Source organism: Pseudomonas sp., from assembly GCF_036387035.1.
Lineage (GTDB): Bacteria > Pseudomonadota > Gammaproteobacteria > Pseudomonadales > Pseudomonadaceae > Aquipseudomonas.
Window position 1 is genome coordinate 1 of record NZ_DASVUM010000179.1, and the last position, 45,696, is coordinate 45,696.

Consider the following 45,696-nt stretch of genomic DNA (forward strand, 5'->3'; position numbering starts at 1 on the left):
AGCACCGAGAAAACGAGTGACGCGCATGAAAACTCCTCGAGCGGTGAGCAGACGGGCCGGGCTGAAAACGGGTGGCGAAAAAGCACCGGGATGTTTTCAGGGCCTTGATCTGCGAAACCGGCAAAGCCTATCACATAAGGCTGGCGAGGCCGACGCCCGCTGATGTAAGACACGTCGTAAATTACTGACGCCCCCTACCCCCGCGGATGATGCTTTGCATGCATTTCCTGCAACCGCGCGCAGAGGGGGACGTGGGTACAGACTATCAAGACTCGTTTAGCGCGGGCGAAGGCGTCACAGCGACATCCGTGGCCCTTGAAGCCCTCGTCGGCGCCCTCTCCCTTCTAGGTAAACTGGATCTCACCGTCCGGGGCATAAACACCGATCACTCTCATTTTCATAAACTCCTTCGCGCCAGCGCGGTCACTCACCCGGGCACATCGCTGTTCATCGTCCGCATTTTCGACGTCGGTTATCTTTAGATAGTTATTGCTTTTCGAAGATCTTATGTACACGAACTGTGGCGTCGCACTTTCTATATAGGCGTGAAAAGCACTGTCCTTATTTTTTGTCCTCAGAAGACAGCCGTTGGCATCCACACCAATCCGCCAGGCCTCCGAACTTCTTTCAAGCCACGGGCTCAGCAGTTTCGGGCCCGAATCTAAATAAGGATCGCTATTACCAACTGACGTTAGCTCACGAACATCCGGATCGTAATTACCCCAGTCCGTGCTGGGTGGAATTAGTCTAGGTGCAAAGGTGAAGGGCTCGGGCAACAAGCTACTACTCTCTTGATTTAAAGTAGACTCGTCAAGAAACCCCCAATGGAATAAAACATACACCTTCGGACGGACATAGCGGAACTCAACCACGATAGATCTAACTTCCAGAGTGCTGGCGTATAAGTAGTCTTGTAGCTCAGACTTCAGTTTTCCGTCTTCTCCTTTTACAATCCTGGAGAATCCCAATTTAGTGCCGTCCTCTAATTCCAGGGTTGCCAGAAATGAGCCGCCCATCAAGTCGGTAGCCATCTTATTCTTCCTTAAACGTGAACACAGAGTGGTGAATTCAAATATAGCCGCTTTTCAACCATTCTATTTCACACTCAAAGATCAATTCGAAGTCAAGCCTCTAACTATTCGCTATTAACTCACCCACTCCAAGCAAGAGGTACGAAGTACTCCTACCCTCGCGGATGATGCTTTGCATGCATTTCCTGCAACCGCGCCCGTGCGACATGGGTGTAGATTTGCGTGGTCGACAAGTCACTGTGGCCCAGGAGCATCTGCACCACGCGCAAGTCGGCGCCATGGTTAAGCAGGTGAGTCGCGAAAGCGTGACGCAAGGTGTGTGGCGACAGGGATTTGCCAATGCCCGCAACTTTGGCCTGATGCTTGATGCGGTGCCAGAAGGTCTGGCGGGTCATCTGCTCACCACGCTGACTGGGGAACAGTACGTCGCTGGGCCGACCGTTGAGCAGTTCATGCCGCGCGTCACGCATGTAACGTTCCACCCAGACGATGGCTTCCTCCCCCATCGGCACCAGTCGCTCTTTGCTGCCCTTGCCCATGATGCGCAACACGCCTTGGCGCAAGTTGACCTGCTCCAGCGTCAAGCTGATCAGCTCAGTTACCCTCAAGCCACAGGCGTAGAGCACTTCCAGCATGGCCCGGTCGCGCTGGCCGATGGCGTCACTCAGGTCGGGTGCAGCCAGCAGCGCTTCGACATCGGCTTCGGACAAGGACTTGGGCAGTGGCTTACCCAACTGCGGCATGTCGACCTGCAATGTGGGGTCGACCGCAATCAGCTTCTCTCGTAGCAAATAGCGGTAGAAGCCCCGCACGCCGGAGAGCAGTCGTGCCGTCGAGCGAGGCTTGTAGCCATTGTCGACCCGCCACCCGAGGTGATCGAGGATCGCTTCCCGGCTGACGCTTAACAGGTCCACGCCTTTTTCCTGCAACCAGCCGTTGAACAGCGCAAGGTCACTGCGGTAGGCATCGCGCGTGTTGTCGGACAGACCTTTCTCCAGCCACAGGGCGTCCAGAAAGCGGTCGATCATGGGATGGTCAATGGCGGGCATGGGTTCTGACTTGAATGGTGGGAAGCGAGGGCGAGTTTTTCATATCTGCCGGGGCGGGACAAAACCCAATGCCAGAATGCAAAAAAGCAGCCCGTAGGCTGCTTTTTCATTCGCATGGGAAGACTGGGATTAAACCAGTTTTTCCTTGATGCGAGCTGCTTTACCGGACAGGTCACGCAGGTAGTACAGCTTGGCCTTGCGAACGTCGCCGCGACGTTTCACAGCCATGCTGTCGATTTGCGGGCTGTAGGTCTGGAAAGTACGTTCAACGCCAACGCCGTTGGAGATTTTACGAACAGTGAAAGCACTGTTCACACCACGGTTACGCTTGGCGATAACAACGCCTTCGAACGCCTGCAGACGAGCGCGGTCGCCTTCCTTCACTTTCACCTGAACGACAATGGTGTCGCCCGGGGCAAAGGGAGGGATCTCTTTGGTCATCTGCTCTGCTTCGAGTGCAAGGATGATTTTGTTAGTCATGCTGTGCTCCTAAGGTAAACCGGTTGGATTTACCATCGATACGTTAACTATCGTCCCGCTCGCGGAGGTATTCCGCCAGCAGCTTCTTCTCTTCTCCAGAAAGCGAGCGGCTTTCCAGAAGATCGGCGCGTCGTTCATAGGTCCGCCCAAGGGACTGCTGTAAACGCCAACGCCGGATGTGTGCGTGATTGCCACTAAGCAATACGTCGGGAACACGCTGATCCGCATACACCTCCGGTCGGGTGTAGTGCGGGCAATCCAGCAGACCATCCGTGAAGGAATCTTCCTCCGCGGAATCTACATGCCCTAAAGCTCCAGGCAGCAGTCGCGTAACCGCATCTATCAGGACCATGGCCGGCAGCTCACCGCCAGATAACACATAGTCGCCAATCGACCACTCTTCATCGACATGAGCTTCAATGAAACGCTCGTCGACGCCTTCATAACGACCGGCAATCAGGATAAGTGCTTCTTCCTGCGCCAGTTCGCGTACCGCAGACTGATTCAGCTTGCGGCCTTGTGGCGACAGGTAAATTACCTTCGCCGCATCCCCCGCCGCCTGCCTGGCCTGAACCAGAGCATCTTCGAGGGGCTTGATCTTCATCACCATGCCAGGGCCACCGCCAAACGGGCGATCGTCCACAGTGTGATGTCGATCAGTGGTGTAATCCCGCGGATTCCAACAGGTGAGCTGCAACAGCTCCTGTTTCACCGCACGGCTGGTAATGCCGTATTCGCTGATGGCGGAAAACATCTCGGGAAACAGCGTGATGACTTCTATGCGCAGGCTGGCCATTGCTTAGAAATCCGCGTCCCATTCCACCTTCATCTCGCCTGCAACCAGATCAACTGCCAACACGCATTGCTCCGTATAGGGCAAAAGGCGTTCGCGATCGTCCAGACTGCCTGCGCAGGGTTTGACCACCATTACATCATTGGCGCCGGTTTCCAGAAGATGATCGACCTTCCCGAGCAGCTGCCCAAGACCGTCAATGACCTTCAGACCTTCAAGCTGGTACCAGTAGTACTCGCCGTCGGTCAATTCAGGGAACAGGTTGCGTGGCACGCAGATCTCATAACCGGCGAGAAGACGTGCTTCTTCGCGATCATCAAGACCCTTGAGCTTTGCGACCAGGAACTTGTCGTTCCCGCGTCCACTGACCAGCTCGACCTGTTTCACATTGCCTTCGCGCTTGAGCGTCCAGGTTTTGTACTGCAACAGGTTTTCGGTTGGATCAGTAAAGGAATACACCTTCACTTCGCCGCGAACGCCGTGTACCGAGTAAATCTTGCCTATGACGATGAGATCGTCGGCAGAATCTGGCGTCGCGTTCATATTGCTCAGGCCGCAGCCTTTGCAGATTCCTTCAACAGCGAAGCAACACGCTCAGAAGGTTGTGCACCAACGCTCAGCCAGTAGGACAGACGCTCTTGGTTCACGGACAGACGGATTTCCTGACCACGGGCAACCGGGTTGAAGAAACCGATTTGTTCCTTGTGCGAACCGTCGCGTGGGTTACGGCTGTCGGTCACAGTCAGGTGGTAGAACGGGCGCTTTTTGGAGCCGCCAAGGGCAAGACGGATTGTTAGCATTGAACAATTTTCCTGTAGTCGGTGCTGCAAATCTAAGATGCACAGCGGGCATGGGTGCCCGAAAGGCCGCATATTCTAAGGAATATCCGGATTTTTGCAAATGACTTTTTCCGGCATACGCCGTCAGGCCATCAAGATCTGCGGTGGAGCCGTCAGGGATGACGGCGGTGAGCGCCTGCGTGAGCAGGCCATCGGGACGGTTGCCCCAAAGAAGGACGCGCGGGAAATAACGCCCGCGCGCTGCAATTTACATTTTGGGCATACCGCCGCCGGGCAACATTCCGCCCATGCCGCGCATCATTTTGGCCATGCCGCCCTTGGTCGAAAACTTCTTCATCATCTTTTGCATCTGTTTGTGCTGCTTGATCAGACGACCGATGTCCTGCACCTGGGTACCGGAACCCATGGCGATACGGCGCTTGCGTGAACCGCTGATCAACTCAGGGTCGCGACGCTCGGCCGGGGTCATGGAATTGATGATGGCTTCCATTTGCTTGAACTGCTTTTCCGCGGCACTTTGCGCGTTACCCATCTGCGACAGGTTAACGCCGCCGATGCTTGGCAGCTTGTCCATGAGCCCGCCCAGGCCGCCCATGTTCTTCATCTGCTGGAGCTGATCACGGAAGTCTTCGAGGTCGAAGCCCTTGCCCTTCTTCAGCTTCTTGGCCAGTTTGTCGGCCTTGTCCTTGTCGAGGGTCTGTTCGGCCTGCTCGATGAGGCTGAGCACGTCGCCCATGCCGAGGATACGTGACGCGATACGGTCGGGGTGGAACGGCTCCAGCGCCTCGCTCTTCTCGCCCATACCGATGAACTTGATCGGCTTGCCGGTGATGGCGCGCACCGACAGCGCAGCACCGCCCCGGGCGTCACCATCGACCTTGGTCAGGATCACGCCGGTCAACGGCAGCGCATCACCGAACGCTTTCGCGGTGTTGGCCGCATCCTGACCGGTCATGGCGTCGACGACGAACAGCGTCTCGGCCGGCTTGGTGGCCGCGTGCAGCGCCTGGATCTCGCCCATCATCTCGGCGTCGATGTGCAGACGACCGGCGGTGTCGAGGATCACGACATCAATGAACTTCAGCCGGGCTTCTTTAATGGCCGCTTCGGCGATGTCCACCGGCTTCTGGCTGATGTCGGACGGGAAGAACGTCACGCCGATGTCGCCGGCCAGGGTTTCCAGCTGCTTGATCGCGGCAGGGCGATAGACGTCCGCCGACACCAGCATCACGGTTTTCCTTTTACGTTCTTTCAGGAATCTGGCGAGTTTGCCCGCCGTGGTGGTCTTGCCCGCACCCTGCAGGCCAGCCATCAGGATGACCGCCGGCGGCGTGACGTTGAGGGTCAGCTCTTCGTTGGCGACCCCCATCATCTCCTCGAGCTCGGCCTGGACGATCTTCACGAACGCCTGGCCCGGCGTCAGGCTGCGCGACACCTCGGTGCCGACGGCGCGCTCCTTGATGCGATTGACGAAGTCTTTGACAACCGGCAAGGCGACGTCGGCTTCAAGCAGCGCCATACGCACTTCACGCAGTGTGTCCTTGATGTTGTCCTCGGTCAGCTTGGCTTTGCCAGTGACCTGGCGCAGCGTCTGCGAGAGACGATCTGTCAGATTTTCAAACATGCGTGATCCTTTGGGTTCGCGCTGAACCCCGATTGATGCGGCCCGGCCCGAAACGGCCTTTCAGTCGGCTCCCGAAGTCGCGACGCCTGCTCTTTATAGGGACGCCCCTGAAAAAGGACGTTACAAAGGCGGCTGAAACAGCGATCGGTGAGCCTGTGGCTTGAGCAGGTCGCGGATTATAGCGAAGACTCCGGCGCACGGACACCACGGCGTCTGCTTATGTAGTCTTTCGTGAAATGCCGGTTTTATGCCAAACTCACCGGCTTTCGGGCATGCCCAACAGGATCTATGTTCCCCTTGTCACCGAGTTTGCTCTTCAGCCTCGCCGCCGCCGTTTTTTACGCCGCTGCGACCGTCTACCAGGGTGCGCGTCTGCGTCAGGGCCGAAAGGCTGACAAATGGCTGCTGTGCCTGATCGGCACCCTTGCCGTCGCTTGCCAGGCCAGCGCGCTTTTTGGCCAGCTGGTGCGCCCTATCGGCCTGGGTCTGGACTTTTTCAGTGCCGCCAGCCTGATCGCCGTCGCGGTGATTATCGTGACCATGCTCGCGTGTATTCGCCTTCCGGTCGAAATCCTGCTCATTCTGTTGTTCCCGCTGGGTCTGCTGACGACCCTGATGGCGCAGTTCGCACCGTCCGGTACGTTGCAACCGATCATCGAAGAACACGGCATTATCAGCCATATCCTGCTGTCGATCCTCGCCTACGGGATGTTCACTATCGCGGTGTTCCAGTCTTTGCTGCTATTGCTGCAAGACCGCCAGCTGAAGAACAAACACCCCCTTGGCCTGATAAAGAGCTTCCCGCCGCTGCAAACCATGGAAAGCCTGCTCTTCGGCTTCCTCTGGGCGGGCTGGGTGCTGCTGTCTCTGTCGCTGATTTCCGGCTGGCTGTTCGTCGAGAACCTGTTCGCCCAGCATCTGGTTCACAAGACCCTGTTGTCGATTCTGGCGTGGGTCGTCTTCAGTGTGCTGTTGTGGGGGCGCCACCATCTGGGCTGGCGCGGGCACAAGGCGATCCGCTGGACGCTGGGCGGATTTCTGCTCTTGATGCTGGCCTACTTCGGCAGCAAGCTCGTTCGTGAATACATCCTGCACATCTGACGGGCGCTGATCATGGATAACCTGCCGGTCGGCACGATGCTCACGCTACTTGCCCTGCTCACCTTGTGGTCCGGGCTGTTCAGTGCGGTCGAGGCTGCGCACCATAATCTTCGGGCGAAGCCGGTCGATCGCCGCTCAAACGAGCCCGTGAAACCGGCCCTGGCATTCAACCTCAACAGCCTCATTCTCGGCAACACGCTGCTCAGGGTACTGATCACTGTCCTCGCCTTCTTGCTCGCCATTAAACAGGGCTACTTCCACGGTGCGCTGATTGCCTGGTTGGGTGTCGCCAGTGTGCTGGTGGTCGTGACCGAGTTCATCCCGCGAAAACTGGCGGCGCGTCGCCCCGAGGCCATTCTGCTGCTGGGCAACAGCGTGCTGCGCATCCCGGTTCGCCTGTTGCAGCCGCTGACCTGGATTTACAAGAACATCGCCAAAACGCTGCTGCGCCCTTTTCTGTCGAAGCGTCGTCCGGACAGCACCGATGACGAAGACGACATGCGTGCGACTGTCTACCAGGACAACGAAAGCCACTTTGGCCGTGCCCATGTGATCTCGGGGATTCACGCGCTGGACCGCATGACCGTGAACGACATCCTGGTACCGCGCAGCGAAGTTGATGGCATCAACCTCGACGACACCATCGAGGAGATCGCCGACAAGCTGATCATCTCCCGCCACACCCGTCTGCCGGTCTACCACAACGACATCAATCAGGTCGAAGGTGTGCTCAACACGCGCATGATCAGCCACCTGCTGCCGCGCAACGAGCTGACCAAGGAGGCATTGCGGGCGGCGTGTTACGAACCCTACTTCGTGCCGGAAAGCACGCCGCTGCAGATGCAGTTGCTCAACTTCCATAAGCAGCAGCGGCGCATGGGCGTGGTCGTCGATGAGTACGGCGAGGTGCTGGGCATCGTTAGCCTGGAGGATATTCTCGAAGAGATCGTCGGTGAGTTTGAAAGCGAGCAAGCGCTCGATAACCCGCACATTCAGCCGCAGCCCGACGGGCGCCTGGTGATCGATGGCGCAGCGTCGATTCGCGACCTGAACAAAAGCCTGGGCTGGCACCTTCCTTCCGACGGCCCTAAAACGCTCAACGGGCTGATCACCGAAGCGCTGGAAACCATTCCCAGCAGCTCGGTCTGCGTCAAGATCGGGCCTTACCGCCTGGAAATCCTCGAGACCGAAGACAATCGCGTCAGCCGGGTGTTGATGTGGCTGAACAGCCGCACCAAAGACGTGATCTGAAAAGGCACGCGGCGGCCTGAAACACTTGTTTCCGCGCCGATCCCCTTCCTATAATCGAGCCGCTTACCCAGCCCCGCCGATCCGCGTGCTACCCGCACAATGCGCGATCCGGCCAGTCACACAGCCTGACCGCTCACGCGACACCCTGGCCTTCGCTCCCATCCCGAGCACGCCACGTGCCTTTGCCCGCATCCGGGCTAGTCTGTTCAGCGCTGGACCCAAAAAACAATTAACGATTGCCGCAGCGCGCGTACGATTTTTCGTCCTTCGCTGACAGGCAACACGACTGCCAGGGATTTCCGCATGACCACAACTTCTGCCTTTCCAACCAGCGACGAGAGCGAGGCCCGCCCCGCCAACTCTGCGGCCCGCGTCGCCACCGCCAGCTTCATCGGCACGGCCATCGAGTTCTACGATTTCTACGTGTACGCCACCGCCGCCGCACTTGTGATCGGGCCGGTGTTCTTCCCGCAAACGTCCAGCACCGCACAAATGCTGTCGGCGTTTCTGACATTCGGGATCGCCTTTCTCGCACGTCCGCTGGGCTCGGCGCTGTTTGGCCACTTCGGCGACCGGATCGGGCGCAAGTCAACCCTGGTGGCCTCGCTGCTGCTGATGGGCGTCTGCACCACGCTGATTGGCGTGTTGCCGGGCTACGACGCCATCGGGTCATGGGCGCCGATCCTGCTTTGCGTTCTGCGCTTTGGCCAGGGCTTGGGATTGGGCGGCGAATGGGGTGGTGCGGCGCTGCTGGCCACCGAGAACGCGCCCAAAGGCAAGCGTGCATGGTTCGGCATGTTTCCACAGCTGGGCCCATCGATCGGCTTCCTCGCCGCCAACGGGCTGTTTCTGACACTGGCCATGACGCTGGATGACGAACAATTCCGGTCCTGGGGCTGGCGCGTGCCTTTTCTGCTCAGCGCCGTGCTGGTGATCATCGGGTTGTACGTGCGCCTGAAACTTGAGGAAACACCGGTATTTGCCAAAGCCATCGCCCGCCACGAGCGTGTGAAATTGCCGATTGCCGAGCTGTTCGCTCAATATTGGGCGCCGATGCTGCTGGGTGCAGCGTCCATGGTGGTGTGCTATGCACTGTTCTACATCTCCACCGTGTTTTCGTTGAGTTATGGGGTGAAGACGCTGGGCTACAGCCGGGAATCGTTTCTTGCGATGCTGTGTTTCGCCGTGCTGTTCATGGCCTTGGCGACGCCGCTGTCTGCGCTGGCGAGTGACCGGTTCGGGCGCAGGCCGGTGCTGATCATCGGTGGGGTCCTGGCCATTCTTTCCGGGTTTCTGATGGAGCCCTTGCTGACCCACGGCACCACATGGGCGGTGACGCTGTTCCTGTCGATCGAGCTGTTTCTGATGGGTGTGACCTTCGCGCCGATGGGCGCAATGTTGCCGGAGCTGTTTCCAACGCGCGTGCGTTATACCGGCGCATCGGCGGCCTACAACATCGGTGGCATTGTCGGTGCCTCGGTCGCCCCTTTCTTCGCACAGAAGCTGGTGGAAATGGGCGGCTTGAGCTGGGTCGGGGGGTATGTCTCTGCAGCGGCACTGATCAGCGTCATCGCCGTGCTATGCCTGAAAGAAACCCGGCACGCAGACCTGGACACGATTGCCTGACACACCGGGTATTTGGGGTGTAGGAGCGTGGCTTGTACCGCGATCGGCGAGGAACCCGTCGCAGGCCGTATAGCCAGGTGAATCAGGAAGACTGCGGCCACCCATCGACGACGACTGCGTCGCCGATCGCGGGACAAGCCACGCTCCCACATGGGACAGTGCGTAATAGCCAAACAAAAACGGCGCTCCTGAGGGCGCCGTTTTTTATTGAGCGTAAAACTTACAACTGAACTTTCACCGCCATGGAAGCGCGGGTGGCCTTGGAGCGGGCGGCTTCGATCGACTCGTCGCGCGCCAGTGCAACGCCCATGCGGCGCTGACCATTAACCTCAGGCTTGCCGAACAGGCGAAGCGCGGTGTCGGGTTCGCTTAGCGCCTGCTCCAGGTTGGCGAAGGCGGTCTGGGTCGACTGGCCTTCCACCAGAATCACCGCCGAGGCCGATGGGCCGAACTGGCGAATCAGCGGGATCGGCAGACCGAGAATGGCGCGTGCATGCAGCGCGAACTGCGACAGGTCCTGGGAAATCAGCGTGACCAGACCGGTGTCGTGGGGGCGCGGCGAGACTTCGCTGAACCAGACCTGATCACCCTTGATGAACAACTCGACGCCGAACAGACCACGACCGCCCAGCGCCTCGGTCACCGCTCTGGCGACGCGCTCGGACTCGGCCAACGCCACCGGGCTCATGGCCTGGGGCTGCCACGATTCCTGATAGTCGCCCTTCTCCTGACGGTGGCCGACCGGCGCACAGAAGGTCGTGCCGCCGACGTGGCGCACGGTGAGCAAGGTGATTTCGTAATCGAAATCGATGAAGCCTTCGATGATCACCCGGCCTTTGCCAGCACGGCCGCCTTCCTGCGCGTAGTCCCACGCCTTCTGGATGTCTGCATCGGTTTTCAAAAGGCTTTGCCCCTTGCCCGACGAACTCATGACCGGCTTGACCACGCAAGGGAAGCCCAGGTCTTCAACGGCTTTTTTGTAGTCTTCGAAGGTGTCGGCAAAGTGATACGGCGAGGTGGGCAGGTCCAGCTCTTCGGCGGCCAGACGGCGGATGCCCTCGCGGTTCATGGTCAGCTGCGCGGCACGGGCGGTCGGAATGACCGTAAAGCCCTCGGACTCCAGCTCCACCAGCGTGGCGGTAGCGATGGCTTCGATTTCCGGAACGATGTAATGCGGCTTCTCGGATTCGATCACGGCACGCAAGGCGGCGCCGTCGAGCATATTGATGACGTGGCTGCGGTGCGCGACCTGCATCGCCGGAGCATTGGCGTAACGGTCAACGGCGATCACTTCAACGCCCAGGCGTTGCAGCTCGATCACCACTTCCTTGCCAAGCTCGCCGCAACCGCAGAGCAAAACGCGGGTCGCGGTCGGCGACAGTGGAGTTCCGATTTGAGTCATCTCAGGTCCTCGTGGAGCAGGTCGAGGGTCGCTCGCCGTGTGCAAGCAACCGCAGGTAGAAAGGCGCGCAATTTACCACGAAGGCCGGGCAATGAAACGCCGTGGCGCGGGGTTGTTCAACGTTGAGGGCGGTCGCCACTCACTTGAAACATCATCCCGCTGGCCCTCGCCCGCTCATCGCAGGCACTCAACACGGCGCGGCGCTGTTGATTGTCCATGCGGCTCCAGCCGGTGATTTCTGCCAGGGTGCGCTGGCAACCGGTGCAGGTATCGGCTTCGTCCAGTGCGCAAATGCTCACGCAAGGCGAGCGGACCGGCTTTTCATGGATCGGGCCTTCATGGAGTGGAGCGTCGGTGCTGGACATCAATCTTCCTGCGGGGCCAGGTCACGCGCGTAGCGTTGGGCGTTGTGGACGTAGTGCGCGGCGCTGGCGTCGAGCATCTGCTTTTGGGCGTCAGTCAGCTCCCTGACGATTTTGCCCGGCGAGCCCATGACCAGCGAGCCATCAGGAATGACCTTGCCTTCGCCGATCAGCGAGTTGGCGCCGATGATGCAGTGCTTGCCGATTTTGGCGCCATTGAGAATGACCGAGTTGATGCCGATGAGCGTGCTGTCCCCGACGCTGCAACCGTGAAGCATCGCGTTGTGGCCGATGGTCACGTTCCGGCCGATGGTCAGCGGCGAACCCATGTCGGTGTGCATGACCGTGCCGTCCTGCACGTTGCTGTTTTCGCCGATGTCGATCAGCTCGTTGTCGCCCCGCAGCACGGCGCCGAACCAGACGCTGGCGTTGGCCTGCAAGCGCACATGGCCGATAACGGTCGCTGTCGGTGCGATCCAGCTGCTGGCGTGCGCGTCGACGCGGGACTCGCCCAGGCGGTACTTCATGGTGTGTTCCTCATGGCTGGCGCTGGGCCGGGGGTCAGGATTTCAGCGTGTGGATGATCGATCGCTTGGGCGGCTCGTTCAGGTCGATGCCGCTGTCGAACAGCACGTTCATCAGCTCGACGATCATGATCGCGGTCAGGCCCCAAATCTTGTATTCGCCAAAGCGGTAACTCGGCACGTACCAACTGCGCCCTTGATAGTCGATGCGGTGCGTGTGCTCGCGGGCATCCTGGCGAAAGAAGTCCAGCGGCACGCTGAAGACCGCCGCGATCTCGCCGTGATTGGGTGTGTACTCAACGAAATCCGGAATGATACCGACATAGGGCGTCACCTTGATGTCGTGCTTGGAGATCAGCGGACTCAGCGGGCCAACCACTTCCACAAGGCCCGGTGGCAGGCCGATCTCCTCCCGGGCCTCGCGCAGCGCCGTGAAAATGAGGTCCGGGTCTTCGGGGTCGCGTCGCCCGCCAGGGAACGCCACTTCACCGCCGTGGGTCGACAGGCCACTGGCGCGCAGGGTCAGCACCAGTTCGGGCTCGGCGTTGCGGGTGATGGGGAGAAGCACGGCGGCCTCGGGGAAGCGCGCGTCCGTTTCCAGCGTCACCGGCGTGTGGCTGCTCATACGGTGAAGTAGCTCATCCAGCATGGGAATTCTCGATCGGTTGCCTGCCCGGCATCATGCACCAAAGCGACGACACGCCCAAGTCTTGTAGGACAACCCGCGCGTGGAAGACGCCTCTTGCCGTCCACCCGCGCGACAGCTCAAGATAGCCGCTGCCAAAAGGAACCCGATTCGATCATGAAATTCTGCAGCAACTGCGGCGAACAGGTCATCCAGCGTATTCCCGAGGGCGACAGCCGCCCGCGTTACGTGTGTGAACATTGCGACACCATTCACTACCAGAACCCCAACATTGTGGCCGGCGTCGTGCCGGTGTGGGGCGAGAAAGTGTTGCTGTGTCGTCGAGCCATCGAACCACGGCTGGGCTACTGGACGCTGCCAGCCGGGTTCATGGAGAACGGTGAGAGCGTCGAACAGGCCGCCCGCCGTGAAACCCTTGAAGAAGCCTGCGCGCTGCTGGGGGATTTGCACTTGTATTCGATGATCGACGTTCCGCACATCAGTCAGGTGCATATCTTCTACCGCTCGAACCTGGTCAAACCGGAGTTCGCCGCCGGGATCGAAAGCCTTGAAGTGAAGCTGTTCGACGAAGCCGACATCCCGTGGTCGGAGCTGGCTTTCCAGACCGTCAGACGTACCCTAGAATGCTTTTTCCGCGACCGGCGGCATCAGGATTTCCAGGTGCGGACCGATTGCCTCTCTGTGACACCCCCTCTCAAAACCACTTGACCAAGACGATGACGCGCGATTGTCGCGCACGCTTCAGGGATACCCTTTTCATGCGCTGGTTGCTTGCCGTTTTATGCCTGTCGGTTATACCGCTGTCCCAGGCTGCGTTCACCCAGACCATCGTGCCCAAAGGCAGCGAACAGAAGTTCGTTGGCGGAAAGGTCATCGACACCCAGAACATTGCGGACCGCACCATCGACAAAGTGCTGGTGCTGAAATCAGCGCATCAATTGCAGCTGATCAGCCGTGGCGAGGCGCTGAAGACGTACCGGATTTCTCTGGGCAAAGTGCCCAAAGGCCCCAAACTGGAGGAAGGCGACCAGCGCACCCCGGAGGGTTTCTATTGGCTCGACTGGCGCAAGACCAGCGACGCCTACAACCTGTCGATGCACATTTCCTACCCGAACATCTCCGATGCCGCACGCGCCCGCCGCGAAGGTGTGAAACCCGGCAGCATGATCATGATCCACGGCACGCCCATCAACGATGATTACCCGGAGTGGTATTTCCACACGCTGGACTGGACGAACGGCTGCATCGCCATGCGCAACAGCGATATCCGTGAGGTGTGGGATCTGGTGAAAGACGGCACGATGATCGAAATTCGCCCGTGACGTGATTGCCGGAGCTGGCTTGCTGGCGAACGGGGCGTATCAGTCAATATTTTTGTCAACGATCTACCGCGTTCGCCAGCAACCCGGCTCCTACAGGGGGACAGCGATGCTGACATAGTTGAAAAAGGTCGGCATCGACTGAAACGGACGGCGGCGACAGCTAGATATCCTCCAGCCTCCACACCTCGTACGCCGGTACTTCGTAGGGATGACTGTCCTTCAGCGCAGCAACCGCCTGGCTGATCAACTCGTGCGCCACCACAAGCTCAACCTTCCATTCCTGAACCTGCTCGACCTCGCCGGCCTGCCCGATGAACGGCTGACTGCCGTCCAGCGGGCGGAACTGGCCGTGGCCGAGGACCTGCCATGAGCAGCGATCGTACGCGCCGATTCGCCCCGCACCGGCGGCGAACAACGCGTTTTTGACCTGCTCCACATGGCTCGGCGGCACGAAGAAAGCCAGCTTGTACATCGGCGATCAGTTCACCCAGACGCGCGCATTGCGGAACATACGCATCCACGCGCCATCTTCAGCCCACTCATCCGGACGCCACGAGTTGGTCACGGCGCGGAACACGCGCTCAGGGTGCGGCATCATAATGGTGACGCGACCGTCGAGCGTGGTGAGACCTGCGATACCACGGGGCGAACCGTTCGGGTTGGCTGGATAGGTTTCAGTGACCTTGCCGTGATTGTCGACGAAACGCACGGCAACGGTGCCGGACAGATCGGTTTCAATCAGTGACTCAGGGGTCTTGAACTCCGCGTGACCTTCACCGTGGGCGATGGCGATCGGCATGTGCGAGCCGGCCATGCCTTGCAGGAAGATCGAGGCCGACTTCTGGATCTCGACCATCGCCACGCGCGCTTCGAACTGCTCCGAGCGGTTGCGCACGAAATGCGGCCAGAACTCGCTGCCCGGGATCAGCTCACTGAGGTTGGACATCATCTGGCAACCGTTGCAGACGCCCAGGGCGAAGCTGTCGCTACGGGCGAAGAAGCCCTGGAACGCGTCACGCGCACGGCTGTTGAACAGCGCAGATTTGGCCCAGCCTTCGCCGGCACCCAGCACGTCGCCGTAGGAGAAACCGCCGCACGCCACCAGACCTTTGAAGTCGTTGAGATCGACGCGACCGGCGAGGATGTCGCTCATGTGCACGTCAACCGAGGCGAAACCGGCGCGGTCGAAGGCTGCAGCCATTTCGACCTGGCCGTTGACACCCTGCTCGCGAAGCACCGCCACTTGCGGACGTACGCCCTTCTTGATGTAAGGCGCGGCGATGTCGTCGTTGACGTCATAGCCCAGCTTCACGGTGAGGCCCGGGTTGTCTTCTTCCAGCAGCGCGTCGAATTCCTGATCAGCGCAATCGGCGTTATCACGCAGGCGCTGGATCTGATAGCTCGTCTCGCTCCACTGACGTTGCAGCAGGCGGCGATCACCTTTGAATACAGTCTCGCCGCTCAGGCTGACGATAACGTCGCTGTTGTTGATCGGCTTGCCGATCACGGCAACGCAATCTTCGCCAAGGCCCGCAGCACTGAACTGAGCCAGCACCAGCGGCGTGGCGTCCTGGCGAACCTGAATCACTGCGCCCAGCTCTTCGCTGAACAGAATCGCCGCGACTCTTTCGCGCTTGCCGGTCAAGGTGTCGAGTTCGAGATTCAAGCCACAGTGGCCAGCGAACGCCATTTCCAGCACGGTCGTCATCAAGCCACCGTCGGAACGGTCATGGTAGGCCAGCAGGTGGCCGTCGGCGTTGAGGCCCTGAATGACAGCGAAGAAGGCTTTCAGGTCTTCGGCGTCATCGACGTCCGGTGCCACACTGCCCAGCTTGCCGTGGGTCTGGGCAAGGATCGAGGCGCCCATGCGGTTCTGGCCGCGGCCCAGGTCGATCAGGATCAGGTCGGTCAGGCCCTTGTCCATGCGCAATTGCGGGGTCAAGGTCTTGCGAATGTCGGTCACCGGCGCGAAACCGGTCACGATCAGCGACAGCGGCGAGGTCACGGTTTTCTCGGTGCCCTCGTCGCTCCAGCGGGTCTTCATGGACATCGAGTCCTTGCCCACCGGAATGGTAATGCCCAGCTCGGGGCACAGCTCCATCCCGACCGCTTTGACGGTGTCGTACAGACGGGCGTCTTCGCCCGGGTGGCCGGCAGCGGACATCCAGTTGGCGGACAGCTTGATGTCGGAAATCTTGCCGATGCTGGATGCTGCGATGTTGGTCAGGGTCTCGCCAATCGCCATGCGGCCGGACGCCGGAGCGTCCAGCAATGCCAGCGGCGTGCGCTCGCCCATCGCCATGGCTTCGCCGGTGTACACGTCAAAACTGGTGGCCGTCACGGCGACGTCTGCCACGGGCACTTGCCACGGACCGACCATCTGGTCGCGGTTGACCATACCGGTGATGCTGCGGTCACCAATGGTGATAAGGAAGCTTTTGCTCGCCACAGCCGGGTGATGGAGCACGCGCTGCACACTTTCTTCGATGTCGAGGGCGGCAGGGTCGAAGTCGTCGCCCAGCTCTGTTTCACGCTCGGCCGAACGGTGCATGCGCGGTGCCTTGCCCAGCAACACTTCCAGCGGCATGTCCACAGGGTTGTTGCCGAAGTGGCTGTCGGTGACGGTCAGTTGCGGCTCTTCAGTCGCCTCACCTACCACCGCAAACGGGCAACGCTCACGTTCGCAGATCGCTTTGAAGCGCTCGAAGTCCGGGGCGCTGACGGCCAGAACATAACGTTCCTGAGACTCGTTGCTCCAGATCTCCAACGGCGCCATGCCCGGCTCGTCGTTGGGCACGTTGCGCAGTTCGAAGCGGCCACCGCGGCCACCGTCGTTAACCAGTTCCGGGAAGGCGTTGGACAGACCGCCCGCACCCACGTCATGGATGAACGCGATCGGGTTGGCGTCGCCCAGCTGCCAGCAGCGGTCAATGACCTCCTGGCAACGGCGCTCCATTTCCGGGTTTTCGCGCTGCACCGAAGCGAAGTCCAGGTCGGCCGAACTGGTGCCGGTGGCCATGGAGGAAGCCGCGCCGCCGCCCAGGCCAATCAGCATCGCCGGGCCACCGAGCACGATCAGCTTGGCGCCGACGGTGATTTCGGCTTTCTGCACGTGCTCTTCGCGGATGTTGCCCATGCCGCCAGCGAGCATGATCGGCTTGTGATAGCCGCGCACTTCGTCGCCGTGAGGCGTGCTGATGGACTGCTCAAAGGTGCGGAAATAGCCGGTCAGGGCAGGACGACCGAACTCATTGTTGAACGCCGCGCCACCCAGCGGGCCTTCGATCATGATGTCCAGCGGCGTGACGATGCGCTCGGGCTTGCCGTAAGGTTGCTCCCACGGCTGTTCAAAGCCGGGAATGTTCAGGTTGGACACCGTGAAACCGGTCAGGCCGGCTTTCGGTTTGGCACCACGCCCGGTAGCGCCCTCGTCGCGGATTTCGCCGCCGGAACCGGTGGACGCGCCAGGGAACGGGGCAATCGCCGTCGGGTGGTTGTGGGTCTCAACCTTCATCAGGATGTGCACCGGCTCCTGAACCGCAGCGTATTCGCGGGTTTCAGGGTTCGGGAAGAAACGGCCGGCGACGCTGCCGACGATCACCGAGGCGTTGTCCTTGTAAGCGGACAGCACGCCTTCGTTGTGCATCTGATAGGTGTTCTTGATCATCCCGAACAGGCTTTTTTCCTGGCTCTGACCGTCGATGTCCCAACTGGCGTTGAAAATCTTGTGACGGCAGTGCTCGGAGTTTGCCTGGGCAAACATCATCAGTTCGATGTCGTGGGGATTGCGCTTGAGCCCGATGAACGCCGTGACGAGGTAGTCGATTTCGTCTTCGGCAAGGGCCAGGCCCAATTCAACGTTGGCTTTTTCCAGCGCCGCGCGGCCGCCACCCAGTACGTCGATGGCGGTCAAAGGTTTGGGCTCGGCGTGGCTGAACAGGCTGGCGGCCTCTTCCAGCGCGCCCAGCACGATCTGGGTCATGCGGTCATGCAGGGCGTCGGCGATCAGCTGTGCCTCGGCGTCGCTGAACGCGCCTTCTACATAAAAGGCGATGCCGCGCTCAAGACGCTGGATCTTGGTCAGGCTGCAATTGCGCGCGATGTCGGTGGCCTTGCTCGACCATGGCGAAATGGTGCCGAAGCGCGGGAGGACCAGGAACAGGCGGCCCGCAGGCGCCTGCACCGGTACGCTCGGACCGTATTTCAGCAGGCGGGCAAGGACTTGCTGCTCGTCTTCGGTCAGGACGCCATTGACCTCAGCGAAGTGGGCGAATTCAGCGTACAGGCCACTGACAGACGGAACTTTATCGTTCAGCTGTGCAAGTAATTTCTTGTGGCGGAAGGCGGAAAGGGCGGGAGCACCACGCAGGATCAACATCGTCGGGACAGCCTCGGGAAGGGGGTGTGCTTTGAGGCCGTGCATTCTAGCCTAATCGCTCACCGGAGGCACCCGAAACCACGGCATGGCGTACGCCCGAATGTCGGCTCCGGGCGCTTGCCTGCGCCGAAAGGTAAAAAATCCTCTGCTCTATCAGACGCGACCCGCGCTGTCGAGATATGGCGGTATGGCTCCTTTGCGTATACTGCACCGATGTTTTCCCAATCAGATTTCCGCCCACGCTGTGCCAAGTGGCTCATCGCAACCGGAATCTTCCTGCTGCTCGGCGCGTGTGTGGAGAAACCCAACACGCTGGAACGAGTCAAGGAGGATGGCGTTTTGCGCGTCGTCACCCGCAACAGCCCGGCGACCTATTTTCAGGACCGCAACGGTGAAACCGGTTTCGAATACGAACTGGTGAAGCGCTTTGCCGACGATCTGGGTGTCGAACTCAAAATAGAAGCCGCCGACAACCTCGACGACCTGTTCGACCAGATGAGCAAGCCAGGCGGGCCGGTGCTGGCAGCGGCCGGGCTGGTGAGCAGCGAGAACCGCGCGAAACAGGTGCGCTTTTCCCATTCATACCTCGAAGTCACCCCGCAGGTGGTGTACCGCAATGGCCAGTCGCGCCCGACTGATCCGGGCGATCTGGTCGGTAAGCGCATCCTGGTCCTCAAAGGCAGCAGCCACGCCGAGCAGCTGGCCGCACTGAAGGTCAAGAACCCTGGCATCAACTACGAAGAGTCCGATCAGGTCGAAGTCGTCGACTTGCTGCGCATGGTGGATGAGGGCCAGATCGACCTGACGCTGGTGGATTCCAACGAGCTGGCGATGAACCAGGTGTATTTCCCCAACGTCCGCGTCGGCTTTGACCTTGGCGATGGCCGCGACCAGCGCTGGGCGGTGGCCCTGGGCGATGACAACAGCCTGCTCAACGAGATCAACGCCTATCTCGACAAGATGCAAAAGAATGGCATGTTGCAGCGGCTTAAAGACCGCTACTACGGGCATGTCGACGTCCTCGGTTACGTCGGCGCCTACACCTTCGCCCAGCATTTGCAGGAACGCCTGCCCAAGTACGAAAAGCACTTCCAGACCGCCGCCAAAGCCGAGCAGGTCGACTGGCGGCTGCTGGCGGCGATCGGTTATCAGGAATCATTGTGGCAGCCGGGCGTGACGTCGAAGACCGGCGTGCGCGGCCTGATGATGCTCACCCAGAGCACAGCCCAGGCCATGGGCGTGTCCAATCGGCTTGACGCAAAACAGAGTATTCAGGGCGGCGCCAAGTACTTCGCCTACGTCAAAGAACAGCTCGACGACTCGATTCAGGAGCCGGATCGCACTTGGCTGGCGCTGGCGTCCTACAACATTGGTACCGGTCATCTGGATGACGCACGCAAGCTAGCGGAAAGCGAAGGGCTAAACCCGAACAAATGGCTGGACGTGAAAAAAATGCTGCCGCGTCTGTCGCAGAAGAAGTGGTACAGCAAGACCCGCTACGGCTATGCCCGCGGTGGCGAACCGGTCAGTTTCGTCGCCAACATCCGTCGGTATTACGACATCCTCACGTGGGTGACGCAGCCGCAGATGGAAGGTGGTCAGGTCGCGGAAGGCTCGATGCACGTCCCTGGCGTCGACAAGACCAAGCCGCCGGAAGAAAAGGCGCCGCTTTAGTCAGCCGCCGGAATCCACTCGCCGTCGCACTGAACTACCCCTTCGCCCGCCTCATCCTGAAAAACTCGCTCAGCATCGTCCCGCACTCCTCACCCAGCACACCGCCTTCAAACAGCACGCGGTGGTTCAGGAACGGCTGCGTGAAGAACTGCCCCTGACTCTGCACCACCCCCGCTTTGGGCTCCGTCGCGCCATAGACCACGCGGCTGACGCGTGAATGGACGATCAGCCCCGCGCACATGCTGCAGGGTTCCAAGGTGACGTACAGCGTGCTGCCTGGCAGGCGGTAATTGCTCACAGACTGCGCCGCCGCCCGGATAGCGACCATTTCGGCGTGGGCGCTGGGGTCGTTGCCGCTGATGGGGCAATTGAAGCCTCGGCCCACGATTTCACCGTTTTGCACGATCACGGCGCCAACCGGCACTTCGCCCAGCAACGCGCCTTCTGCCGCCAAGGCCAGCGCCTCACGCATGAAGTGCTGATCACGGCTGCGATCGATGATAGGTGGCTGGCGCATCAGGTCACCTCAATAGCGGCCATGAGACCGGTTTCCATGTGATCGACCACGTGGCAATGAAACATCCACACGCCGGGGTTATCCGCGACCAAAGCGACCCGTGCGCGCTCGTTGCGCCCCAGCAGATAGGTGTCGGTGAAATACGGAATCACGGTTTTGCGATTGGAAGCGATCACTTTGAAGCTCATGCCGTGCAGGTGAATGGGGTGCTGATACTGCGTCATGTTCTTCAGCTCGATGATGTAGCTTCTGCCTCTTTGGAGTTTGGCGATCGGCCGGTCGGCGCAGGTCTTGTCGGTGATGTCCCACGCTTGGCCATTGATCTGCCACAGGCTAGGGGGTTTGCCGTTGTCCACATTCACCGACACCGAGCCGACCCACTCGAAATTGAAATTCAGCTTCTCGGCGTTGGCCAGGTCAGGCTCCGCGATGGGATTTGCCGGCAGCTCGGGCGGCCACTCGCCCGGCGCACCGTTGTGCGCGACCGAGCGAAAGGTGCCCAGCCGCACCGGGCCGTTGCGCAGGGAAATCTCTGCACCGGCGGCGGGCGCCTTGATCGCGAGACAGAGGCGCATGCCCGGCCCAAGCCAGTAATCCTTGCCCAGCGGGCGCGGTTTGACCGGGTTGCCGTCTAGGGCGTAAATCATCGCCTCGGCGCCTGGCAGATTCAGCCGGTAGGTCACCGTGTTGTCGAGATTGAGAAGGCGCACGCGGGTGATTTGCCCGGCCGGCAGCTCGACGACGCCCTGTGGCACGCCGTTGATCGTCGACAATCGGCCGGCCGTGCCCTCGCGGGCGGCCTCGCGAATGACGCTGAAATCAGTAAAAGCGCCCTGCTCGTCCACGTGCCAGCTCTTTAGGCTGACCACGCGTTCGTGGGCGAATCCGGTGGGCTCGCGCTCTTCGACAATCAGGGGACCGACCAGTCCACGCCCCAGCTCTTCGCTGCTGCTGACATGCGGGTGGTACCAATAGCTGCCAGCGTCTGGCACACGGAATCTATAGTCGAAGTACTCGCCCGGCTTGACCGGCAATTGCGAGACGTAAGGCACGCCGTCCATCTCCAGCGGGAGCCTGATGCCGTGCCAATGGATGGTGGTTTCCACGGGCAGGTGATTGATGAAGCGCACCCGTAGCCACTCGCCCTGCCTTACCCGCAGTTCAGTGCCCGGCGCCGACACGCCAAACGCCCAGGCGGGGGTCTGGTGCCCGGCCACCAATTCGACGTCCAGTGGCGCGGCGATCAGTTCGTAATCGTGACCCTCCCCCGGGCCGCGTTTGCCCAGCCAATACCTTGAGGCGCCGCCAGCGCCAAGCCCGACCACGGCAAGACCAGCCAGACCTGCAAGTATTTGTCGACGGGTAAAAGACATGTACGGCAAAACCTCAAACGACTGGCCGCATCCGGGAACGATGCGAAGGGCAGACACGATACACCTGCACTTGCAGAATTTTAAGGCGACCGCGTACGCAATACATATCTAGTGCCAAATGAATCCGGAATCACGCCAAGCTTGCTGCTCATTCATCAAGGAAGACGAATATGACCGCCGCACCCAATCACCCGCCCTCTGCGCCCCTGAACCAGGACCGAACCGCCCTCATCAACATGAGCGAGCGCCTGGTCGAGGCCTGCCCCGACATGCGCGAAATGGCTCGCAGCATCGCGCGGGAGATCCTCCAGCGTCAGACCGGTAAGGACACCGAGCCCGATAGGGTTTACTGGCACCGCTTTCACACGGCCGTGAGCAGTACGCGATCATTCAATGGCTGGCAGCACCGCGACGCACCCTATCAGTCCATGACCCTGCCGCAGCTGGTCATGCAGCGTTTCAATCCCCAGGATCAGGACAACGCCGACACCCTTCAAATGCTCAGCGGGTTCTACACCGCTGGCGCCGACGCGGAGGGGTTCGATGAGCGCAATGAAGTCCGTCTGCGGCCTGCCCGGGTCATGAGCGACCTCTGGGCCGTCGATTTCAAATCCCGCTACCAGGAAAAACTGAGAGCATTCTGGCGTGACTTCGCGGACGATTTCCGCACCATGGCCAAGGCCAACTTCATTGCCAGCGCTTTCGAAGACCATCAGGCGGGCTGGCTCGGCGAAGAGGATCTGCGCAGCGTTCTGCGTGCGGCGTGCGTTGAGCCTTCTGCATCGCCGAGTCTGCAAACCCTGCAGACCAGCGCTCCGGCCCCGGCCGAAGCAAGTGTCTGGACCTTCGATGTGATCGGTTACGAAGCCAGTGACATCCTGCGCATCGTGACGCCCGGCGACCGACAGATTCTCTACACCCCCGGTGAAGTGCAGGCGTTCCACGCTTTCGCGACGGCGCAAGAGCTGCACGGGTGGCTGCTGTCACAAAACAACCGCACCGAGCGACGCGCACGGTTCATGGGGCATTTCCCGCTAGCGGCGCATGGAGAGGCTGACGACAACATCGGCTTGTTTCACGGGCTGGATGTGCTCTACACCACATGGGGTGCTGCGAATCCCGGCGTGATCAATCAGCACAGCCGTCGAGTGGCGGGCGACCCGTTCGCTCATCTGCGTGACGCAATCCGCACGCGGATGTTCGCCGACGCTGACCTGGCGTTGCATTCCAACGGCGACCTGCGCAAACAGATGTGGATTGGCTATCTTCGGGCCTTCTCCCAGCTTTCCGGCGCGCTGGCGGCAATCGACTGGCCAATTGCGCTGGCAGCGGTCGGCGCCGGCATGGCCGACATGGGCCTCAACATCGATCAGGCTGTAAACGGCACGAGCACGGCACAACGCAAGGCGGGGGTCATCGGCGCTGTAACCGCGGGCATCGACACCCTGTTTAACGGCGCGTTTCTCGCGGGCGGCGAGGCAGTGCCGGAAGGCGAGCTGCTTCAGCCTGAAGAGGCGCTGGAACCGCGACCTGAAACCGGGATCGATGAACCCGTCGATGCATTCATCAGAACACCGGATGTTGCGCCTGAACCTTTTTATCCGGTAGGTAGCAACAATACGCTCGCGTCCTTCGAGACAAACATGCTCCTGGATGCCTTTGAACCGGTCCGCGGCGAAGGCCGGATGGACGGCATCTATCTGACCGATCAGGGCGAAACGTTCATCGAAATCGACGAGTTCGCTTATGCCGTTCGCTACATCAACGAGCTGAAGTCCTGGGCAATCATCGATCCGGAAAATCCCTACTCGTTCTACCGGAACATGCCGGTGCGGCGCAGCAGCGCTGGCGTGTGGCAGCCAATTGTCACGCCAAATCTGCGGGGCGGCGGAATAAGCTTCGAGAAAATCTGGGGCGGTCGTGGCGCCAGCATCTCGCCTCAGACAGCTCCCCTACCCAACCCCTATGAAGTCCCGGCCGCGCTCAAGCCCGAGCTTATGGAGGGCGCACAACACGGCGGACGCTATGTCGACGAGCGCTATCACAGTGGTGATTTCAACGCGCCCGACCCCTACGAAGATTTCAAGCGCATACGTCGGGACCTGCGCCAGGACGCCGATGCGTTCTTCACGTCACTCCAATTGCCACCACGTCCGGAAATTCCCGAGCTTCCTGCTGATGCGCCCCTGAAAAGCGCGCTCAAAATGCTGTTCAAACGCGCCTCAGGCTTGGTCATCGGCGAAAGTCACGCTGGTGTGGGCAGCAAACAGTTTCTGATCGAACAAATGCCGCGGCTCGCCAAGCTCAAGGTCAGAACGCTCTATATGGAGCACCTGCTGAGCGACTTCCACCAAGCAGATCTGGACGCCTTTTCGAAGACCGGGGAGATGTCGTCACAGCTTGAGTCTTATGTAGAAACACTCGACAAAGGCCATCGTACCGATCCAACCGGCACATATACATTCATGGCCGTGCTCAAAGCCGCTCGGGCCAATCGCATACGGATCAGGGCCATCGACTGTATGGCGAGCTACCGCGTCGATGGCATGCTGGGCGCTGAACGAACCCTCAGGCAAAAGATGATGAATTTCTACGCCAAGGGCGTCATCGATGCGGATCAGGCCGCGCAGAGCAGAGGCAATTGGGTCGCGCTGGTGGGTAATTCCCATGCCAACACGTATCAGGGCGTTGCCGGCGTTGCAGAACTGGAAGGAGTGTTCGGGTTACGCATTGAAGACACGCGTACCCTCGAGTCAACCGGAATAACGCCAGACCCAGGCGTGGAGACCACCGACACGATGGCCCGTGTGGCGGGGACGGTGAAAAGCGACCTGCGGCTGCAGTTCATGGAAGCACCCAAGAAGGGAAGCAGCACGATGGGCGATCTGGAGGACAAACTCAATCGCCCGGGTCTGTTCACGCTGGAGCAGGACCAGAACCGGCTCACGCTCGTCCATCGCAGCAATGAAGGCACGTCCGTTCGCACGGAGATCAAGCGTCAGGGCAAACGCTTTTATATCGATCGCCCGAAGTGGCCACGGGTGAGCGGACGTCGCTTCGAATCGCTGGCGGATTTGACCTCTGCGCTGGAGCTGATGGGGATGACGTGGGTGCGTTGAACTTAAGACGTAAAGCCGAGTGAGGCGTTGGTGGCTTCACTCGGCTGTTCGGAGTCACAGCCCCCCCTTCATGTTCATTACACTGTCGCACACAACCCTGTGGCTATCCGTACATACTTCAGACCCTGGGCAGTGTATCCGGGGCAAGGAAGCAGTAATAACACGAGGTGCGCATCCCGGCCGCGCCCAAATATCATTCGCCACCGCAGAATGTCCTCGCGATCGCAAAAAGACCACTCTTGCGCCAAGCGCACAAGGCGCTACGTATCGGACATTAGGTATGTACAACCGAGAGCATAGTCGCTGCATTAGAAGTCCAACACATAAAGCGAATATTAATGGTCAGCTTTTTAGATCTGCTAACGCGGGTGTGCATATTGACCTGCTAGAAGAGTGAACACGATAGCCCGCCCAACTACCAAAGACGTAGCACCGTTTGCCTGCATAGCCCACATTCCGAAGCTGTGCCCATACACCTTCGCGCGTTTCCGGGGGACCAACCTCTGCCGCAAGCACCGTTGAAAAATCGGGATTGACACCATTTGCCACCAGTATGCAGCCTGTAGGCAGGGAAAGGAGCTGCTTTTTAGTCATGCTTCCCGCAAAAATCGGTTGCTCGCCCCTATTACGATTACTCCCGGAGTGAATGGCTTTTACGATTTCCTGCACAACAAAAGTAAGCCCTTTCTCAGTTGAAACACCTAACCGGCTGGCGAGAATCGGAGAATATCTCTGAACATCTTCGAAGCTCAGCTCATGCCATACAGGAAGGATTACCTTATTACCACCAAACTCTTTAGAAATCAGCGCATCCAACTCTGACCTGGCCCACTCCTTTGAAAAAAAATGTGGACTGACAACCACGACCCCGAACCGAGACTTTGACAACCCTTCATCAACCTTCTCACGCAGCCCATCCCCCACATGCAATTCAGCCTCATCCAGCCATACGCTTAACCCAACCTCAGAAAGCATATTAGCTAACGGACGAGCAACGAGGCGTTTATCTTCTGATGCATGAGAAAGGAATACATCCCAATTTTTCTCCAATTTCAAATTAGCCCCCATCACAACAATTAGTTTGCTTGCTATCACACACACAAGTTAATGCACTATGGGTAAGACTTCAATTTACCGTACCAGACGACGCGCGCAATTGACTTACCTGTCGAACGACCCGCATTCAGTTAAGTGATCTGGCCCATTCCAAATGCACTGAGACTTATCATCCTCTGCGCAGGCGAGCCCTATTCTTGCTTAATCATGAGTGCGGCGAATCCAGTCGATAAATTTGCCAGGCCTTGTTAGTACCAAGCCTAATACTGAGAAGCGATAAAAGAGGAATAAAGAATATCAGCGAAATCATGCTCGTTTATATCGCCGACGACTAAATCTCTGACAGCATCGGCCAACAGATCATTGTCCAGGGTAATTTCATAATCATTGAGCGAAAGGTACTCCAAGCCAACTGCAAGTCCAGTGCGTTTGTTAGCATCAGGAAGTGCGTGGCCTTGCGCGATACTGGCAGTATACTTGGCAGCTATTTCAAATATATCATCGAGGCCGTTATAGGCGATCGCATTGTCGATTCGGGCCAGTGCGCCCTGCAAGATTGGTATATTCACCACCCCCTTCATGCCGGGCTCGGTAGTCAAAATCTGAGTGTTTATCTCAACAACACGTTCAAATGGAAAGCAGATCAATTCCATTACATGTCAGCCAGCTTCTGAAAGGTCTTCTTGTGAGTCCTGAGAACGAGCTTGGTTTCTGAATAAACGATCTGCTTACCCGAGTCCCCCCCCAAATCGAGCTTCTTGATGGCCTTAACACTAGGCCTCTCTACTATGGAAACGCCATAGGTGTTCAGCTTATGGTTCATGGCTTGAGTACCCCAAAAGGTCTGATCAATTTCTCCTCGCACGGTAGCACATTGAGAAGCAAGATACATCGAGCCACCAACAGCGTCGTACGGCGCTTGCCGAGTATCAGTGCCACCCCAGCGAGCAACTTCGCATCAACCATTGCCGACAAGCGTCTGTCGCGGTAGGGTGGATCTTACCCCACTGGGCCAGCTCCGCCTCGCCCACTCATACGCATCGCAGGAGTCCGACTTGTAATTAGATGCGCCAGTTTCGGAAGGTGACAACTGCAAAAAGCCCGCAACTCAGCGGGCTTTTTTGCTAATCAGTGTCCTTTAGCAGCAGCAGCCGCAGGCTCATTCCCACTCAATCGTCGCAGGCGGCTTGCTCGACACGTCATAAGTAACGCGCGAAATACCTTCGATCTCATTGATGATCCGGCCGCTGACGGTTTCCAGCAGTTCGTAAGGCAGGTGCGCCCAACGCGCGGTCATGAAGTCGATGGTTTCAACGGCACGCAGGGCCACGACCCAGGCGTAACGACGACCGTCGCCGACCACGCCAACCGATTTCACCGGCTGGAACACGACAAAGGCCTGGCTGACCTTGTGGTACCAGTCGGCTTTGCGCAGTTCTTCGATGAAGATGTGGTCGGCGCGACGCAGCAGGTCGGCGTATTCCTTCTTCACCTCACCGAGGATGCGCACGCCCAGGCCCGGGCCCGGGAACGGGTGGCGGTAGACCATGTCGTACGGCAGACCCAGCTCCAGGCCCAGACGTCGGACTTCGTCCTTGAACAGTTCGCGCAGTGGCTCGACCAGTTTCAGGTTCATCTCTTCCGGCAGGCCGCCCACGTTGTGGTGCGACTTGATGACGTGGGCCTTGCCGCTCTTGGCGCCAGCGGACTCGATCACGTCAGGGTAGATGGTGCCCTGGGCGAGGTACTTGATGTTGTCGAGCTTGGTCGACTCGGCGTCGAACACGTCGATGAAGGTGCGCCCGATGATCTTGCGCTTCTTCTCGGGATCGCTTTCACCGGCCAGGTTGTTGAGGAACTGGTCCTCGGCGTTGGCACGGATCACCTTGACGCCCATGTTCTCGGCGAACATCGCCATGACTTGCTCGCCTTCGTGCAGGCGGAGCAGGCCGTTGTCGACGAAGACGCAGGTCAGCTGATCGCCGATGGCTTTGTGCAGCAGGGCCGCAACCACGGAGGAGTCGACACCGCCGGACAGGCCCAGCAGCACATTGTCGGTGCCGACCTGGGCGCGGACTTGAGCGATGGCGTCTTCAGCGATCTTCGACGGCGTCCACAGTGCTTCGCAGCCGCAGATGTCGAGGATGAAGCGCGACAGGATGCGACCGCCCTGCTTGGTGTGGGTCACTTCCGGGTGGAACTGCACGCCGTAGTAACCGCGGGTGTCGTCGGCCATGCCAGCGATCGGGCAGCTTGGGGTGCTGGCCAGGACGTGGAAGCCTTCCGGGATCTCGGTGACTTTGTCGCCGTGGCTCATCCATACGTCGAGACCGAAGACGCCGTCGGCGTCGACGTGGTCTTCGATGCCATCCAGCACGCGGCTTTTGCCAACGATGTCGACACGGGCATAACCGAATTCACGCAATTCGGAACCGGCCACGCGGCCACCCAACTGCTCGGCCATGGTTTGCATGCCGTAGCAGATCCCGAAGATCGGCACGTTCAGGTCGAACACGGCCTGCGGCGCGCGGGGGCTGTCGGCAACGTGGACAGACTCGGGGCCGCCAGCGAGGATGATGCCTTTGGGGGCGAATTCGCGGATCGCTTCGTCCGACATGTCGAACGGGTGCAGTTCGCAGTAGACGCCGATTTCGCGAACGCGACGGGCGATCAACTGGGTGTACTGGGAACCGAAGTCCAGGATCAGGATGCGGTGGGCGTGAATGTCGAGGGCCATAGTCATTCTCGTCGAAAATCAGAAACAAGACGGGGCTGTCATGAACAGCCCCGGTACACAATGCGTGAAACGCGCCTGAGTCATCAGGCGCGTTCCGGATCAACCGACGCGGTAGTTCGGCGCTTCCTTGGTGATCTGCACGTCGTGAACGTGCGACTCGGCCATGCCGGCACCGGTGATGCGCACAAATTCAGGTTTGGTGCGCATTTCGTGGATGTCGGCGCTGCCGGTGTAACCCATCGAAGAACGCAGGCCGCCCATCAACTGGTGAACGATGGCAGTCAGCGAACCCTTGTACGCAACGCGGCCTTCGATACCTTCCGGTACGAGTTTTTCCGCGCCATCGGACGAGTCCTGGAAGTAACGGTCCGACGAGCCCTGGGCCTGGGACATGGCGCCCAGCGAACCCATGCCGCGATAGGCCTTGTAGGAACGGCCCTGGAACAGCTCGATCTCGCCCGGTGCCTCTTCGGTACCGGCGAACATCGAACCCATCATCACGCAGTAGGCACCGGCAACGATGGCCTTGGACAGGTCACCGGAGAAGCGGATGCCGCCGTCGGCGATCAGGGGAACGTCAGTGCCTTCCAGTGCCGAGGCCACGTTGGCAATGGCGCTGATTTGCGGAACGCCCACGCCCGCCACGATCCGGGTGGTGCAGATGGAGCCAGGGCCGATACCGACCTTGACGCCGTCAGCGCCGGCTTCAACCAGTGCGCGTGCAGCGGCGCCGGTGGCGATGTTGCCGCCAATGACTTGTACGTCGGGGAAGGTTTGCTTGACCCAGCGAACGCGGTCGATCACGCCTTTGGAGTGACCGTGCGCGGTGTCGACAACGATCACGTCGACGCCAGCGGCGACCAGGGCACTGACGCGCTCGCCGGTGTCTTTACCGGTGCCGACCGCAGCGCCGACGCGCAGACGACCCTGGTCGTCTTTGCTCGCCAGCGGCCAGGCTTTGGATTTCTCGATGTCCTTGACCGTCATCATGCCCTTGAGCGCGAATTTGTCGTCAACGATCAGGACTTTTTCCAAACGGTGCTTGTGCAGCAGGTCGCGCACTTCGTACTTGTCGGCGCCTTCACGGACGGTGACCAGACGCTCTTTGGGCGTCATCACTTCGCGAACGGGGATGTCGAGGCGGGTTTCAAAACGAACGTCCCGGGAGGTCACGATGCCGACGAGCTCGCCGTCATGCAGGACCGGAACGCCGGAGATGTTGTGTTGACGCGTCAGTTCGAACAGGTCGCGAACGGTAGCGTCAGCCTCGATGGTAATCGGATCCTTGACCACACCCGCTTCGAACTTCTTGACCTTGCGCACTTCGGCAGCTTGCTGCTCGACGGTCATGTTCTTGTGGATGATGCCGATGCCGCCTTCCTGAGCCATGGCGATTGCCAGACGGGCTTCAGTGACGGTGTCCATAGCGGCGGAAACGAGGGGGATGTTGAGTTCGATGCCACGGGTCAATCGTGTTTTAAGACTGACTTCGTTGGGAAGCACCTCGGAATAACCGGGCACAAGGAGAATGTCGTCGAATGTAAGGGCTTCTTGGCTGATACGCAGCATCGCTGGGCTCCCGAGCGGGAAAATGGAAGCGCGCCATTGTACCCAGACACCTGCACTATCTCAATGTAAAGATCAGGCTATTTGACGCTTGAACAGAATAAATGCGCCTTGGCGCCTCTCCCGACGTCTACATTCTGACCTTCACGTGGGAGACCGGACGGTCCAGGCGCTCGGCAAACGCTTCGACGAAGCTGCTTTTGAAGCCGGCATCCAACCAATTGTTGAAAATGAACCCCAGATTCGAGAACCCGCACGGCTCCAGAAAGAGGAAGCCGTTGATGTCGTCTTCATGTCGGCATTCGGGGCACATGAAATTGTCGGTGTGGCCCGGCATCCAGTCTTCGAGGCTGTCGAACAGCGTTTCGCCGATTTCACGCCGACACTCCGGGCAACCGGCCTCCTCCTTGAACCCCTGCTGTGGCGTATAAATGCAGCGCTTGAGCACGATCTCCAGACCATTGACCGGCTGACCGAACGGCAAGGCGTCGGGGTTTTCCACAAAGCGCCGCGCGCCGGGGGCGAGCGCGTAGGCCATCCGGTTGAAGCTGCGCCCGCAGGTGGTCAGCGATTCTTCGACGACGTTCAGCTTCACCAGCCAGCGCAGGATCGCCCGCGCCTTCGCTTCGTGCGCAGGGAAGCTGGAGATTTGCGGGACGATGATGCTTTGGGTGTCCATGACGGGCCTGTCTGACAAGTAATCGGGGGCGGCAGCTTAATCGCGCTGTTGGTGACGTCAAGTATGGCTGTCCGGTCGCACGCCGCCAGCGATCGGATCTGGTGACCCGTGCCCCAATGCCTTTATGATGCCGCCATGATCAAAGACCCCTTCGCAAGACTCGGCCTTGACCGGGACGTCCTCACTGTCAGCCAGCTCAACGGCCGCGCCCGCGTGCTGCTGGAAGATGTGTTCTCCAGCATCTGGGTGGAGGGTGAGATTTCCAACCTCTCGCGTCCGGCCTCAGGCCACGTGTATTTCACGCTCAAGGACTCCGGCGCTCAAGTGCGTTGCGCGCTGTTTCGCAGCAACGCGGCGCGGGTGCGTCAGGCATTGAAAGACGGGCTGGCCGTCAAAGTGCGTGGCAAGGTCTCACTGTTTGAAGGGCGCGGCGATTACCAGTTGATTCTCGACACTGTCGAACCTGCGGGTGATGGCGCGCTGCGTCTGGCATTCGACGCGCTGAAGGAAAAGCTCAGCGCCGAAGGCCTGTTCAGCGCCGAGCGTAAAGTTGCCCTGCCGCTGCACCCCAGACGCATTGGCATCATCAGTTCGCCCACCGGTGCGGTGATTCGCGACATCATCAGCGTATTTCGCCGTCGCGCGCCGCGGGTCGAGCTCACCCTGATCCCTACCGCCGTACAGGGACGCGAGGCCATCGGCCAGATCGTGCGTGCCCTGCAACTGGCGGACGGCCGCGGTTTCGATGCGTTGATTCTCGCGCGCGGTGGCGGTTCGCTGGAGGACCTGTGGTGTTTTAACGAAGAGGCCGTGGCCCGCGCCATCGACGCCTGCGTGACGCCGATTGTCAGCGCGGTCGGCCATGAAACCGATGTCTCGATCAGTGACTTCGTCGCCGACGTGCGCGCCCCGACGCCCTCCGCCGCCGCTGAACTGCTGGCCCCTGATTCGAGCGACTTGCATCGCCGGGTCGACAGCCTGGAGCGCCGACTCATCAGCCGTATGCAGGATCGCCTGATGCGCGAGCAGCTGCGTCTGGACGGTATTTCCCGGCGCCTGCGGCACCCCGGCGAGCGCCTGCGCCAGCGCGCCCAGCGCCTCGACGATCTGGACATGCGCCTGCGCCGCGCCTTTGAACAGCAGATGCACAAGCGCCACGTGCGCATGAGCCATCTGGAAAGCCGACTGGCCGCGCAGCACCCGGGCCGCACGCTGATGTTTCTGCGTCAGCGTCTTGCGGTGCTGGCTGAACGCTTGCCGCGCGCGATCAAAGACAACCTCAAGACCCGTCGCCTGCAGCTGCAGACTCAGGTGCAGACGCTCAACGTGGTCAGCCCGCTGGCAACGCTTGGGCGCGGTTACAGCATTTTGCTTGATGAGCGCGGCAGGGCCATTCGCGCTGCCGAGCAGACTCATCAGGGTCAGCGGCTGACGGCGAGGCTGGCGGACGGCGAGTTGCAAGTGCGCGTCGAAGACAATCATCTGACGCCCGTCACCCTCTCACTTCTGGATTGATCAATGCTGCCGCTTCTCTCTCGCTCGTTTGCAGCCGCTGCCTTGTTCCTGTGCGCAGCCCTGCCCGCCCACGCTGACAGCTACATTTCCCGACTGCTCAACAAACCAGTGCCTGGCGGTGTTGCGGTGGTCGATCTCGGCCCGGCGGCGCAACCGCCCAAAGCCAGCTGGCAAGGCAAGCCGGTGCTAGTGGTCAAGGATCAGGACGCTCGGTGGCTGGCCATCGTCGGCATTCCGCTGACCGTCAAGCCGGGCACCGCGCAGCAAGTCAGCAGCGGCGGCCGCAATCTGCCCTTCGTCGTCGGCGACAAAAAATACCCCGAGCAGCGCATCACGCTGAAGAATCAGCGTCAGGTCAATCCGAACCCGGACGACCTGAAGCGCATCGAGCAGGAACTCGACGTGCAGGTTCGCGCCTACCGTACGTTCAGCCCCGTCACGCCAAGCAACTTGTTGCTGGACAAGCCGGTCGACGGGCCGCTCTCCAGCAAATTTGGCGTGCGACGCTTTTTCAACGGCGAGGAGCGCAACCCTCACGCAGGGCTGGACTTCGCGGTCCCTGCTGGCACGCCCATCAAGTCGCCAGCGGCGGGCAAGGTGATTTTGATCGGCAATTACTTCTTCAACGGCAATACCGTGTTCGTCGATCACGGGCAGGGCTTTATCAGCATGTTCTGCCACATGTCGAAGATCGACGTGAAGGTCGGCGATGCGGTGCCGCGCGATGGCGTAGTGGGCCGCGTCGGCTCGACCGGGCGCGCCACGGGGCCGCATATGCACTGGAACGTCAGCTTGAATGATGCGCGGGTGGACCCGGCGATTTTCATCAATGCGTTTCAGCCGTAACGCTTGAGTGGGTTCAGTAGCCCTGTAGGACTGGCTTTGGCCGGGAATGCGTCGGACGCTACATCGCAAACGTGATGGTGTGAAATCTGGCCCCTTCCCGGCTGAAGCCGGTCCTACAATTGGAATACATACATCCTGCTGAGCTTGCTCAAGAGCGTCCGGTACGACCAGCCCCAGCTGTCACGGCAATTTAATCGTGCAAGCCGTCGAAATACCGCAACAATATCTCGACCGTAAGCTTTTAACGGTAACTCCTACCAATTTTTGCCAAGTGCTTGCCAGCTTTCACCTCTTTGGTTACGTTTGGCGACATGAAAACCTCTCACACACTCATTCTGATGCGCCAACATCGCTGCCTCTGCCTCGTAAGTGCACGACTGCAAAGCTGAACGCGGTGCCTCGACGTTCACCCGCAGTGCTACTCTCGCATCAACCGGCTGGCCGCCTTTTTTCGGCCCTGAGTACAACAAGGATTATTCACATGACCATGCTCAAAGATCCCTCGACGAAGTACCGCGCGTTTCCTGTCATCGACCTGCCTGACCGCACCTGGCCTTCCAAGACCATCACTGCGGCGCCGATCTGGTGCAGTTCCGATTTGCGTGACGGTAACCAGTCTCTGATCGAGCCCATGGACGCGGTCAAGAAGCTGCGCTTCTGGAAAACCCTGGTGCAGGTCGGCGTGAAGGAAATCGAAGCCTCGTTTCCGTCCGCATCGCAGACCGATTTTGACTTCGTGCGCACGCTCATCGAAGACGGCCACATCCCGGACGACACCACGATTCAAGTGCTGACTCAGGCGCGCGAAGACCTCATCGCGCGGACATTCGAGTCCCTGCGCGGTGCCAAAAAGGCCATCGTGCATCTGTACAACGCCACTTGCCCGTCCTTCCGCCGTATCGTGTTCAATCAGGATAAGGCCGGCGTGAAAGCCATTGCGGTGAACGCGGCTCAGCTGTTCGTCAAATACGCCGCCCAGCAGCCGGAAACCCAATGGCAATTCGAGTATTCGCCGGAGACGTTCAGCGCTACCGAACTGGAATTCGCCAAGGAAGTGTGCGACGCCGTCATTGAGGTATGGAATGCGACGCCGCAGAACAAGGTGATCCTCAATCTGCCCGCCACCGTTGAAGTCGCCACGCCGAACATTTACGCCGATCAGATCGAGTGGTTCTGCCGCAACATTTCCCGACGTGACAGCGTGATCATCAGCCTGCACACCCACAACGACCGTGGCACCGGTGTCGCGGCGACCGAGCTGGGCCTGATGGCGGGCGCGGACCGCGTTGAAGGCTGCCTGTTCGGCAACGGCGAGCGTACCGGCAACGTAGACCTGGTGACGGTCGCGCTGAACATGTACACCCAAGGCCTGAATCCGCAGCTGGACTTCTCCGACATCGACGGCGTGCGCAAGGTGGTCGAGGAATGCAACCAAATTCCCGTACACCCGCGTCATCCGTACGTAGGCGACCTGGTGCACACCGCGTTCTCCGGTTCTCACCAGGACGCGATCCGCAAGGGCTTCACCCAGCAGAAAGAAGGCACGCTGTGGGAAGTGCCTTACTTGCCGATCGACCCGGCCGACATCGGTCGTAGCTACGAGGCGGTCATCCGCGTCAACAGCCAGTCCGGCAAGGGCGGAATCACTTACCTGCTCGAACAGGAATACGGCATTTCCCTGCCGCGTCGCATGCAGATCGAGTTCAGCCAGGTGGTTCAGGGCGAGACCGATCGCCTGGGCCTGGAAATGACGGCTCAGCAGATCTACTCGCTGTTCAAGCGTGAATACCTGCAGGCCAACAAGCCATACGCGCTGGTCAGCCATCGTTTGCAGGAAGAGAACGGCAACAGCGCCGTCGAGGTAGTCGTGACCGGCATGAGCGACAGCGAGAGCAATCTGCGCTGGAAAGGCACAGGCAACGGCGCGCTGGAAGCGTTGGTTGCCGGCCTGCCAGTGTCGGCCGAGATCATGGACTACAACGAACACGCTATCGGCGCGGGCACGACGGCCAAAGCCGCTGCCTACATCGAGCTGCGTGTGGATGGCGACCGCGCGGTACACGGCGTCGGTATTGACGAGAACATCACCACCGCCAGCTTCAAGGCGCTGTTCAGCGCCCTTAATCGTGGCCTGCTGCAAGCTGAAGCGACAAAAGCGGCATAAATCTGCGCAACGCAAAAAAGGCCCTGAAGCGCGAACTTCAGGGCATTTTTTATAACAGCCGGCTAATCAGGCCGTTGTGTCGACACTGACTTTCATCAAGTTCATCAGGGAAGCCTGCTGGGCGCCCAATTGAGCCATGGTCCCGGAAATCTGCTGCTGAATGGCCATGACCTGTGCGGCCTTCTGCTCATCCGGCGCTTTGCTGTTTTGAGCAGCGGCCAACTGAGCCTGCTGCTGTTGAAGCATCTTCTGGGTTTGCTGAATCTGCTCCTGCAGCTGCTTGATCATGCTCTCTTTCATGCTCGGCGCGTCGCCTGACCCACCGGCACTGGCCGCCTTGGGATCGTCATAAACGTTGCCACGCAAGTCGATGCTTGCAGTTTTGGCATCGCTTTTGGTGGAGTCGTCGGTTTTGACGGCGGCCGTGAACACGCTTGAGTAAGCACCCAACGAACTGGTGTTGATAGTGGTCATGACTAACTCCTGATGATGTGCACTTGTATCGGCCAATGTACAAACATCTGAAGTCGCCTTTATTGCAGCCGCAAAAACGCCCCACGACTGACGTCATGGAGCGCGGTGTCGCGTCATGGATGAATCAGGCGGTGGTGTTGATACTGCCGGACTTCTGCAGTTGCACGAGTGCCGCCTGCTCCGTGGCCAGGCTGGCGGTGGACGACGAGATCTGGCCTTGAATGGCCATCACCCGCGCCGACTTCTCCTCGTCAGACCCAGAACCTGCCTGAGCCGCAGCGAGCTGCTGTTGCTGTTCTTGCAGGCGCTTCTGGGTTTCCTTGATCTGCTCTTCCAGCTTCTCGATGGCCTGCTCGCTGGTGCTTGAGGAATCAGAAGCCCCACCCGCACCGCCAGCACCGCCAGCACCACCCGCTGGAGTCGTCGTCGATGCAGACGCTGACGCAGCGTCGGTCGTGGTGGAAGTGCTGCTGTCGGCCGTTTCGGTCGTCGTGTCTTTCTTGACCGCGACGGTAAAGCTGGTGGAGTACGAACTCAATGAGGATGCGTTAATGCTGGTCATACCGATCTCCTGTCTGGGTATAACCGCTATCGACCCGTCTCCCCTCAACTCCATGACATTACTGTATCTCGAATGTATCAGCGTCGAGACAGGCCGGGAATTTCTCGCGGTACGCGGCCAGGCTCTGCGCTGACAGGCTCACCTGAAACACCCCGTCTGCTTCGCCGATGTTGAGCAGGCTTTCGCCCTGGAAGTCCAGCACCTGGCTGTCACCGGTGTAGGCAAAGCCCTTGCCGTCGGTACCGACGCGGTTCACCGCCGCCACGTAACACAGGTTCTCGATGGCCCGCGCCGGCAGCAAGCGATTCCAGTGCAGACGGCGGGCACCCGGCCAGTTGGCGGTGTACAGCAGCAAATCGGTGTTGTGCGCGTCACGGCTCCAAACGGGAAAACGCAGGTCGTAGCAGATCAGCGGACGAATTCGCCAGCCCTTGAGCTCGAACTGCACCTGCCGTTCGCCCGGGCTGTAATGCTCGTGCTCGCCGGCCATTCTGAACAGATGGCGCTTGTCGTAATGCAACAGCTCGCCATCCGGACGTGCCCAGAGCAGGCGATTGCGGTGGCTGCCGTCAGCGGCGCGAATGATCACGCTGCCGGTTACAACGGCGTCCAGTTCCCGCGCCTGCGCCAGTATCCACTTGGCGGTCGGCCCGTCTTCAGGCTCGGCGAGTGCCTCTGACTCCATGGAAAACCCGGTGGTGAACATCTCCGGCAAAATCACCAGGTCCGCGCCCTTGGCCTGAACCAGCAGCGCTTCGAAATGCGCGTGGTTCGCCGGGGCGTCGTGCCAGGCCAATGTGGTCTGGATGAGCGCGACGTTCAAATTCGGCAGCGTGGTCAGATCGCGCATAGTTTTTCCGCTGCCTGACGCAGCGTCTCCTCACGCTTGGGGAAGCACAGCCGGATCAAGCGCTGGCCCTCAGGCGGATTCTGGTAGAAGACCGAAATGGGAATGCTCGCCACGCCGTGCTCGCGGGTCATCCACAGCGACATGTCCACGTCGTTGAGGTCGGGGCGGATCTGCGAATAATCGACAAGCTGAAAATAGGTGCCGCTGGCACGCGTGAAAGTGAAACGCGAGGCTTGCAGGCGATCACAGAAAAAATCGCGTTTCGCCTGATAGAAAGCCGGAAGTTCATCAACGTGTTCGGGGTGCGCTGCCATGAAGTCGGCCAACGCCCACTGCAATGGCGTGACGCCGCAGAACGCAACGAATTGGTGAATCTTGCGTGCTTCGGCGGTCAGCCCAGGTGGCGCCACGAGGTAGCCGGTTTTCCACCCCGTGACGTGGTAGGTCTTGCCGAACGAGCTGACCACAAAGGCGCGTTGGTAGAGTTCGTCATGGGCCAGCACGCTGGCGTGCTGCAGCCCGTCGAACACCAGGTGTTCGTAGACCTCGTCGCTGAGCACGTAAATGTCCCGATCGCGAATCAACGCGGCCAGGCGATCCAGCTCCTCACGGGTGATCAGCGCGCCGCTGGGGTTGTGCGGCGTGTTGATGACAATCATCCGGGTGCGAGGGCTCAACGCGGCGCTGAGCTTCTCCCAGTCGATGGCGAAGTCACCGTCCTTGAGCTGCACATGGACGCAGCGCCCGCCGGCCAGCTCCACCGAAGGCGCATAACTGTCGTAGCACGGGTCGAAGACAATGACTTCATCGCCAGCGCTCACGACGGTTTGAATAGCGCAGAAGATGGCGTGGGTCGCCCCGGGGGTGATCGTGATTTCGCTGTCGACGCCAACCTGACGGCCGTAGCAGCGGGCAATCTTGGCGGCAACCTGCTCGCGCAATGCAGGCAGGCCGGCCATCGGCGCATATTGGTTGTTGCCATCCATGACACGGCGGCAAAGGGCTTCACGCAGTGCGTCGGGCCCATCGAAGTCCGGAAAACCCTGAGACAGATTGATCGCCCCTGTTTCGGCGGCAAGCTGGGACATCACAGTAAAAATGGTGGTGCCAACGTTCGGCAATTTGCTGGTGATCATGGGTTTTCCTGCTCCACACCCGGCTCCTGGACGGCACGGGGATTGGCAGGATAGCCCAGATGTCGCGCACAAAAAAAGGCGCCAGTGGCGCCTTTTCCGAGAAAGCCCCTAGACAGATCAGCGCTTGTCGCGGCGCTTCTTGTCGGCTTTCTTGTGGTGCGACATCATTCGACGCTTCTTGTTGACCTGGCGGTCCGTCAGCGTGTTCTTGTTGCCTTCGTACGGGTTCTCGCCGCCCTTGAACTCGATGCGGATCGGCGTACCGACCAGCTTGAGCACACGGCGGTAAGTGTTTTCGAGGTAGCGGACGTACGACTTCGGTACTTTCTCGACCTGGTTACCGTGAATCACGATCAACGGCGGGTTTGCACCACCAAGGTGGGCATAACGCAGCTTGATGCGGCGGCTCCCGACCATCGGCGGTGCGTGCTCGCTGACCGCGTCTTCGAGGATCTGGGTCAGGCGGCTGGTCGGCCAACGCGTCACGGCGGACTTGAACGAGTTCTGCACCGATTGATACAGGTTGCCCACGCCGGTGCCATGCAGTGCCGAGATGAAGTGAATGTCTGCGAAGTCGACGAAGAACAACCGACGCTCCAGCTCGACTTTCACGTAGTCGCGCTCGCTTGGCACCATGCCATCCCACTTGTTCAGCGCGATGACCAGCGCCCGACCGGCTTCAAGGGCAAAGCCCAGCAGGTTGAGGTCGTGGTCGACGACGCCTTCGCGGGCGTCCATCACGAAGATCACCACGTTGGCGTCTTTGATCGCCTGCAGGGTTTTGACCACGGAGAATTTTTCGACTTCTTCGTGGATCTTGCCGCGCTTGCGCACGCCGGCGGTGTCGATCAGCGTGTACTTTTCGTCGTTGCGTTCGAACGGGATGTAGATGCTGTCGCGGGTGGTGCCGGGCTCGTCGTAGACGATAACGCGGTCCTCACCAAGCATGCGGTTGACCAGCGTCGACTTGCCGACGTTAGGCCGACCGATGATCGCGATCTTGATGCCGTCCTTCTCGCTCGGGCCGGGAATGCGCTTGGCTTCCTGACCTTCGGCGACTTCCTCTTCTTCACCTTCTTCGACTTCGTCATCGTCTCGTGGGAAGTCGCGTAGGGCGATTTCGAGCATCTGCGTGATGCCACGGCCGTGAGCGCCGGCGACCGGAATCGCATCACCCATGCCCAGCGGCGAAAACTCGGCGCGGGCCATGTCAGGGTCGATGTTGTCGACCTTGTTGGCAACGACGTAGGACGTCTTGTTGCGCTTGCGCAGGTGCTCGCCAATCATCTGGTCGGCGGCAGTGAAGCCTGCCTTGGCGTCAACGAGGAACAACACGACATCGGCTTCTTCGATGGCCAGCAGGGACTGCTCGGCCATTTTTTCGTCCATGCCGTGTTCGTCACCGGAGATACCGCCGGTGTCGATCAGGATGTAGGAGCGCCCTTGCCACTTGGCCTCACCGTATTGGCGATCACGGGTCAGACCGGACAAGTCGCCGACGATGGCGTCGCGAGTCCTGGTCAGGCGGTTGAACAAGGTGGACTTGCCGACGTTCGGTCGGCCCACCAGGGCGATTACGGGAACCATGCGGCTCTCCACTTCGTTATTTCAGAAAATACAAAAGCCGCTGCAAGGCAGCGGCCGGAGTTCGGAGCGACACCGAAGTGTCACAGGCCCCATTAACGCAGGGCCGCCCGGCGAAGCCGCAACGCGACCTCCCCAAGCATAGACAGCCACTTACTTGATCGTCAGCGCTTCCAGCTTGCCGCTGTTGCCGAAGACGTAGATCGTGTTGCCGGAGACCAGCGGACGAGCACGCAGGCCGTCGCCGTCAATCTTTTCACGCGCAACGAAATGACCATCTACCTGGCTGAGCAGGTGCAGATAGCCTTCCATGTCACCGACCGCGACGTAGCTGGAGAACACTTCCGGCGCGCCGAGTTGGCGACGGGCCAGCGAGTCATTGCTCCACAGACCGGTGGAAGAGCGTTCATCGATGCCCTCCACGGTGCCGTTGGCCAGCGAGACGTAAACGCTGCCGAAGCCCTGCGCCACACCCGAATAGCTGGACGCATCACGCTGCCATAGCACGCGACCGCTTTGCAGTTCCAGACCCGCTACGCGGCCCTGGTAGGTCGCGACATACAGCGTGTTGCCGGAGAGCAGCAAGCCACCATCGATGTCGACCACGCGATCCAGCTCGGAGCGACCTGCCGGAATGGCAACGCGCTGCTCCCAGGCCGGAACGCCGTTGTTGATGTCCAGCGCCACGACCTTGCCGGTCGACAGGCCGGCGATAGCCAGCTGATTGGTGGCGATCGGCGCGCCGGTGCCGCGCAATGTCAGAACAGCAGGACTGCTTTCGTAGATCCAGCGCTGGTCGCCTGTAATCGCGTCGTAACCGATAACCCGGTCATCCTGGGTCTGAGCTACCACGACACTGCCGTTGGTGGCCGGGGCGGACAGCACTTCGCTGGTCGCCTTGGCTTTCCACTTCTGCTCGCCGGTGGCTTCGTCCAGGACAATGACTTCGCCGCGCAACGTGCCCAGCATGACCAGACCGAAACCTACGCCGACGGCGCCGGAAACCGGTTGCTCAAGCTCTTTCTTCCAGACCACGTCACCGTTGCTGCGATTGATCGCCATGACCAGACCGTTCGCATCGGCAGCGTAGATGTTCTCGCCGTCGATGGCCGGAACCAGCATGTTGTAGATGTCGCCCTGACCGTCACCGACGGAACGGCTCCACAACTTCTGCAGGGTCACTTCTTCCTTGAAGTCGACGAGTTCTGCCGGAGGCAGCTCTTTTTTGCTGTTGCTGCTGCAACCCGCGGCCAGAATGGCCAGAGCCAGCAATGCTGCATGTTTCCAACGAATCACGTCACGCATCCCCTTTCGCCAGGTCGTCGAGCTTCATTTGCAGACCGCCAACAGCCGCTTCTTCAGAAAGCGCTGCTTTGGCCTTTTTGTAGGCAGCATAGGCATCATCGGTACGACCCAACTGAACCAGCAGGTCGCCGCGCAGTTCTTCGCGGCTGGCCGCGAAAGACGGGTCGGCCTGACCGTCGAGCAGCTTCAGCGCGTCTTCGGTCTTGTTCTGTGCCGCGAGCACGCGAGCCAGACGCTGACGGGCAATTTCACCCAGCGTCGCACTGGCAGGCTTGTCGGTCACGGACTTCAGCTCGTTCGCAGCGTCATCCAGCTTGCCGATGTCCACAGCCACTTTGGCCACGAACAGGCTGCCGTACTGAGCGTACGCGGTGCCGCCGAACTCGCTCTTCAGCTTGCCGGCGATCTCGGCCACACGGCCTGCATCAGCCTGGCCGCTTGGCGTCAGTGCGGTTTCCAGCAACTGCTGATAAAGCGCCGAAGCACCTTGCGCCTGGTTGTTCTGATAGCGCTGCCAGCCCTGCCAGCCCAACACCACGATCACCGCCAGCAGGCCGCCAGTCACCAATGGCTTGCCGTTACGCTGCCACCAGTCCTTTACGGCAACCAGCTCATCATCATCGCTACTCGACACCCCAATACTCCTATTCGCTAAATCGGCTTTTGTCAGCTTCAACCCTGCGAGATGCAGGTGGCCAGGTGCTCGGAAAGCGCATCCCAGGCAATATTTTGTTGCTCGCCCTGACCACGCAGCGGCTTGACACCCACTTCCTTGCAAGCCAGCTCTTCGTCGCCAAGGATCAGCGCATACAACGCACCGCTCTTGTCGGCCTTCTTGAACTGGCTCTTGAAGCTGCCAGCCCCGGCATTGACTTGCAGACGCAGGTTCGGCGCGTAATCGCGCAAGCGCTCGGACAACGTCAGCGCTGCCAACTCTGCGGCCTCGCCGAACGCGCAGACGTAAACGTCGACCGTACGGGCGATCTCTTCGGGAATCTGCTCAAGGGTTTCCAGCAGCAGCACCAGACGCTCGATGCCCATGGCAAAGCCAACGCCGGAGGTCGGCTTGCCGCCCATCTGCTCGATCAGACCGTCGTAACGGCCACCCGCGCAGACAGTGCCCTGGGCGCCGAGCTGGTCGGTGACCCACTCGAAAACCGTTTTGCTGTAGTAATCCAGGCCACGAACCAGCTTCGGGTTGATCACGTAAGGAATACCTGCCGCGTCCAGACGCGCCTTCAGGCCCTCGAAGTGAACCCGGGATTCGTCGTCCAGGTAATCGGCCAGCTTGGGGGCGTCGATCAGTACAGCCTGGGTTTCAGGGTGTTTGGTATCGAGCACACGCAGCGGATTGGTCTTCAGGCGACGCTGGCTGTCTTCGTCCAGTTGCTCGTGTCGCGCCGAGAGGTACTCGACCAGCGCTTCACGATACCGGCCTCGAGCTTCGCTGGTGCCAAGGCTGTTAAGTTCGAGTTTGACGGCATCGCGGATGCCCAGCAGGCCCCACAGGCGCCAGGTCAAAACGATCAACTCTGCATCAATGTCCGGACCATCAAGGTTGAACACTTCGACGCCAATCTGGTGAAACTGACGATAACGGCCTTTTTGTGGCCGCTCGTGGCGGAACATCGGGCCGATGTACCAAAGCTTCTGCACCTGACCGCCACCGGTGATGCCGTGTTCGAGAACGGCACGCACGCAGGCCGCTGTGCCTTCAGGACGCAGAGTCAGAGAATCGCCATTACGATCGGCGAAGGTGTACATCTCTTTCTCGACGATGTCAGTCACTTCGCCGATGGAACGTTTAAACAGGTCGGTGAACTCGACGATGGGCATGCGGATCTGGCGATAACCGTAGTTATCCAGCAACCGCGAAACGGTGCCCTCGAAGTAACGCCACAACGGCGTCTGATCCGGCAGGATGTCGTTCATGCCACGAATGGCTTGCAGAGACTTACTCACAAATATTCCTTGGAAACTGGGTTAGCCGCGCGCGATCAGCGCTGCGTCGGCCTCGACCTTTTCGGCGGCTCTCTGACGGATCAAGCGTTCAAGCTCATCCACCAGATTGTCATTCGTCAGCTTTTGCGCTGGCTTGCCATCGATGTAGATCAGGTTCGGTGTGCCGCCGGTCAGGCCGACATGCGCCTCTTTCGCCTCGCCGGGGCCGTTGACCACGCAACCGATCACCGCGACATCCAGCGGCACCAGCAGGTCTTCAAGGCGCCCTTCCAGTTCGTTCATGGTTTTGACCACATCGAAGTTCTGCCGCGAGCAGCTCGGGCAGGCGATGAAGTTGATGCCACGGGAACGCAGACGCAGGGACTTGAGGATGTCGTAACCGACCTTCACTTCTTCGACCGGATCGGCTGCCAGTGAGATCCGAATGGTATCGCCGATCCCTTCGGCGAGCAGCATACCTAGGCCGACGGCCGATTTCACTGTGCCTGAGCGCAAACCACCTGCTTCAGTGATGCCCAAGTGCAACGGCTGGACAATCTGTCGGGCAAGCAGGCGATAGGCCTCGACCGCCATGAACACATCGGAGGCCTTGACGCTGACCTTGAAGTCCTGGAAATCCAGACGGTCCAGATGCTCGACGTGGCGCAGCGCGGACTCAACCAGCGCCGCTGGCGTGGGCTCGCCGTACTTCTTTTGCAAATCTTTTTCCAACGAACCGGCGTTGACGCCGATGCGGATCGGAATGCCACGATCACGGGCTGCCTCGACTACCGCGCGGACGCGGTCTTCGCGGCCGATATTGCCCGGATTGATCCGCAGGCAGTCAACACCCAGCTCGGCAACGCGCAGGGCGATTCGATAATCGAAGTGGATGTCGGCGACCAGAGGGACTTTTACCAACTGCTTGATACGCCCGAAGGCCTCGGCAGCGTCCATGTCCGGCACCGAGACACGCACGATGTCAACGCCTGCGGCTTCCAGGCGGTTGATCTGCGCCACGGTGGCCGCGACGTCATTGGTGTCGCTGTTGGTCATGCTCTGCACTGCGATCGGGGCATCGCCACCGACCGGCACAGAGCCGACCCAGATTTTACGAGATTCGCGACGCTTGATGGGAGATTCGCCGTGCATGACTTATTGCCCTAGCTTCAGGCGAGCAGTTTCGCCACTGGTGAAAGGTGCCACATCAACCGGCTGACCGTTGTAGCTCACCTGCGCGCCACGGGCGAAGCCCAGACGCAGGGTCAGCGGCGGCTTGCCGTTGACGTCGAGGGTATCGCCTTTTCGTTTGAGCCCGCTCATCAGTACTTTGCCGTTGCCATCGGTAACCTGGGTCCAGCAGTCGGACACGAATTGCACCTGCACGCGGCCGGCACCTGCCGGTACGGGCGAAGCGTCGGTCGTTGCGCTCGGAGCGGTGGTGACGGGTGCGGTGGTTGGGGGCGTTGGCGCCACGGTGGTGACCGGTGCGGTTGGCGTCGATGACGCATGTGCCGGCGTGGTCGGTGCGGTGGTCGATGTGCTGTGTGGAACAACAGCGCCTGGAACGGTGCCAGTGCTGCTGGATGAGGTCGGTGCTTCAGGCGCGGATGCAGGCTCGGCGTTGTTCAACGGCAGCGCCGTCTGACCGCTTTGGCCTTGGGCGACGGCCTGATCTTCCGGCTCATCAAGCGGGTGAATTTGCGTGGTGCCGTCAGCGCTTTCGACTTCGACATGCTCCATGCCGAGACTGGTCGGTTCCTTGCCGCGCAGCGTGGCTTGATCCTGCCACCACACGAAGCCGCCGCCGATCAAAGCAATCAACAGCAAAAGGCTGACGATGCGCAGAATATTGTGAGACAGGCGCACCGGCTCTTCGATTCGGCCCAGCGCATGGACACTGCTGCCTTTGCCATCGGTGCCAGTGTACTGATCGAAAGCGTTCACCAGAGCCGCTTGATCCAGCTCGAGCAGCTTGGCATAGGCACGGACATAGCCGCGGGCAAAGGTATGGCCGGGAAGCTTGTCGAAATCGCCCGCTTCCAGATGAGTCAGGGACGTCACGGTGAGGTTGAGCCTCAACGCAACATCTGGCAGCGACCAGTTCTTGCTCTCGCGGGCCTGACGCAATGTCTCGCCCGGGTTCGTGCGAGTGGCTGCTACAACTTCGGGATGCGCCGCTTTCATCATTGCTCCGACAGGTATTGCT

Annotated in this window: 40 protein-coding genes; 10 read left to right on the forward strand and 30 right to left on the reverse strand. The window is 60.0% G+C overall.

What is annotated here, in order from left to right; all coding sequences use genetic code 11:
• Positions 1–344: 344 nt before the first annotated feature.
• The 7 genes from VF672_RS17020 to ffh form a co-directional block, all read right to left on the reverse strand.
• Positions 345–1,031, reverse strand: a complete 687-nt coding sequence (locus VF672_RS17020; RefSeq protein WP_331105730.1) for a hypothetical protein — start codon at positions 1,029–1,031, stop codon at positions 345–347.
• 152 nt (positions 1,032–1,183) lie between these two features.
• Entirely contained in the window at positions 1,184–2,080 is an 897-nt protein-coding gene (gene xerD, locus VF672_RS17025) for a site-specific tyrosine recombinase XerD (RefSeq protein ID WP_331105731.1), read from the reverse strand.
• Positions 2,081–2,209: 129 nt separating this feature from the next.
• Entirely contained in the window at positions 2,210–2,560 is a 351-nt protein-coding gene (gene rplS, locus VF672_RS17030; protein WP_037012438.1) for a 50S ribosomal protein L19, read from the reverse strand.
• 43 nt (positions 2,561–2,603) lie between these two features.
• Positions 2,604–3,356: a tRNA (guanosine(37)-N1)-methyltransferase TrmD gene (trmD, locus tag VF672_RS17035; RefSeq protein ID WP_331105732.1), complete on the reverse strand. Its 753-nt coding sequence runs from the start codon at positions 3,354–3,356 to the stop codon at positions 2,604–2,606.
• A gap of 3 nt (positions 3,357–3,359) precedes the next feature.
• Positions 3,360–3,896: a ribosome maturation factor RimM gene (gene rimM / locus VF672_RS17040; RefSeq protein ID WP_331105733.1), complete on the reverse strand. Its 537-nt coding sequence runs from the start codon at positions 3,894–3,896 to the stop codon at positions 3,360–3,362.
• Between the two features lie 5 nt (positions 3,897–3,901).
• Positions 3,902–4,153, reverse strand: coding sequence for a 30S ribosomal protein S16 (rpsP, locus tag VF672_RS17045; protein WP_331105734.1), 252 nt, complete (start codon positions 4,151–4,153; stop codon positions 3,902–3,904).
• Positions 4,154–4,400: 247 nt separating this feature from the next.
• Entirely contained in the window at positions 4,401–5,777 is a 1,377-nt protein-coding gene (gene ffh / locus VF672_RS17050; RefSeq protein ID WP_331105735.1) for a signal recognition particle protein, read from the reverse strand.
• A 288-nt stretch (positions 5,778–6,065) separates the two neighbouring features.
• Here ffh and VF672_RS17055 point away from each other — a divergent pair, with 288 nt between their 5' ends.
• The 3 genes from VF672_RS17055 (at position 6,066) to VF672_RS17065 (ending at position 9,755) form a co-directional block, all read left to right on the forward strand.
• Positions 6,066–6,878 (forward strand): cytochrome C assembly family protein, encoded by an 813-nt coding sequence (locus VF672_RS17055; protein WP_331105736.1) that lies wholly within the window; start codon positions 6,066–6,068, stop codon positions 6,876–6,878.
• A 12-nt stretch (positions 6,879–6,890) separates the two neighbouring features.
• Positions 6,891–8,129 (forward strand): transporter associated domain-containing protein, encoded by a 1,239-nt coding sequence (locus tag VF672_RS17060; RefSeq protein ID WP_331105737.1) that lies wholly within the window; start codon positions 6,891–6,893, stop codon positions 8,127–8,129.
• Positions 8,130–8,432: 303 nt separating this feature from the next.
• A complete protein-coding gene (locus VF672_RS17065; RefSeq protein ID WP_331105738.1) occupies positions 8,433–9,755 on the forward strand; it encodes an MFS transporter in 1,323 nt (440 codons plus the stop codon).
• A gap of 220 nt (positions 9,756–9,975) precedes the next feature.
• On the opposite strand, the gene purT is transcribed toward VF672_RS17065, so the two are convergent.
• The 4 genes from purT to VF672_RS17085 all read right to left on the reverse strand — a co-directional run bounded on the left by purT (position 9,976) and on the right by VF672_RS17085 (position 12,692).
• Complete coding sequence (gene purT / locus VF672_RS17070) at positions 9,976–11,157, reverse strand: formate-dependent phosphoribosylglycinamide formyltransferase (protein WP_331105739.1); 1,182 nt, start codon at positions 11,155–11,157, stop codon at positions 9,976–9,978.
• A gap of 116 nt (positions 11,158–11,273) precedes the next feature.
• Positions 11,274–11,522, reverse strand: a complete 249-nt coding sequence (locus VF672_RS17075; protein WP_331105740.1) for a DUF1289 domain-containing protein — start codon at positions 11,520–11,522, stop codon at positions 11,274–11,276.
• A complete protein-coding gene (locus VF672_RS17080; protein WP_331105741.1) occupies positions 11,522–12,046 on the reverse strand; it encodes a gamma carbonic anhydrase family protein in 525 nt (174 codons plus the stop codon). The genes VF672_RS17075 and VF672_RS17080 overlap by 1 nt, the downstream gene beginning before the upstream one ends.
• Before the next feature lie 34 nt (positions 12,047–12,080).
• Positions 12,081–12,692 (reverse strand): CoA pyrophosphatase, encoded by a 612-nt coding sequence (locus VF672_RS17085; protein WP_331105742.1) that lies wholly within the window; start codon positions 12,690–12,692, stop codon positions 12,081–12,083.
• A gap of 153 nt (positions 12,693–12,845) precedes the next feature.
• Between VF672_RS17085 and VF672_RS17090 the strand changes: the two genes are divergently transcribed.
• Together VF672_RS17090 and VF672_RS17095 are read left to right on the forward strand one after the other, a co-directional pair.
• Positions 12,846–13,397: an NUDIX hydrolase gene (locus VF672_RS17090; RefSeq protein ID WP_331105743.1), complete on the forward strand. Its 552-nt coding sequence runs from the start codon at positions 12,846–12,848 to the stop codon at positions 13,395–13,397.
• 50 nt (positions 13,398–13,447) lie between these two features.
• Positions 13,448–14,011 carry a L,D-transpeptidase family protein gene (locus VF672_RS17095; RefSeq protein ID WP_331105744.1) on the forward strand — a complete coding sequence of 188 codons (564 nt, stop codon included), beginning with the start codon at positions 13,448–13,450 and terminating at the stop codon, positions 14,009–14,011.
• A gap of 160 nt (positions 14,012–14,171) precedes the next feature.
• Here the strand turns inward: VF672_RS17095 and VF672_RS17100 are convergent, their stop codons facing one another.
• Together VF672_RS17100 and purL are read right to left on the reverse strand one after the other, a co-directional pair.
• Positions 14,172–14,483 (reverse strand): YqfO family protein, encoded by a 312-nt coding sequence (locus tag VF672_RS17100; protein WP_331105745.1) that lies wholly within the window; start codon positions 14,481–14,483, stop codon positions 14,172–14,174.
• A gap of 6 nt (positions 14,484–14,489) precedes the next feature.
• On the reverse strand, positions 14,490–18,389 hold the full coding sequence (purL, locus tag VF672_RS17105; RefSeq protein WP_331105746.1) for a phosphoribosylformylglycinamidine synthase: 3,900 nt from the start codon (positions 18,387–18,389) through the stop codon (positions 14,490–14,492).
• 213 nt (positions 18,390–18,602) lie between these two features.
• Between purL and mltF the strand changes: the two genes are divergently transcribed.
• On the forward strand, positions 18,603–20,063 hold the full coding sequence (gene mltF, locus VF672_RS17110) for a membrane-bound lytic murein transglycosylase MltF (protein ID WP_331105747.1): 1,461 nt from the start codon (positions 18,603–18,605) through the stop codon (positions 20,061–20,063).
• Between the two features lie 34 nt (positions 20,064–20,097).
• Here the strand turns inward: mltF and tadA are convergent, their stop codons facing one another.
• A complete protein-coding gene (gene tadA, locus VF672_RS17115) occupies positions 20,098–20,580 on the reverse strand; it encodes a tRNA adenosine(34) deaminase TadA (RefSeq protein ID WP_331105748.1) in 483 nt (160 codons plus the stop codon).
• Positions 20,580–21,953, reverse strand: coding sequence for a multicopper oxidase family protein (locus VF672_RS17120; protein WP_331105749.1), 1,374 nt, complete (start codon positions 21,951–21,953; stop codon positions 20,580–20,582). Before VF672_RS17120 ends, tadA begins: the two co-directional genes overlap by 1 nt.
• A gap of 170 nt (positions 21,954–22,123) precedes the next feature.
• Here VF672_RS17120 and VF672_RS17125 point away from each other — a divergent pair, with 170 nt between their 5' ends.
• Positions 22,124–25,072, forward strand: a complete 2,949-nt coding sequence (locus VF672_RS17125) for a membrane-targeted effector domain-containing toxin (protein ID WP_331105750.1) — start codon at positions 22,124–22,126, stop codon at positions 25,070–25,072.
• Positions 25,073–25,414: 342 nt separating this feature from the next.
• Here the strand turns inward: VF672_RS17125 and VF672_RS17130 are convergent, their stop codons facing one another.
• The 5 genes from VF672_RS17130 to VF672_RS17155 all read right to left on the reverse strand — a co-directional run bounded on the left by VF672_RS17130 (position 25,415) and on the right by VF672_RS17155 (position 31,110).
• On the reverse strand, positions 25,415–26,128 hold the full coding sequence (locus VF672_RS17130; RefSeq protein WP_331105751.1) for a toll/interleukin-1 receptor domain-containing protein: 714 nt from the start codon (positions 26,126–26,128) through the stop codon (positions 25,415–25,417).
• A 260-nt stretch (positions 26,129–26,388) separates the two neighbouring features.
• Complete coding sequence (locus tag VF672_RS17135; protein ID WP_331105752.1) at positions 26,389–26,781, reverse strand: type II toxin-antitoxin system death-on-curing family toxin; 393 nt, start codon at positions 26,779–26,781, stop codon at positions 26,389–26,391.
• 506 nt (positions 26,782–27,287) lie between these two features.
• Complete coding sequence (gene guaA / locus VF672_RS17145; protein WP_122535040.1) at positions 27,288–28,865, reverse strand: glutamine-hydrolyzing GMP synthase; 1,578 nt, start codon at positions 28,863–28,865, stop codon at positions 27,288–27,290.
• A gap of 99 nt (positions 28,866–28,964) precedes the next feature.
• Entirely contained in the window at positions 28,965–30,434 is a 1,470-nt protein-coding gene (guaB, locus tag VF672_RS17150; RefSeq protein WP_037012465.1) for an IMP dehydrogenase, read from the reverse strand.
• Between the two features lie 127 nt (positions 30,435–30,561).
• Complete coding sequence (locus tag VF672_RS17155; RefSeq protein WP_331105753.1) at positions 30,562–31,110, reverse strand: sugar ABC transporter ATPase; 549 nt, start codon at positions 31,108–31,110, stop codon at positions 30,562–30,564.
• A 135-nt stretch (positions 31,111–31,245) separates the two neighbouring features.
• Between VF672_RS17155 and xseA the strand changes: the two genes are divergently transcribed.
• The 3 genes from xseA (at position 31,246) to leuA (ending at position 35,635) form a co-directional block, all read left to right on the forward strand.
• On the forward strand, positions 31,246–32,625 hold the full coding sequence (gene xseA / locus VF672_RS17160; protein ID WP_331105754.1) for an exodeoxyribonuclease VII large subunit: 1,380 nt from the start codon (positions 31,246–31,248) through the stop codon (positions 32,623–32,625).
• A gap of 3 nt (positions 32,626–32,628) precedes the next feature.
• On the forward strand, positions 32,629–33,471 hold the full coding sequence (locus VF672_RS17165) for a peptidoglycan DD-metalloendopeptidase family protein (protein WP_331105755.1): 843 nt from the start codon (positions 32,629–32,631) through the stop codon (positions 33,469–33,471).
• A gap of 481 nt (positions 33,472–33,952) precedes the next feature.
• Positions 33,953–35,635 (forward strand): 2-isopropylmalate synthase, encoded by a 1,683-nt coding sequence (gene leuA / locus VF672_RS17170; RefSeq protein WP_331105756.1) that lies wholly within the window; start codon positions 33,953–33,955, stop codon positions 35,633–35,635.
• A gap of 66 nt (positions 35,636–35,701) precedes the next feature.
• On the opposite strand, the gene VF672_RS17175 is transcribed toward leuA, so the two are convergent.
• The 10 genes from VF672_RS17175 to VF672_RS17220 form a co-directional block, all read right to left on the reverse strand.
• The gene (locus VF672_RS17175; RefSeq protein WP_331105757.1) at positions 35,702–36,109 is read right to left on the reverse strand and encodes a hypothetical protein; all 408 of its coding nucleotides are present in this window, start codon (positions 36,107–36,109) and stop codon (positions 35,702–35,704) included.
• Between the two features lie 124 nt (positions 36,110–36,233).
• Positions 36,234–36,671 carry a hypothetical protein gene (locus VF672_RS17180; protein WP_331105758.1) on the reverse strand — a complete coding sequence of 146 codons (438 nt, stop codon included), beginning with the start codon at positions 36,669–36,671 and terminating at the stop codon, positions 36,234–36,236.
• A 58-nt stretch (positions 36,672–36,729) separates the two neighbouring features.
• On the reverse strand, positions 36,730–37,521 hold the full coding sequence (locus VF672_RS17185; RefSeq protein WP_331105759.1) for an amidohydrolase: 792 nt from the start codon (positions 37,519–37,521) through the stop codon (positions 36,730–36,732).
• Positions 37,509–38,657 (reverse strand): pyridoxal phosphate-dependent aminotransferase, encoded by a 1,149-nt coding sequence (locus VF672_RS17190; protein WP_331105760.1) that lies wholly within the window; start codon positions 38,655–38,657, stop codon positions 37,509–37,511. The genes VF672_RS17185 and VF672_RS17190 overlap by 13 nt, the downstream gene beginning before the upstream one ends.
• A 117-nt stretch (positions 38,658–38,774) precedes the next feature.
• Positions 38,775–40,244, reverse strand: coding sequence for a ribosome biogenesis GTPase Der (gene der / locus VF672_RS17195; protein ID WP_331105761.1), 1,470 nt, complete (start codon positions 40,242–40,244; stop codon positions 38,775–38,777).
• A gap of 150 nt (positions 40,245–40,394) precedes the next feature.
• Positions 40,395–41,546 carry an outer membrane protein assembly factor BamB gene (gene bamB / locus VF672_RS17200; protein ID WP_331105762.1) on the reverse strand — a complete coding sequence of 384 codons (1,152 nt, stop codon included), beginning with the start codon at positions 41,544–41,546 and terminating at the stop codon, positions 40,395–40,397.
• Positions 41,539–42,180 carry a tetratricopeptide repeat protein gene (locus tag VF672_RS17205; protein ID WP_331105763.1) on the reverse strand — a complete coding sequence of 214 codons (642 nt, stop codon included), beginning with the start codon at positions 42,178–42,180 and terminating at the stop codon, positions 41,539–41,541. Before VF672_RS17205 ends, bamB begins: the two co-directional genes overlap by 8 nt.
• Before the next feature lie 38 nt (positions 42,181–42,218).
• Positions 42,219–43,508, reverse strand: a complete 1,290-nt coding sequence (gene hisS / locus VF672_RS17210) for a histidine--tRNA ligase (protein ID WP_331105764.1) — start codon at positions 43,506–43,508, stop codon at positions 42,219–42,221.
• Positions 43,509–43,529: 21 nt separating this feature from the next.
• Positions 43,530–44,639: a flavodoxin-dependent (E)-4-hydroxy-3-methylbut-2-enyl-diphosphate synthase gene (gene ispG / locus VF672_RS17215; RefSeq protein WP_331105765.1), complete on the reverse strand. Its 1,110-nt coding sequence runs from the start codon at positions 44,637–44,639 to the stop codon at positions 43,530–43,532.
• Between the two features lie 3 nt (positions 44,640–44,642).
• Complete coding sequence (locus VF672_RS17220) at positions 44,643–45,674, reverse strand: RodZ family helix-turn-helix domain-containing protein (RefSeq protein ID WP_331105767.1); 1,032 nt, start codon at positions 45,672–45,674, stop codon at positions 44,643–44,645.
• Positions 45,675–45,696 lie beyond the last annotated feature (22 nt).

What these genes read in the sequence shown, in the direction of transcription:
- VF672_RS17060 (WP_331105737.1), top strand. Translation starts at nt 6,891, where the DNA reads ATGGATAACCTGCCGGTCGGCACGATGCTCACGCTACTTGCCCTGCTC.
- leuA (WP_331105756.1), top strand. Translation starts at nt 33,953, where the DNA reads ATGACCATGCTCAAAGATCCCTCGACGAAGTACCGCGCGTTTCCTGTC.
- VF672_RS17075 (WP_331105740.1), bottom strand. Translation starts at nt 11,522, where the DNA reads ATGTCCAGCACCGACGCTCCACTCCATGAAGGCCCGATCCATGAAAAG.
- VF672_RS17165 (WP_331105755.1), top strand. Translation starts at nt 32,629, where the DNA reads ATGCTGCCGCTTCTCTCTCGCTCGTTTGCAGCCGCTGCCTTGTTCCTG.
- der (WP_331105761.1), bottom strand. Translation starts at nt 40,244, where the DNA reads ATGGTTCCCGTAATCGCCCTGGTGGGCCGACCGAACGTCGGCAAGTCC.
- ffh (WP_331105735.1), bottom strand. Translation starts at nt 5,777, where the DNA reads ATGTTTGAAAATCTGACAGATCGTCTCTCGCAGACGCTGCGCCAGGTC.
- mltF (WP_331105747.1), top strand. Translation starts at nt 18,603, where the DNA reads ATGTTTTCCCAATCAGATTTCCGCCCACGCTGTGCCAAGTGGCTCATC.
- rplS (WP_037012438.1), bottom strand. Translation starts at nt 2,560, where the DNA reads ATGACTAACAAAATCATCCTTGCACTCGAAGCAGAGCAGATGACCAAA.
- VF672_RS17100 (WP_331105745.1), bottom strand. Translation starts at nt 14,483, where the DNA reads ATGTACAAGCTGGCTTTCTTCGTGCCGCCGAGCCATGTGGAGCAGGTC.
- purL (WP_331105746.1), bottom strand. Translation starts at nt 18,389, where the DNA reads ATGTTGATCCTGCGTGGTGCTCCCGCCCTTTCCGCCTTCCGCCACAAG.
- ispG (WP_331105765.1), bottom strand. Translation starts at nt 44,639, where the DNA reads ATGCACGGCGAATCTCCCATCAAGCGTCGCGAATCTCGTAAAATCTGG.
- tadA (WP_331105748.1), bottom strand. Translation starts at nt 20,580, where the DNA reads ATGCGCCAGCCACCTATCATCGATCGCAGCCGTGATCAGCACTTCATG.
- VF672_RS17155 (WP_331105753.1), bottom strand. Translation starts at nt 31,110, where the DNA reads ATGGACACCCAAAGCATCATCGTCCCGCAAATCTCCAGCTTCCCTGCG.
- rpsP (WP_331105734.1), bottom strand. Translation starts at nt 4,153, where the DNA reads ATGCTAACAATCCGTCTTGCCCTTGGCGGCTCCAAAAAGCGCCCGTTC.
- guaB (WP_037012465.1), bottom strand. Translation starts at nt 30,434, where the DNA reads ATGCTGCGTATCAGCCAAGAAGCCCTTACATTCGACGACATTCTCCTT.
- guaA (WP_122535040.1), bottom strand. Translation starts at nt 28,865, where the DNA reads ATGGCCCTCGACATTCACGCCCACCGCATCCTGATCCTGGACTTCGGT.
- VF672_RS17055 (WP_331105736.1), top strand. Translation starts at nt 6,066, where the DNA reads ATGTTCCCCTTGTCACCGAGTTTGCTCTTCAGCCTCGCCGCCGCCGTT.
- bamB (WP_331105762.1), bottom strand. Translation starts at nt 41,546, where the DNA reads ATGCGTGACGTGATTCGTTGGAAACATGCAGCATTGCTGGCTCTGGCC.
- VF672_RS17180 (WP_331105758.1), bottom strand. Translation starts at nt 36,671, where the DNA reads ATGACCAGCATTAACGCATCCTCATTGAGTTCGTACTCCACCAGCTTT.
- VF672_RS17175 (WP_331105757.1), bottom strand. Translation starts at nt 36,109, where the DNA reads ATGACCACTATCAACACCAGTTCGTTGGGTGCTTACTCAAGCGTGTTC.
- VF672_RS17190 (WP_331105760.1), bottom strand. Translation starts at nt 38,657, where the DNA reads ATGATCACCAGCAAATTGCCGAACGTTGGCACCACCATTTTTACTGTG.
- VF672_RS17080 (WP_331105741.1), bottom strand. Translation starts at nt 12,046, where the DNA reads ATGAAGTACCGCCTGGGCGAGTCCCGCGTCGACGCGCACGCCAGCAGC.
- VF672_RS17020 (WP_331105730.1), bottom strand. Translation starts at nt 1,031, where the DNA reads ATGGCTACCGACTTGATGGGCGGCTCATTTCTGGCAACCCTGGAATTA.
- xerD (WP_331105731.1), bottom strand. Translation starts at nt 2,080, where the DNA reads ATGCCCGCCATTGACCATCCCATGATCGACCGCTTTCTGGACGCCCTG.
- VF672_RS17135 (WP_331105752.1), bottom strand. Translation starts at nt 26,781, where the DNA reads ATGGAATTGATCTGCTTTCCATTTGAACGTGTTGTTGAGATAAACACT.
- VF672_RS17125 (WP_331105750.1), top strand. Translation starts at nt 22,124, where the DNA reads ATGACCGCCGCACCCAATCACCCGCCCTCTGCGCCCCTGAACCAGGAC.
- VF672_RS17185 (WP_331105759.1), bottom strand. Translation starts at nt 37,521, where the DNA reads ATGCGCGATCTGACCACGCTGCCGAATTTGAACGTCGCGCTCATCCAG.
- purT (WP_331105739.1), bottom strand. Translation starts at nt 11,157, where the DNA reads ATGACTCAAATCGGAACTCCACTGTCGCCGACCGCGACCCGCGTTTTG.
- xseA (WP_331105754.1), top strand. Translation starts at nt 31,246, where the DNA reads ATGATCAAAGACCCCTTCGCAAGACTCGGCCTTGACCGGGACGTCCTC.
- rimM (WP_331105733.1), bottom strand. Translation starts at nt 3,896, where the DNA reads ATGAACGCGACGCCAGATTCTGCCGACGATCTCATCGTCATAGGCAAG.
- VF672_RS17220 (WP_331105767.1), bottom strand. Translation starts at nt 45,674, where the DNA reads ATGAAAGCGGCGCATCCCGAAGTTGTAGCAGCCACTCGCACGAACCCG.
- VF672_RS17120 (WP_331105749.1), bottom strand. Translation starts at nt 21,953, where the DNA reads ATGTCTTTTACCCGTCGACAAATACTTGCAGGTCTGGCTGGTCTTGCC.
- VF672_RS17090 (WP_331105743.1), top strand. Translation starts at nt 12,846, where the DNA reads ATGAAATTCTGCAGCAACTGCGGCGAACAGGTCATCCAGCGTATTCCC.
- VF672_RS17065 (WP_331105738.1), top strand. Translation starts at nt 8,433, where the DNA reads ATGACCACAACTTCTGCCTTTCCAACCAGCGACGAGAGCGAGGCCCGC.
- VF672_RS17095 (WP_331105744.1), top strand. Translation starts at nt 13,448, where the DNA reads ATGCGCTGGTTGCTTGCCGTTTTATGCCTGTCGGTTATACCGCTGTCC.
- trmD (WP_331105732.1), bottom strand. Translation starts at nt 3,356, where the DNA reads ATGGCCAGCCTGCGCATAGAAGTCATCACGCTGTTTCCCGAGATGTTT.
- VF672_RS17085 (WP_331105742.1), bottom strand. Translation starts at nt 12,692, where the DNA reads ATGCTGGATGAGCTACTTCACCGTATGAGCAGCCACACGCCGGTGACG.